General features: G+C 63.4%; 57 protein-coding genes (1 of these 57 only partly in view). 35 read left to right on the forward strand and 22 right to left on the reverse strand.

Going from position 1 to position 56,391, the window contains the following annotated elements; genetic code table 11:
* Window positions 1–183: 183 nt before the first annotated feature.
* Entirely contained in the window at window positions 184–1,215 is a 1,032-nt protein-coding gene (locus EOB80_RS15520; protein WP_127322592.1) for a LacI family DNA-binding transcriptional regulator, read from the reverse strand.
* 169 nt (window positions 1,216–1,384) lie between these two features.
* Here EOB80_RS15520 and EOB80_RS15525 point away from each other — a divergent pair, with 169 nt between their 5' ends.
* The 3 genes from EOB80_RS15525 to EOB80_RS15535 all read left to right on the forward strand — a co-directional run bounded on the left by EOB80_RS15525 (window position 1,385) and on the right by EOB80_RS15535 (window position 4,121).
* Window positions 1,385–2,476, forward strand: a complete 1,092-nt coding sequence (locus EOB80_RS15525; protein ID WP_127328512.1) for a fatty acid desaturase family protein — start codon at window positions 1,385–1,387, stop codon at window positions 2,474–2,476.
* A 95-nt stretch (window positions 2,477–2,571) separates the two neighbouring features.
* Window positions 2,572–2,886: a MocE family 2Fe-2S type ferredoxin gene (locus EOB80_RS15530; RefSeq protein ID WP_027161041.1), complete on the forward strand. Its 315-nt coding sequence runs from the start codon at window positions 2,572–2,574 to the stop codon at window positions 2,884–2,886.
* Window positions 2,883–4,121: an FAD-dependent oxidoreductase gene (locus EOB80_RS15535; protein WP_164762622.1), complete on the forward strand. Its 1,239-nt coding sequence runs from the start codon at window positions 2,883–2,885 to the stop codon at window positions 4,119–4,121. Before EOB80_RS15530 ends, EOB80_RS15535 begins: the two co-directional genes overlap by 4 nt.
* A 238-nt stretch (window positions 4,122–4,359) precedes the next feature.
* Here EOB80_RS15535 and EOB80_RS15545 read toward each other — a convergent pair whose 3' ends face one another.
* The 6 genes from EOB80_RS15545 to hslV all read right to left on the reverse strand — a co-directional run bounded on the left by EOB80_RS15545 (window position 4,360) and on the right by hslV (window position 9,810).
* Window positions 4,360–5,319 (reverse strand): DUF1402 family protein, encoded by a 960-nt coding sequence (locus EOB80_RS15545; protein WP_127328514.1) that lies wholly within the window; start codon window positions 5,317–5,319, stop codon window positions 4,360–4,362.
* A 232-nt stretch (window positions 5,320–5,551) separates the two neighbouring features.
* Window positions 5,552–6,862 (reverse strand): ATP-dependent protease ATPase subunit HslU, encoded by a 1,311-nt coding sequence (gene hslU / locus EOB80_RS15550; protein ID WP_127328515.1) that lies wholly within the window; start codon window positions 6,860–6,862, stop codon window positions 5,552–5,554.
* Between the two features lie 4 nt (window positions 6,863–6,866).
* The gene (locus tag EOB80_RS15555; protein ID WP_127328516.1) at window positions 6,867–7,466 is read right to left on the reverse strand and encodes a DUF2585 domain-containing protein; all 600 of its coding nucleotides are present in this window, start codon (window positions 7,464–7,466) and stop codon (window positions 6,867–6,869) included.
* A gap of 52 nt (window positions 7,467–7,518) precedes the next feature.
* Window positions 7,519–8,526, reverse strand: coding sequence for a hypothetical protein (locus EOB80_RS15560; RefSeq protein WP_164762623.1), 1,008 nt, complete (start codon window positions 8,524–8,526; stop codon window positions 7,519–7,521).
* Between the two features lie 149 nt (window positions 8,527–8,675).
* Complete coding sequence (locus EOB80_RS15565) at window positions 8,676–9,188, reverse strand: GNAT family N-acetyltransferase (protein WP_127328517.1); 513 nt, start codon at window positions 9,186–9,188, stop codon at window positions 8,676–8,678.
* Window positions 9,189–9,258: 70 nt separating this feature from the next.
* Window positions 9,259–9,810 (reverse strand): ATP-dependent protease subunit HslV, encoded by a 552-nt coding sequence (gene hslV / locus EOB80_RS15570; RefSeq protein ID WP_127320227.1) that lies wholly within the window; start codon window positions 9,808–9,810, stop codon window positions 9,259–9,261.
* A gap of 227 nt (window positions 9,811–10,037) precedes the next feature.
* Between hslV and hisB the strand changes: the two genes are divergently transcribed.
* From hisB to coaA, 9 genes are all read left to right on the forward strand, one after another.
* Window positions 10,038–10,637 (forward strand): imidazoleglycerol-phosphate dehydratase HisB, encoded by a 600-nt coding sequence (hisB, locus tag EOB80_RS15575; protein WP_127266875.1) that lies wholly within the window; start codon window positions 10,038–10,040, stop codon window positions 10,635–10,637.
* A 4-nt stretch (window positions 10,638–10,641) separates the two neighbouring features.
* Window positions 10,642–11,118, forward strand: a complete 477-nt coding sequence (locus EOB80_RS15580; RefSeq protein WP_127328518.1) for a DUF2628 domain-containing protein — start codon at window positions 10,642–10,644, stop codon at window positions 11,116–11,118.
* A gap of 1 nt (window position 11,119) precedes the next feature.
* Complete coding sequence (hisH, locus tag EOB80_RS15585) at window positions 11,120–11,770, forward strand: imidazole glycerol phosphate synthase subunit HisH (protein WP_127320231.1); 651 nt, start codon at window positions 11,120–11,122, stop codon at window positions 11,768–11,770.
* An 86-nt stretch (window positions 11,771–11,856) separates the two neighbouring features.
* The gene (locus EOB80_RS15590; protein WP_127328519.1) at window positions 11,857–12,147 is read left to right on the forward strand and encodes a DUF1330 domain-containing protein; all 291 of its coding nucleotides are present in this window, start codon (window positions 11,857–11,859) and stop codon (window positions 12,145–12,147) included.
* Between the two features lie 4 nt (window positions 12,148–12,151).
* Window positions 12,152–12,895, forward strand: coding sequence for a 1-(5-phosphoribosyl)-5-[(5-phosphoribosylamino)methylideneamino]imidazole-4-carboxamide isomerase (gene hisA / locus EOB80_RS15595; RefSeq protein ID WP_127328520.1), 744 nt, complete (start codon window positions 12,152–12,154; stop codon window positions 12,893–12,895).
* Entirely contained in the window at window positions 12,892–13,728 is an 837-nt protein-coding gene (locus EOB80_RS15600) for an arginase family protein (RefSeq protein WP_127328521.1), read from the forward strand. The genes hisA and EOB80_RS15600 overlap by 4 nt, the downstream gene beginning before the upstream one ends.
* The gene (gene hisF / locus EOB80_RS15605; protein ID WP_164762627.1) at window positions 13,725–14,519 is read left to right on the forward strand and encodes an imidazole glycerol phosphate synthase subunit HisF; all 795 of its coding nucleotides are present in this window, start codon (window positions 13,725–13,727) and stop codon (window positions 14,517–14,519) included. The genes EOB80_RS15600 and hisF overlap by 4 nt, the downstream gene beginning before the upstream one ends.
* 70 nt (window positions 14,520–14,589) lie before the next feature.
* Complete coding sequence (locus tag EOB80_RS15610) at window positions 14,590–14,913, forward strand: phosphoribosyl-ATP diphosphatase (protein WP_127328523.1); 324 nt, start codon at window positions 14,590–14,592, stop codon at window positions 14,911–14,913.
* Window positions 14,914–14,937: 24 nt separating this feature from the next.
* Window positions 14,938–15,897 carry a type I pantothenate kinase gene (coaA, locus tag EOB80_RS15615; protein WP_127266882.1) on the forward strand — a complete coding sequence of 320 codons (960 nt, stop codon included), beginning with the start codon at window positions 14,938–14,940 and terminating at the stop codon, window positions 15,895–15,897.
* On the opposite strand, the gene EOB80_RS15620 is transcribed toward coaA, so the two are convergent.
* The 4 genes from EOB80_RS15620 to EOB80_RS15635 form a co-directional block, all read right to left on the reverse strand.
* On the reverse strand, window positions 15,884–16,513 hold the full coding sequence (locus tag EOB80_RS15620) for an alpha-ketoglutarate-dependent dioxygenase AlkB (protein WP_127328524.1): 630 nt from the start codon (window positions 16,511–16,513) through the stop codon (window positions 15,884–15,886). The two genes, coaA and EOB80_RS15620, sit on opposite strands and share 14 nt — an antisense overlap.
* 102 nt (window positions 16,514–16,615) lie before the next feature.
* Window positions 16,616–17,089, reverse strand: a complete 474-nt coding sequence (gene lysM / locus EOB80_RS15625) for a peptidoglycan-binding protein LysM (RefSeq protein WP_027039967.1) — start codon at window positions 17,087–17,089, stop codon at window positions 16,616–16,618.
* A gap of 155 nt (window positions 17,090–17,244) precedes the next feature.
* A complete protein-coding gene (gene arfB / locus EOB80_RS15630) occupies window positions 17,245–17,682 on the reverse strand; it encodes an alternative ribosome rescue aminoacyl-tRNA hydrolase ArfB (RefSeq protein WP_127328525.1) in 438 nt (145 codons plus the stop codon).
* A gap of 84 nt (window positions 17,683–17,766) precedes the next feature.
* Window positions 17,767–19,392 carry a phosphoenolpyruvate carboxykinase gene (locus tag EOB80_RS15635; protein ID WP_127328526.1) on the reverse strand — a complete coding sequence of 542 codons (1,626 nt, stop codon included), beginning with the start codon at window positions 19,390–19,392 and terminating at the stop codon, window positions 17,767–17,769.
* Window positions 19,393–19,735: 343 nt separating this feature from the next.
* On the opposite strand from EOB80_RS15635, the gene EOB80_RS15640 reads away from it, so the two are divergent.
* The 14 genes from EOB80_RS15640 (at window position 19,736) to EOB80_RS15710 (ending at window position 37,903) form a co-directional block, all read left to right on the forward strand.
* Window positions 19,736–20,437 (forward strand): response regulator transcription factor, encoded by a 702-nt coding sequence (locus tag EOB80_RS15640; protein ID WP_013528337.1) that lies wholly within the window; start codon window positions 19,736–19,738, stop codon window positions 20,435–20,437.
* 20 nt (window positions 20,438–20,457) lie between these two features.
* A complete protein-coding gene (locus EOB80_RS15645; protein ID WP_013528336.1) occupies window positions 20,458–22,242 on the forward strand; it encodes a sensor histidine kinase in 1,785 nt (594 codons plus the stop codon).
* A gap of 32 nt (window positions 22,243–22,274) precedes the next feature.
* Window positions 22,275–22,721 carry an HPr kinase/phosphorylase gene (locus EOB80_RS15650; protein ID WP_127328527.1) on the forward strand — a complete coding sequence of 149 codons (447 nt, stop codon included), beginning with the start codon at window positions 22,275–22,277 and terminating at the stop codon, window positions 22,719–22,721.
* 164 nt (window positions 22,722–22,885) lie between these two features.
* Window positions 22,886–23,287, forward strand: a complete 402-nt coding sequence (locus EOB80_RS15660; RefSeq protein WP_010912939.1) for a PTS sugar transporter subunit IIA — start codon at window positions 22,886–22,888, stop codon at window positions 23,285–23,287.
* Window positions 23,284–23,577: an HPr family phosphocarrier protein gene (locus tag EOB80_RS15665; protein WP_127328528.1), complete on the forward strand. Its 294-nt coding sequence runs from the start codon at window positions 23,284–23,286 to the stop codon at window positions 23,575–23,577. Before EOB80_RS15660 ends, EOB80_RS15665 begins: the two co-directional genes overlap by 4 nt.
* Window positions 23,578–23,757: 180 nt before the next feature.
* Entirely contained in the window at window positions 23,758–25,158 is a 1,401-nt protein-coding gene (gene ahcY / locus EOB80_RS15670; protein WP_023810629.1) for an adenosylhomocysteinase, read from the forward strand.
* A gap of 199 nt (window positions 25,159–25,357) precedes the next feature.
* The gene (locus EOB80_RS15675; RefSeq protein WP_127328529.1) at window positions 25,358–27,913 is read left to right on the forward strand and encodes a PAS domain-containing sensor histidine kinase; all 2,556 of its coding nucleotides are present in this window, start codon (window positions 25,358–25,360) and stop codon (window positions 27,911–27,913) included.
* An 8-nt stretch (window positions 27,914–27,921) separates the two neighbouring features.
* On the forward strand, window positions 27,922–29,433 hold the full coding sequence (tsaE, locus tag EOB80_RS15680) for a tRNA (adenosine(37)-N6)-threonylcarbamoyltransferase complex ATPase subunit type 1 TsaE (protein WP_127328530.1): 1,512 nt from the start codon (window positions 27,922–27,924) through the stop codon (window positions 29,431–29,433).
* On the forward strand, window positions 29,430–30,158 hold the full coding sequence (locus tag EOB80_RS15685; RefSeq protein ID WP_127328531.1) for a nucleotidyltransferase family protein: 729 nt from the start codon (window positions 29,430–29,432) through the stop codon (window positions 30,156–30,158). Before tsaE ends, EOB80_RS15685 begins: the two co-directional genes overlap by 4 nt.
* The gene (gene addB, locus EOB80_RS15690) at window positions 30,155–33,289 is read left to right on the forward strand and encodes a double-strand break repair protein AddB (protein ID WP_127328532.1); all 3,135 of its coding nucleotides are present in this window, start codon (window positions 30,155–30,157) and stop codon (window positions 33,287–33,289) included. The genes EOB80_RS15685 and addB overlap by 4 nt, the downstream gene beginning before the upstream one ends.
* Complete coding sequence (addA, locus tag EOB80_RS15695; RefSeq protein ID WP_127328533.1) at window positions 33,286–36,804, forward strand: double-strand break repair helicase AddA; 3,519 nt, start codon at window positions 33,286–33,288, stop codon at window positions 36,802–36,804. Before addB ends, addA begins: the two co-directional genes overlap by 4 nt.
* Before the next feature lie 75 nt (window positions 36,805–36,879).
* A complete protein-coding gene (gene trxA / locus EOB80_RS15700) occupies window positions 36,880–37,203 on the forward strand; it encodes a thioredoxin (RefSeq protein ID WP_013528326.1) in 324 nt (107 codons plus the stop codon).
* Window positions 37,204–37,334: 131 nt separating this feature from the next.
* A complete protein-coding gene (locus EOB80_RS15705; RefSeq protein ID WP_127323193.1) occupies window positions 37,335–37,616 on the forward strand; it encodes a cupin domain-containing protein in 282 nt (93 codons plus the stop codon).
* A gap of 68 nt (window positions 37,617–37,684) precedes the next feature.
* Window positions 37,685–37,903: a plasmid stabilization protein gene (locus EOB80_RS15710; protein WP_127328534.1), complete on the forward strand. Its 219-nt coding sequence runs from the start codon at window positions 37,685–37,687 to the stop codon at window positions 37,901–37,903.
* Between the two features lie 52 nt (window positions 37,904–37,955).
* Here the strand turns inward: EOB80_RS15710 and EOB80_RS15715 are convergent, their stop codons facing one another.
* The 6 genes from EOB80_RS15715 to EOB80_RS15740 all read right to left on the reverse strand — a co-directional run bounded on the left by EOB80_RS15715 (window position 37,956) and on the right by EOB80_RS15740 (window position 43,696).
* Window positions 37,956–38,375 (reverse strand): VOC family protein, encoded by a 420-nt coding sequence (locus tag EOB80_RS15715; protein ID WP_127328535.1) that lies wholly within the window; start codon window positions 38,373–38,375, stop codon window positions 37,956–37,958.
* A gap of 28 nt (window positions 38,376–38,403) precedes the next feature.
* Complete coding sequence (locus EOB80_RS15720) at window positions 38,404–39,729, reverse strand: folylpolyglutamate synthase/dihydrofolate synthase family protein (RefSeq protein WP_127301845.1); 1,326 nt, start codon at window positions 39,727–39,729, stop codon at window positions 38,404–38,406.
* 119 nt (window positions 39,730–39,848) lie between these two features.
* Complete coding sequence (gene accD, locus EOB80_RS15725; RefSeq protein WP_013528321.1) at window positions 39,849–40,775, reverse strand: acetyl-CoA carboxylase, carboxyltransferase subunit beta; 927 nt, start codon at window positions 40,773–40,775, stop codon at window positions 39,849–39,851.
* Window positions 40,776–40,820: 45 nt separating this feature from the next.
* Window positions 40,821–41,660, reverse strand: a complete 840-nt coding sequence (trpA, locus tag EOB80_RS15730; RefSeq protein ID WP_127328536.1) for a tryptophan synthase subunit alpha — start codon at window positions 41,658–41,660, stop codon at window positions 40,821–40,823.
* Window positions 41,661–41,723: 63 nt separating this feature from the next.
* Window positions 41,724–42,944, reverse strand: a complete 1,221-nt coding sequence (gene trpB, locus EOB80_RS15735) for a tryptophan synthase subunit beta (RefSeq protein ID WP_127328537.1) — start codon at window positions 42,942–42,944, stop codon at window positions 41,724–41,726.
* Between the two features lie 92 nt (window positions 42,945–43,036).
* Window positions 43,037–43,696 (reverse strand): phosphoribosylanthranilate isomerase, encoded by a 660-nt coding sequence (locus EOB80_RS15740; protein ID WP_127328538.1) that lies wholly within the window; start codon window positions 43,694–43,696, stop codon window positions 43,037–43,039.
* A 112-nt stretch (window positions 43,697–43,808) separates the two neighbouring features.
* Between EOB80_RS15740 and EOB80_RS15745 the strand changes: the two genes are divergently transcribed.
* A complete protein-coding gene (locus tag EOB80_RS15745; RefSeq protein WP_027039950.1) occupies window positions 43,809–44,027 on the forward strand; it encodes a hypothetical protein in 219 nt (72 codons plus the stop codon).
* Window positions 44,028–44,032: 5 nt separating this feature from the next.
* Here the strand turns inward: EOB80_RS15745 and EOB80_RS15750 are convergent, their stop codons facing one another.
* The 4 genes from EOB80_RS15750 to EOB80_RS15765 all read right to left on the reverse strand — a co-directional run bounded on the left by EOB80_RS15750 (window position 44,033) and on the right by EOB80_RS15765 (window position 47,404).
* The gene (locus EOB80_RS15750) at window positions 44,033–44,791 is read right to left on the reverse strand and encodes a M48 family metallopeptidase (protein ID WP_013528316.1); all 759 of its coding nucleotides are present in this window, start codon (window positions 44,789–44,791) and stop codon (window positions 44,033–44,035) included.
* A gap of 99 nt (window positions 44,792–44,890) precedes the next feature.
* Complete coding sequence (locus EOB80_RS15755; protein WP_127266800.1) at window positions 44,891–45,373, reverse strand: DUF2852 domain-containing protein; 483 nt, start codon at window positions 45,371–45,373, stop codon at window positions 44,891–44,893.
* 118 nt (window positions 45,374–45,491) lie between these two features.
* On the reverse strand, window positions 45,492–46,634 hold the full coding sequence (locus tag EOB80_RS15760) for a benzoate/H(+) symporter BenE family transporter (protein ID WP_127328539.1): 1,143 nt from the start codon (window positions 46,632–46,634) through the stop codon (window positions 45,492–45,494).
* Window positions 46,634–47,404 (reverse strand): alpha/beta hydrolase, encoded by a 771-nt coding sequence (locus EOB80_RS15765; protein WP_127328540.1) that lies wholly within the window; start codon window positions 47,402–47,404, stop codon window positions 46,634–46,636. The genes EOB80_RS15760 and EOB80_RS15765 overlap by 1 nt, the downstream gene beginning before the upstream one ends.
* A 205-nt stretch (window positions 47,405–47,609) precedes the next feature.
* On the opposite strand from EOB80_RS15765, the gene infC reads away from it, so the two are divergent.
* The 8 genes from infC (at window position 47,610) to pheT (ending at window position 54,632) form a co-directional block, all read left to right on the forward strand.
* A complete protein-coding gene (gene infC / locus EOB80_RS15770; protein WP_013528312.1) occupies window positions 47,610–48,146 on the forward strand; it encodes a translation initiation factor IF-3 in 537 nt (178 codons plus the stop codon).
* 128 nt (window positions 48,147–48,274) lie between these two features.
* Complete coding sequence (locus EOB80_RS15775; RefSeq protein WP_127319107.1) at window positions 48,275–48,901, forward strand: isoprenylcysteine carboxylmethyltransferase family protein; 627 nt, start codon at window positions 48,275–48,277, stop codon at window positions 48,899–48,901.
* 142 nt (window positions 48,902–49,043) lie between these two features.
* A complete protein-coding gene (locus EOB80_RS15780) occupies window positions 49,044–49,688 on the forward strand; it encodes an isoprenylcysteine carboxylmethyltransferase family protein (protein ID WP_027039944.1) in 645 nt (214 codons plus the stop codon).
* Window positions 49,689–49,870: 182 nt separating this feature from the next.
* Window positions 49,871–50,074, forward strand: coding sequence for a 50S ribosomal protein L35 (gene rpmI, locus EOB80_RS15785; RefSeq protein WP_006201248.1), 204 nt, complete (start codon window positions 49,871–49,873; stop codon window positions 50,072–50,074).
* A 93-nt stretch (window positions 50,075–50,167) separates the two neighbouring features.
* Window positions 50,168–50,569: a 50S ribosomal protein L20 gene (gene rplT, locus EOB80_RS15790; RefSeq protein ID WP_013528310.1), complete on the forward strand. Its 402-nt coding sequence runs from the start codon at window positions 50,168–50,170 to the stop codon at window positions 50,567–50,569.
* A 141-nt stretch (window positions 50,570–50,710) separates the two neighbouring features.
* Window positions 50,711–51,808, forward strand: a complete 1,098-nt coding sequence (pheS, locus tag EOB80_RS15795) for a phenylalanine--tRNA ligase subunit alpha (RefSeq protein ID WP_127266805.1) — start codon at window positions 50,711–50,713, stop codon at window positions 51,806–51,808.
* Window positions 51,805–52,227, forward strand: a complete 423-nt coding sequence (locus EOB80_RS15800) for a GFA family protein (RefSeq protein ID WP_127328541.1) — start codon at window positions 51,805–51,807, stop codon at window positions 52,225–52,227. The genes pheS and EOB80_RS15800 overlap by 4 nt, the downstream gene beginning before the upstream one ends.
* A complete protein-coding gene (pheT, locus tag EOB80_RS15805; RefSeq protein ID WP_127328542.1) occupies window positions 52,224–54,632 on the forward strand; it encodes a phenylalanine--tRNA ligase subunit beta in 2,409 nt (802 codons plus the stop codon). The genes EOB80_RS15800 and pheT overlap by 4 nt, the downstream gene beginning before the upstream one ends.
* 78 nt (window positions 54,633–54,710) lie before the next feature.
* Here the strand turns inward: pheT and EOB80_RS15810 are convergent, their stop codons facing one another.
* A protein-coding gene (locus EOB80_RS15810) for an autotransporter domain-containing protein (protein ID WP_127328543.1) crosses the window boundary here: on the reverse strand, window positions 54,711–56,391 show its 3' portion. 557 nt of this gene lie beyond the right edge of the window; the window shows 1,681 of its 2,238 coding nt (coding positions 558–2,238); its start codon lies off the right edge, out of view — the gene reads right to left on this strand; its stop codon occupies window positions 54,711–54,713.

Here is a 56,391-nt window from a genome sequence, read left to right on the forward strand (position 1 = left end):
GAACGTCAAGCCCTCTGTTTGAAACAGATATTCCGGAACGAAAGAACCAAAATACACAGATGATGAAATATTTATTCCATTTCACATCGGGGCGTCAAGGGCGATTCCGCGGCCTGCGGGCCGATTTACGCATCGCTCTGATGGATTCTATCATTTGCCTCGGCGGGCTTGCGCGGCGGCGGGCTAGATGTTTTCCGGCAGGTAGATGTCGAAGGGCAGGAAGGTCTGGCCCGGAGCGTTGGCGGCGCCGGTTTCGATGGCATGCGCCATCAGGTCGACGAGCTCACGGCACAAAGCGGCGAGCGGGGTCGAGATCACCATGGTGAGGATGTTGTCGGCGAGTGCCGCGCGCGATTCGGCGTTGATCTCGTTGCAGACGACCACCGGCATGGTCGCGGGCTTCGCTGCCCGCAGCGCCGAGACCGCGCCTTCCATGCCGCCGCCCGCGACGTAGCAGCCGGCAAGATCCGGATAACGCGCCAGAAGATCGATCATCGCGTCATGGGTCACCTGGTTGGCTTCCAGATTGACCAGCGTTTCAAGCACGCTGAACTCCGGCGCATGCTCGCGGAAGAAGGAGCGAAAGCCGATCTCGCGCAGTTCATGGCCGTGGAAGCGGTGGCTACCGACGAAGAGGGCGACCTTGCCGGGCCGCTTGGCTGTCTTGGAGATCATCCATGCGGCGGTGCGCCCGACCTTGCGGTTGTCGAGGCCGATATAGCCCTCCCGGATGCCGGCGGCAAAGTCGGACAGCACCGAAAAAACCGGCTGCCCTCTCGCCTTCAAGGTTTCCACAACCGCTGTCAGGGTCGGATGGTCCGGACCGACAACGGCGATGGCCCTCGATTTCGCCGCCAGCCTGCGCATCTGGGAGGCGATCTCGTCGGGAGCCAGGGAACTGGCGAAATCGATGGTCGCAACGCCGCGGAAGCGCTGCGATTGCGAGATGGCCAGTTCGAGTTCCCGCGCGAAGTCGCCGTAGAAGGCATCATTGCCCCGCAGCAGCAGGAAGCCCAGCCGGTACTCCGGCAATTCCTGGCGCATGCGCTGCTTGATAAGGCCGGCGGCGTGATAGCCGATATCGGTAGCGGTCTCGTAGACGCGGCGCGCTGTCTCCTCGCGCACCGGCAGCCGGTTGTTCAGCACGCGGTCGACGGTGGCGACACTGACGCCCGAGATGCGCGCCAGATCAGATATGGTCGGCCGCTTCACCATGCTTGCCCCGTCGGATTTGCTTGAGCCTTCGTACAGCATCCTGATGGGAAATGATAGAAACTATCTTTATGATGTTGAGTCCATCATCGGTCGGCGTTACTTTGACGCTAGAAGCCAAAGGAATTCATGGCATTCGCCTTGGCGGATGCCTTTGCCGAGGGAGGCAATCATGTCCACTGCGCCGTCCCGGCGTGACTACAGCCTGATCGGCCGCGATGCCAAGCTCGCGGTCGAGACCGGCCTGTCGGCGGCCGAGTGGTATCACACCGACATACCGCGCAAGCAGATGAAGGAGCTGATGCAGCGCTCCGACGGGCCGGCGATCCGCGATACGGCAATCTGGTTCGCCGCGCTGATCGTCAGCGGCGCCGGCGGCGCCTGGTTCTGGGGCACATGGTGGTGCGTGCCGTTCTTCTTCGTCTATGGCGTCCTCTACGGCTCCTCGACGGATTCGCGTTGGCACGAATGCGGCCACGGCACCGCTTTCCGGACGCAATGGATGAACGATGCGGTCTATCAGATCGCCTGCTTCATGATCATGCGCAATCCGGTGACCTGGCGCTGGAGCCACACGCGCCACCACACCGACACCGTCATCGTCGGCCGCGACCCGGAAATCTCGGTCATGCGGCCGCCTGATCTGGTTCGCGCCATGCTGGGCTTCGTCGGTGTGCTCGACGCCTGGCATGCGATGTCAGACATGCTGCGCAACGCCGCCGGCAACATCAGCGCCGCCGAAAAGACCTTCATCCCCGAACAGGAACAGCCCAAGGCGATCCGCGTCGCCCGCATCTGGACGGCGATCTATGCCGCCACCGTCGGGCTGGCGCTCTACACCGGTTCGTTCCTGCCGCTGATGCTGGTCGGCCTGCCCAGGCTCTACGGCGCCTGGCACCATGTCATGGTGGGGCTGCTGCAGCATGGCGGCCTGGCCGACAATGTCACCGACCACAGGCTGAACAGCCGCACCGTCTACATGAACCCGATCAGCCGCTTCATCTACTGGAACATGAACTACCATGTCGAGCATCACATGTTCCCGATGGTGCCCTATCATGCGCTGCCGAGGCTGCACGAACTGATCAAGTACGATCTGCCGGAACCGACACCGTCGATCCTGGCCGGCTATCGCGAGATGATCCCTGTCTTCCTGCGCCAGCTGCGCAACGAGGACTATTTCCTCAAGCGCGAGCTGCCGCCGACCGCACGGCCATATCGCGAAGAATTCCACAACGACACTGTCGCCGCCGCGGCGGAATGATCGTGCTTCCATCCGATCTAGACTGTTTATTTAACGCAATTCCGGACGGGAAAACCGCTGCGCACTTTTCCTGGATTGCTTTTGGGAGGACTTGAATGAGCGACTGGGTCGAGGCCTGCGCCACCGGCGACATAGACGAGGAGGATGTGATGCGCTTCGACCATGGCGGCCGCACCTTCGCCATCTATCGCAGCCCCGACGACGAGTTCTTCGCCACCGACGGCCTGTGCACGCATGAGAAGGTGCACCTGGCCGACGGGCTGGTGATGGATGACATCATCGAATGCCCCAAGCACAATGGCCGCTTCAACTACAAGACGGGTGATGCCCGCGGTGCCCCGGTCTGCGTCAATCTGAAGACCTACCCGGTCAAGGTCGATGCCGGCAAAGTCCTGATCCAGATCGGATGACTGACATGGCGCGGGGAATGGTCATCATCGGCGCCGGCGAATGCGGCGGGCGGGCGGCATTGGCGCTGCGCGACCTCGATTATCGGGGGCCGGTGACGCTGGTCGGCGATGAGCCGCATCTGCCCTATGAGCGCCCGCCTCTGTCCAAGGAGGCGATGGCCAGCGATGCGCCCGAGATCAAGGCGATCGCCAGCGACGCCATTCTGGCCGAGAAATCGATCCGGCATATCCATTCCGTCCAGGCCGTGGCGATCGATCGGGCGGCGCATGCGGTGCGCCTTTCGGACGGATCGGTCCTGCCTTACGACAAGCTCCTGCTGGCAACCGGCTCGATCCCGCGCAAGCTGCCGATGCCCGGCCTTGGCGCGCACTGCGTCTATCTCAGGACCTTCGCCGACGCGCTCGCCATTCGCGCGCATCTTACCCCCGGCAACCGTATCGCCATCATCGGCGGCGGTTTCATCGGCCTCGAACTCGCCGCCGCGGCACGCAAGCTAGGCGCTGCGGTCACCGTTATCGAGGCCCAGCCGCGCATCCTGATGCGCGGCGTGCCGGCGGAGATTGCCGAAATCATCCATGACGCGCATGTCGCCGAGGGCGTTGATATCCTGTGCGGCGATGGCATCGCGTCCATCGCCGACGACGGCAACAAGGTGCGCATAGCGCTTGCCGGCGGCCGGGAAATCGTCGCCGACCTCGCGATCATCGGCATCGGCGCCGTGCCGGTGACCGGGCTGGCGGCCGAAGCCGGCCTGGCGATCGACAACGGCATCGCTGTCGATGCGCAATTGCGCAGCAGCGATCCCGACATCTATGCCGCCGGCGATTGCTGCTCGTTTCCGCTCGCCGTCTATGGCGGCCGTCGGGTGCGGCTGGAAGCTTGGCGCAACGCCCAGGAACAGGGCGCGCTGGCGGCCAGGAACATGCTCGGTGCCGGCGAGGCGCATGCGGCGGTGCCGTGGTTCTGGTCGGATCAATATGGTCTGTCCCTGCAGATCGCCGGGCTGTCCGACGAAGGCAGCAGCACCGTGCGCCGCGACCTCGGCGATGGCGCCTTCATTCTCTTCCATTTGGCGCAAGACGGCAGGCTGGTGGCGGCCAGCGGCATCGGCCCCGGCAACGCGGTCGCCCGCGATATCAGGCTGGCCGAAATGCTGATCGGCAAGCACGCGAAACCGGCGCCGGAAGCGCTGGGATCACAGGCGGTCAAGCTGAAGTCGCTGCTGGCGGCGTGAGCCGTCACGCCAATTGCCGACGTCTGCGCCGCCCCTCATCTGCCTGCCGGCATCTTCTCCCCGTATAGTGACGGGGAGAAGGGCGCTATCATCGCCGGTTTCGCCAATCACCAGCATCGCAAGAAGGGCGCCGAGTTTGCGGCCAGCCCCTTTCTCCCCGTCGCTATACGGGGAGAAATGTCCGGCAGGACAATGAGGGGCGGCGCAGGCGTCGGCAAATTAACGTCAGAGAGGCGCCCTAAAACAGCGCCTTCAGCTCCGCCAATTTGTCGTTCACCAGCCAGCCATAGTAATTCTCTTCCGGCAGCTTTTCGGCTTGGCCCTCGGCGCGGCGCCTGTCGTTCTCCGCCTTCAGCGCGTCGGCGCGCTGCTCCGGATTGCCGACATTGTAGAGCGTGGCCGTGACCCCCGGATTGCCCGCAATGTCGAAGCCGGCAATGCTTTTGTAGGCATCGATCGATTTCCGGATCGTCGCCGCGACGTAGGGCAGCGTCAGGTCGGGATCCATGATGGTCTTGTAGACCGAATTGGGATCGCCGACGTCGAGCTTCGGCAGGCCGGAAACCTTGTGCACGAGATCGCTCATCTGCAAGGCGGTCAGCGGATTGAGCTGGCCGAGGCCGAAGGTCTGGCCGGCATAGTAAGGCTGGAAGAAGGTGGCGCCGAAACGGTCGTCGGGAAAGCTGGTCCCGCCGACGCTCTTGCCGCGAAACGAACGGTTCCACACCTGTTCGCGGCATTCCCACAGGTCGTAGCTGTCGGACATCCCGGCGCATTTCTTGAACTCCGGCCGCTGCACGAAATCGGTGATGTCCTCGCCGTCATAGGCGAAGGAAAGCTTGCTGGAGAGATAGGAGATTGCCTTGACGTAGTAGGTCTGCAGCCGGTCATAGGCATCGACATTGTAGGTGTGCTCGCCGACGATGGCGCCGACGATGTGCAGGGGATCGATGCCGTAGGTGGCTGCTGCCTTCTTGATCTTGCCGCGCAGATCGGCGTCGTTCTGCAGCAGAGCGTAGACCTTGCGATACTTCGCCTGGAAGCTGGTGTTGGTCGCCTGCGTGCGCCGGCTGGAGGCGCCGGGAATGTCGGGCTGCACGGCATTGCGATTTCCCGGCGGCACCAATGTCGCTGCCTCGGCGGCGAACAGCGTCGCCGCCAGCGTCAAGCCGAGAATGACCAGGATCAGTTTTTTCATGCACCCGCCGCCCAAGCAATTCCAGGAAAAGTGTGAAACGGTTTCCCGGAATTGCGTCAAACCAAGAGATCGAGAATTGCCGCGCAAACTAGGTAAAGCTCTTGGTCGAGTCGAGAGCGCCCCTTCACCCGGCACTACGAAAGGTGGCCAGATGGTACCATCTGGCCACACATGATTTTGCTTGCCGGAAAATGTTGCCTGGACCGGCGCCGGAACGTTCCGGCGCCGTGGTTTAAAGGATGAACCGCGACAGGTCGGTATTCCTGGACAGGTCGCCGACATGCTTCTCCACATAGGCGGCATCGATGGTGACTGATGTGCCGTTGCGGTCGGGCGCATCGTAGGAGATTTCGTCCAGCACCCGCTCCATCACCGTCTGCAACCGCCTTGCGCCGATGTTCTCGACGCTGGCGTTGAGGTCGACGGCGATGCCGGCCAGCGAATCGATAGCGTCGTCGGTGAAGGTCAGCTCGACGCCCTCGGTCTTCATCAGAGCGATATACTGCTTGATCAGGCTGGCCTCGGTCTCGGTCAGGATGCGGACGAAATCGTCCTTCTCCAGCGCCCGCAATTCGACGCGGATCGGCAGGCGGCCCTGCAGCTCCGGCAAAAGGTCGGACGGCTTGGAGACGTGGAAGGCGCCGGAAGCGATGAACAGGATATGATCCGTCTTCAATGGCCCGTATTTGGTCGCCACCGTGGTGCCCTCAACCAGCGGCAGCAGGTCGCGCTGCACGCCTTCGCGGGACGGACCGCCCGAAATGTCGGATCTCGCCGCTATCTTGTCGATCTCGTCGAGGAAGACGATGCCGTCATTTTCCGCGGCATCGAGCGCCCGGCGCACGACTTCGTCCTGATCGAGCAGCTTGTCGGACTCGTCATTGACCAACAGGTCGTAGGACTCCTTGACCGTCGTCTTGCGCGTCTTGGTCTTCTTGCCGCCCATCGCCTTCGACAGCATGTCGTTGATGTTGAGCACGCCGATATTGGCGCCCGGCATGCCGGGGATCTCGAAGCCGGGCATGCCGCCGCTGCCGGTGTCGGCAACCTCGACCTCGATCTCCTTGTCGTCGAGTTCGCCGTCGCGCAGCTTCTTGCGGAAACTATCGCGGGTGGCCGGGCTCGCCGTCTTGCCGACCAGCGCTTCCAGCACGCGTTCCTCGGCGTTGACGTGGGCGCGCGCCTTGACGTCTTCGCGCATCTTCTCGCGCACCAGGCCGATGGCGATCTCGACCAGATCGCGGATGATCTGCTCGACATCGCGGCCGACATAGCCGACCTCGGTGAACTTGGTCGCCTCGACCTTGACGAAAGGCGCACCGGCGAGCCGCGCCAGGCGGCGCGAGATTTCGGTCTTGCCGACGCCGGTCGGCCCGATCATCAGGATGTTCTTCGGCATCACCTCTTCGCGCATCTGGCCTTCCAGCTGCTGGCGGCGCCAGCGGTTGCGCAAGGCGATGGCCACGGCGCGCTTGGCGTCCTTCTGGCCGATGATGAAACGGTCGAGTTCCGAAACGATTTCGCGGGGAGAAAATGTGCTCATATCACTAGATTCCACTTTGCCACTGCTTGATGGCCTCGAACGGATGCAGCAGCATGATCACGTTGAGTGTCAGATTGTCCCGGATGAGATAGCCGGTACCGAGTTCGAAGATGATGGCAAGGCTGACGATCACCCATATAGGTAGCCTTCGCGCCATCACAAATCCCAGCATCATGGCCAGTGTGTCGGACACCGAATTGATGATGCTGTCGCCGTAATAGTCGAGCGAGATGGTGCCGGCGCGGTAGCGCTCGATGATGAATGGGCTGTTTTCGAGCAGCTCCCAACCGCCTTCGATGAAGACGGCGAACGCCAGTCTCAAGCCGATCGGCGAACGCGGGAACAGGAATCTTGCCAGCGCATAGAACAGGAAGCCGTGGATGATGTGCGAGAACGTATACCAGTCCGAAATGTGCTGGGAATTCTCCGAACTCTGCACGACGCCATGCCAGAGCTTGACGTAGCCGCAGGTGCAGATCGGCGCTCGCCCCATGCCGTAGAGCGCCCCGGCCTGGAAGATGATCAGCGCGAGGACGAGCAGAAGCCCCATTCGCCAGCTGTCTTCATAGGCCGAATAGCTGTTCTCCGCGGCCGGTGTCGTCATCGGTTCATTCCCCCTCGTTTCGCGTCGCCGTCTCGATCATCACAAAGCCTTGTCACGCCTTCAGCGGCGGTAGCCGGCGGATCACGGCAGCCGGCAAGGTGGGTTTGACCACAATCCGCCGGATACGCTGCCAGCCAGCCCCGAACAGAATGATCAGCGCGCCAACAACGACCAGGATCAAGGCAAAAGGCGGGATGCCCGTCGAATCGGAGGCGGAATTCACCAGATAATAGATGCCCAGCGAGCCGAAGTAAGCCAATGTCGGAACCAGAAGCGAACGGCGGTCGATAGCAAGCGCGACATAGAGGAAGCCAAGGATCAGAATCGCCAGCATGAGGGTTGCATTGGTATCCGGCGCGATATGTCCGAATACGACGTTCTGGCCGGTTGCCATAATGAAGAGCGGATGCACCAGCATGGGCGCCGAGACGACATGCAGCCAGAAAGCGCAATCGGACCAGATCTTGCGTCGATCCCTATCGTAAATGTCAAAAGCTACACCCGTTGCGAACACGATCAGGCCGCAGATCAGCGGCATGTAAAGTGCCGCGCGGAGCAATTCGGGAACATCCTCCATATGCGGTGGCGCAATCGCACCCGCTGTCACGCTGTCATACAGGATTATCGCCGTTTGCAGGAAGGCAAGCAGTGTAAAAGCGATGGCGATAGCCCCGGCAATGATGGGGACGCGAAAGCGCCAGAAATAGATCGCCGCCGCGATTATTCCTCCGCCCAGGAACAGATATCCGGCCCGGGACGCCGTCTGGCGCAACGCCAACAGCTGCCAGATAGTCTCCGGCTTGCGTATGCCGAAGCTGGCTTCCACCTGTAGCGCCAGAGCGGCCAGAATGGCGGCCATGAAAATCAGGGCAAGCACGGACGACGATAATTTCATCCGGTGCTGACGCGTGACGATTTCGGCGAGCCCCCAGGCGAAAACCGCAAGGATGCCGGCGATCCAGAATGTCTGGCCTGGAAGCAAGGTGGTGAGGACAAAGAAGAATCCGGCGCTGAGCAGAACGGTTCCCACGGTGACAAACAGATCGTTGCCGCCGCCCACCAGCCGCAGGTTTTCCTCGTCACCCTCGTCATCGGCGCGCCTGGCCTCGAGGGCGAGAGCGACCGCACGTTCCATGGCCTCCAACTGATCGCGCAGGGTCTGCGAGATCAAACCTTTCGCGACTGCCTTGTCGAGGGTTTCGGCGCTGATCAATTGGGCTCCTGCGTCGCGTCGCGCGCCATCATCAAGGCCGGCCCGTACTCCGATGTTCTGGTGTCAAAGGCAACAAAGCCCGCCTTTTCATAGGCACGGATCGCCCTGACATTGGCGGGATCCGGGTCGATGATGACGCGCGGAACACCTTCCTCGAACAGTTGTTCGACGAACTGGCGCACTATCGCCGAGCCATGGCCGCGCCCGACCAGCTCCGGCACGCCGATCGACACGTCGATGCCGAGCGTGCCGAACGGCTGGTCGGCATAGGGATGGTCGTCTTCCAGATGCGGGTCGTAGCTCTGCAGATAGGCAATCGGCTTGCCGTCGAGCTCGACGATCAGCGGCTCGACCGAAATCGAGTCGATGTGCTCGCGAATGCCGGCGATTTCCGTCTCCGGATCGTCCCACCACTCTGCAACATGCGGCTCGGCGAGCCAGCCGGCGATCATCGGCAGGGCTTTTTCCGTCACCGGCCGAAAATCGTAGCTATCTTCTTGTTCGGCCATGATCTCTGGACGAACGGAACCGTTCGTCCGAGAAAACCGGTTTCCACTTTTCGGGGTCATGGCCGGCTTTTCAGCCGACATCGAGCGTTTCGACGACGAAATTGTTGTTGGTGTAGACGCAGATATCGGATGCGATCTGCATCGCCTTGCGGGCGATCTCCTCGGCATCCTTGTCGCTGTCCATCAGCGCGCGCGCCGCGGCCAGTGCGTAATTGCCGCCCGAACCGATGGCCATGACGCCGAATTCGGGTTCGAGCACGTCGCCGGTGCCGGTCAGCGCCAGCGATACCGACTTGTCGGCCACCAGCATCATCGCTTCCAGCCGGCGCAGATAGCGGTCGGTGCGCCAGTCCTTGGCGAGTTCGACGCAGGCGCGCGTCAGCTGGTCTGGATATTGTTCGAGCTTGGCTTCGAGTCGCTCCAGCAGCGTGAAGGCGTCGGCGGTGGCGCCGGCGAACCCGGCGATCACATTGCCGCCCTTGCCGATGCGGCGCACCTTCTTGGCGTTGCCCTTCATGATGGTCTGGCCAAGGCTGACCTGGCCGTCGCCGGCGATCACCACCTTGTTGCCCTTGCGCACCGTCACGATGGTCGTGGCGTGCATGGTCAGATTATCGGACATTTCCTGGCTCCGAGCAGCGCCATCCCGATAAGGCGATCGGCGCGGTACGAGTGACTTGATCGGCCATATGTATGCATGGGACCGATGATTGCAAACCGCTGGATAGCGGCCGGGTTCGCAACTGGCAATCGCCGGATCATGCTGCTAGAAGGCTTTCGTTTTCAAGCCTGCGAGCGCTTGAACCTCTGAGCTGGTCACGATGTGAACCTCTGGACAAGGATAGAGTGATGCCGCCCCGCGCCGCCGAAGTCAGCCGCAAGACCAAGGAAACCGAGATTGCCGTCTCGGTCCATGTCGACGGCACCGGAAAATCGGACATTTCGACGGGCGTCGGCTTCTTTGACCATATGCTGGACCAACTGGCGCGCCATTCCCTGATCGACATGACGGTCAGGGCCAAGGGCGACCTGCATATCGACGATCATCACACCGTCGAGGACACCGGCATCGCGCTTGGCCAGGCGCTGGCCAAGGCACTGGGCGAGCGGCGCGGCATCATGCGCTATGCCTCGATCGACCTTGCCATGGACGAGACGCTGACGCGCGCTGCGATCGACGTGTCCGGCCGACCGTTCCTGGTCTGGAACGTTTCCTTCTCGTCGCCGAAGATCGGCACCTTCGACACCGAGCTGGTGCGCGAATTCTTCCAGGCTTTGGCGCAGAATGCTGGCATCACGCTGCATGTCACCAATCACTATGGCGCCAACAACCATCACATCGCCGAGACCTGCTTCAAGGCGGTGGCGCGCGCGCTGCGCGCGGCTCTCGAACGCGATCCGCGCCAGCCGGATGCGGTTCCCTCCACCAAGGGATCGTTGAAGGGATAAGGCCATGGCCACCTATGTCGTGATGGAACCGCCAGGCCGCAGCGAGAAGGCCGATGCCACGGCCTTTGTCCGCGATGGCTTCACCTGGCTGGGCCTCCTGGTGCCGCCGCTATGGTTCGCCTGGCATCGGCTGTGGATCGAGGCAGCGCTTGCCTTCGTCGTCATGGGCCTGCTTTCGATGCTGGGCCAGAAGCTCGGCCTTGGTCTGGCCGGCTCGCTGCTGTCGCTGTTGGTTTCGCTCTATGTCGGACTGGAAGGGCAAGGCCTGCGCATCGCGGCACTTCGCCGGCGCGGTTGGCACGAATGGGGCCCGGTCGAAGCCGGTTGGCTCGACGACGCCGACACACGCTATGCGCTGGAAGCGGAAGCGCTTGCCGATGAGGTTGTGCCGGCGCCGCGCATGGTCCCCGATGCTGCCCTGGCGCGGCCAGCGCAGCCGGGTATGGCGCTGGGGCTGACCCACATTCCGGGAAGAAGCTGACATGCGGGTTGCGATCATCGACTACGGCTCGGGCAATTTGCGCTCGGCCACCAAGGCTTTCGAGCGCGCCGCGCGCGAAGCCGGCATATCGGCCGATATCGACCTGACCGCAGATGCCGAGCGGGTGCGCACGGCCGATCGCATCGTCCTGCCCGGCGTCGGCGCCTATGCCGACTGCGCCTCCGGCCTGCAGGCCGTCGAAGGCATGTGGGAAGCCGTCGAGGAGGTTGCGATCGTCAAGGGCCGGCCGTTCCTCGGCATCTGCGTCGGCATGCAGCTGATGTCGCAGCGCGGCCTCGAAAAGACGATTACCAAGGGCTTCGGCTGGATATCGGGCGACGTGAAGGAGATCATGCCTTCCGATCCGGCGCTGAAGATCCCGCAGATCGGCTGGAACACGATCGAGCTCAAGCGCCAGCATCCGCTGTTTGCCGGCATACCGACTGGCGCAAGCGGGCTGCATGCCTATTTCGTGCATTCCTATCATCTCGATGCGGGCAAGGCGGACGAGGTTCTGGCGGTTGCCGACTATGGCGGCCCGGTGACGGCGGCCGTCGCCCGCGACAATCTTGTCGGCACGCAGTTCCACCCGGAAAAGAGCCAGGCGCTCGGCCTCGCGCTGATCACCAATTTCCTGCGCTGGAGGCCCTAGAGCATGATCCCGAAAAGTGGACCCCGGTTTCTCGGACAAACGGTTCCCGTTTGTCCGGAGGTCATGCTCAAGCAGAGGGATAGACCATGAGCAAGAAGGGCTACTGGATGGCGATGGTCGAGGTGACCGATCCGGAAAACTATCCGCTATACATTGCCGCCAACAAAGCGGCTTTCGACAAATATGGCGCAAAGTTCCTGACCCGCGGCGGTCAGTCGTCGAGCCCGGAAGGGTCGTCGGGCAATCGCCATGTCATCATCGAGTTCGAGAGCTATGCGGTCGCACTCGCCTGCTTCCATTCGCCCGAATACCAGGCGGCGCTGAAGTTCCGACGCCTCTATTCGACGTCGCGTTTCGCCATTGTGGAAGGCGCCTGAACGGATGATCCTTTTCCCTGCCATCGATCTCAAGGACGGCCAGTGCGTGCGCCTCAGGCATGGCGACATGGCCACCGCGACCATCTACAACGATGATCCTGCCGCGCAGGCGCGGGCCTTCGAGCAACAGGGTTTCGAATGGCTGCATGTCGTCGACCTCAACGGCGCCTTCCAGGGCCAGAGCGTCAACAGTGCGGCGGTCGGCGCCATCCTCAAGGCAACGAAGAACCCGGTGCAGCTCGGCGGCGGCATCCGCACGCTGGCGCAGATCGAGGATTGGCTCGATCGCGGGCTGGCCCGCGTCATCCTCGGCACGGTGGCGGTGCGCGATCCTGACCTGGTCAAGCAGGCCTGCAAGGCGTTTCCGGGCAAGGTCGCCGTCGGCATCGACGCCAAGGGCGGCAAGGTCGCCGTCGAGGGCTGGGCCGAGGCGTCGAGCCTCGGCGTCATCGAACTGGCGACGAAGTTCGAGGGCGCCGGCGTCGCCGCCATCATCTACACCGACATCGACCGCGACGGCGTTTTGACCGGCATCAACTGGGACGCCACCATCGACCTCGCCGATGCCGTGTCGATCCCGGTCATCGCGTCGGGCGGCCTCGCCTCGATCGCCGACATCGTGCGCATGACCATGCCCGATGCGCAAAAGCTCGAAGGCGCGATCTCCGGCCGCGCGCTCTATGACGGCCGCATCGATCCGGCCGAGGCCCTGGCGATCCTGCAGGGCAGGGCGGAGACGCGGACGTGAAAATCTCCATTATCCTGGCCTCCTATGACAGCGGCCACTACCATGGCGGCATGGGCCAGGGGCCGGACGCGTTGGTCTCGGGCGGGCTCGTCGACGCCCTGACGATGGCCGGCCACGATGTGATGGTCGAGGATATCGGCAAGGTTGGAGATACCCAGGAGCGCGAAATCGCCACCGGCTTTGCCGTCTGCAACGCGGTTGCGAGCGAGGTTCGTCTTGCCCGTGACGCCGGTCGGTTTCCCATCGTCCTTGCCGGAAACTGCCTGACCAGCGCCGGCGCGGTCGCCGGCGAGGACGCCGATGCGATCATCTGGGCCGACCAGCATGGCGATCTCAACACGCCCGAGACATCCACATACGGCTTTCTCGACGGCATGGCGCTGGCGACCGTGCTCGGCCTGTGCTGGCGACCGATGGCGTCCGCCATTCCCGGCTTCAAGCCGGTCGATCCTTCACGCTGCGTGCTCGTCAACGCGCGCGATCTCGATCCGGACGAGAAGCGGCTGCTGGAGACATTGCCGATCGTGCGGACGGAATGCTCCGGGGTGGCCCGGGCGGCCGAAAGACTGAAGATCGCCGGCGCCAGACGCGTGCACATGCATCTCGACATGGACGTGCACGATCCCCGGGAGCTGCAGGCCAACCGCTATATCACTTCGGGCGGGCCGAGCCCGGAACAGCTGCGCGATGCCACTTGCGCCATGGCGCTTGCGGTGCCGGTCGTCGGCATCACCGTCTCCGCCTACGACCCGGCCTTCGACGCCCAGGCCGATGTTCCGCCGCTGGTCGGCCAGTTGCTGAACGATCTCATCGCCACGATAGAGGGCCGCTGATGCTGAAAGCCCGTGTCATCCCCTGTCTCGACGTCAAGAACGGCCGTGTCGTCAAGGGCGTCAATTTCGTCGATCTCGTCGACGCCGGCGATCCGGTCGAGGCGGCCAAGGCCTATGACGCGGCCGGCGCCGACGAACTCTGCTTCCTCGACATCACCGCTTCGTCGGACAATCGCGAGACCATCTTCGACGTCATCGCACGCACCGCCGAACAATGCTTCATGCCGCTGACCGTTGGCGGCGGCGTGCGCCAGGTCGCCGATATCAGGAAGCTGCTCTTGGCCGGCGCCGACAAGGTGTCGATCAACACGGCCGCGGTGAAGAACCCGGATTTCGTCGCCGAGGCCGCCGACAAGTTCGGCAACCAATGCATCGTCGTCGCCATCGACGCCAAGAAAGTGTCGGGAACCAATGAGGCCGATCGCTGGGAGATCTTCACCCATGGCGGGCGCGAAAAGACCGGCATCGACGCGGTCGAATTCGCGCGCCAAATGGTCGATCGCGGCGCCGGCGAGATCCTGCTGACGTCGATGGATCGGGACGGCACCAAGGCCGGCTACGACATCGCGCTGACCCGCGCGATATCAGACGCCGTGCGCGCGCCGGTGATCGCTTCCGGCGGCGTCGGCACGCTCGACCACATGGTCGAAGGCATTCGCGACGGCCATGCCGGCGCGGTGCTGGCGGCGTCCATCTTCCATTTCGGCACCTACACGATAGCGCAGGCCAAGGCGCATATGGCCGCCGCCGGCCTGCCGATGCGGCTGGACTCTGTGAATAATCCGCCCTAAAGCATGATCCCGAAAAGTGGGAACCGGTTTTCGGAAAAGATCCTGCTTAAACAAGCAGATAGATGACGCCATGACCGAGTTTTCGCTTTCCGATCTGGAAAAAATCATTGGGGAACGCGCCCATTCCGGAGATCGGGATTCGTGGACGGCAAAATTGTTCGCGCGCGGCATCGACAAGGCGGCGCAGAAGCTCGGCGAGGAGGCCGTCGAGACGGTGATTGCCGCCGTCAGGGGCGACAAACCGGCCATCGTTTCAGAAAGCGCCGATCTTATATATCATTGGCTCGTCGTTCTCGGCCTCTCCGGGGTACCGCTGAGCGACGTGCTTAGGGAACTCGAAGGCCGCACCCGGCGTTCGGGCATCGCCGAGAAGGCGTCACGGCCCAAGGGCTGACCGCGAGGAAGGGCAGGTATCTCGATGGATCAGCTCGCGCCGACCGAGAAATATTCTCCCTTTCGCTTCTTCTCCGCCGAGCAATGGTCGCAATTCCGCGCCGACACGCCGCTGACGCTGAGCGCGGACGAATTCCGCCGCCTGCGCTCGCTCAACGATCCGGTCGATCTCGAGGAGGTCACGCGCATCTATCTGTCGCTGTCGCGGCTGTTGTCGGCGCATGTCGAAGCGAGCCAGCTGCTGTTCCGGCAACGCCAGGCCTTCTTCAACGCGGTCGACGTGGTCAAAACACCCTTCATCATCGGCATCGCCGGTTCAGTCGCGGTCGGCAAATCGACCACCGCACGCGTGCTGAAGGAACTTTTGGCGCGCTGGCCGTCGAGCCCCAAGGTCGATCTCATCACCACCGACGGCTTCCTGCTGCCCAACGAGGTCCTGCGCCGCGAGAACCTGATGGAGCGCAAGGGTTTCCCCGACAGCTACGATGTGGGCGCGCTGCTGCGCTTCCTGTCGGGCATCAAGTCGGCGCTGCCCGATGTCCGCGCGCCGGTCTATTCGCACCTGACCTATGACGTCATTCCCGGCGAGTTCGTCACCATCGACCGGCCCGACATATTGATCTTCGAAGGCATCAATGTCCTGCAGCCCGGCAAGCTGCCGCAGGACGGCAAGATCGTCCCTTTCCTGTCGGACTTCTTCGACTTCGCCATCTACATCGATGCCGACGAGAAGCTGATCCACAACTGGTACATTTCCCGCTTCATGCGGCTGCGTGAGACCGCCTTCCGCAACCCGGACTCCTTCTTTCACCGCTATTCGCAGCTGTCGGAGAGTTCGGCGCGCGCCATCGCCGAAGGCCTGTGGACCAACATTAATTTGAAGAATCTGCGCGAGAACATCCTGCCGACGCGGGCCCGCGCCGACTTGATCCTGCGCAAAGGCGCCGACCACCTGATCGAGGAAGTGGCGCTCAGGAAGCTGTGACGGCCGGCTCCGTCACCCGCCGCAGCGTCAGATTGATCCGCCCGCCGTTTTTCAGCAGCGCCGAGGTCGAGGGATAGATCCGATCGACGCCGTGAAAGCACAGCCGCCCCTCGCCGCCGAGCACCACGACGTCACCGCTTTGCAGCCTGAACGACTTGGTGGCGCCATCACGCGTAGTCTGGCCGACTCGGAACAGGCAGTCGTCGCCGAGCGAGACGGAGACGACCGGCGCCGAAAGATCGGTCTCGTCGCGGTCCTGATGCAGGCCCATTTTTGCGTCCGGCGTGTAGAAATTGATGAGGCATGCTTCCGGCGGGTGCGGATAGCCCGAGACCTCGCGCCACAGGTCGAGCAGCGCATCCGGAATTGGCGGCCAAGGCGCCCCGGTTACCGGATGCGCCGGCTGGTAACGATAGCCGTGCTCCTTGTCGGTGACCCAGCCGAGCGGCCCGCAATTGGTCATACGCACGCTCATCTCCTTGCCGGTGCGCGGCATGGCCGGCACGAACAGCGGCGCCTGCTGCACGATCCGTCTCACCTCGTCGACCAGCTCTTCCTGCGCGCTGCGCGACAGGTAGGCCGGCATGTGGCGGACGCCTTTGGGCAGGACGAGCACGGATTCGATTACCTCTTGGATGGTTCGGAACCGTAAAATGTCACGATCAAATGAAAACGGCGACCCGAAAGCCGCCGCTCTTGTCGAATTGGCAGCCGCCGATCAGGCGAGGTCGGGAATGCGCAGCACCTGGCCCGGATAGATCTTGTCGGGATGGGTCAGCATCGGCTTGTTGGCCTCGAATATGACCGTGTTCTTGACGCCTTGGCCCTTGCCGTAGCTTTTCTCGGCGATCTTCCAGAGATTGTCGCCCTTCTTCACCGTGTAGAAGGTGGGCTCCTTGGCGGGGGCGGCGGCCGTGCCAGGTGCTGGCGCGACCTGCAATTCGTCCGCCTGCACTTTGGAGACGCCGAGCGTGTTGCCGACGGCGATGACCGCCTTCTCGAAGATCGACTGGTCCTTGACCACACCCTTCAGCACCGCCGTGTCGCCCGTGACGACGACCTCGACGCCATCGGTGCCGAGCTTGTGCGAATCGAGCTCCTTCTTGAGTGTGTCGGCCGTGGGTGCGGCTTCGTCGTCACCGCCGATGCCCAGTTTCTTGCCGACGCTCTTGACGAAATCGAACATGCCCATCCTTGGGTCTCCCTTGCTAATGGCAATGGTTGAACCTTGCATCTGCGGTCCAAAATGGGAAGTCGTTTTGTGCGCGTGCCTAGATCCAAGAGATAGAGCATGATGTCGTCCGAAAACCGCTTCACACTTTTCGGCATCATGCTCTGGTGTGGTGCTTAATCGTTCTCCACCCGGCCGCGCAGCTTCTTGATCGTGCCGCGCCCGGCCTTGCTCTTCAGCCGCCGTTCCACGGCACCCTTCGACGGCCGTGTCTTCTTGCGCGGCGGCGGTGGCGGTTCGGCGGCCTTGGCGACCAATGCCGTCAGCCGTGCCCGCGCATCCGTCCGGTTCTGTTCCTGGGTGCGGAAGCGGCCTGCTTCGATGACGATGACACCGTCCTTGGTGGCACGCTGGCCGGCAAGCTTGATCGTCCGCTCGCGCACGCGCTCCGACAGACCCGTTGCGTTGGCCGCGTCGAAGCGCAGTTGCACCGCCGTCGCCACCTTGTTGACGTTCTGGCCGCCGGGACCGGACGAGCGGATGAAATCCTCGTGCAGGTCGCCCGGATGGATCACCGCATCGCCTGATATGATGATGTTGTCGTCGCTCGCCATGCCGCAGTCATGGCGCGGCGGATCGAAAAAGAAAAGGCCCGATCGAACCGGGCCTTTCAACGAAAGCTGACCCCTGTGGCGCGATTACTCTGCCGCTTCCTGCATGCGCGGCGCCGCGCCCAGCACCACGGCGTCGACATGGCTTTCGAATTTCTCGAAATTGACGGCGAACATGCCGACCAGCCGTGCCGCCTGCCGGTCATAGCCGGCCTTGTCGGCCCAGGTCGCCCGGGGGTCCAGAATCATCGGGTCGAGAATGGCGCTATCGATGCCCGGCACAGCCACCGGCACCTCGAAACCGAAATGAGGGTCGGTGCGGAACTCGGCCGTCTTCAGCGAGCCGTCGAGTGCGGCTGCAAGCAAGGCGCGCGTCGCCTTGATCGGCATGCGCTTGCCGGTGCCGTAGGCGCCGCCGGTCCAGCCGGTGTTGACCAGCCAGCAATCGGCGCCGTGGCGGGCAATCAGCTCGCGCAGCAGATTGCCGTATTCGGAAGGGTGGCGCGGCATGAACGGCGCACCGAAACAGGTCGAAAACGTCGCTTCGGGCTCGGTCACGCCCTTTTCGGTTCCGGCCACCTTGGCGGTGTAGCCGGACAGGAAATGATACATCGCCTGCGCCGGGGTCAGCCGCGCGATCGGCGGCATCACGCCGAACGCATCGGCGGTCAGCATGATGATGTTGTTGGGATGGTTGGCGCGGCCGGTCTTGCTGGCATTGGGGATGAAGTCCAGCGGGTAGGCGCAGCGTGTGTTCTCGGTCAGCCTTCCGTCGTTGAAATCCGGCACGCCATCAGCGTCGAGCACGACATTTTCCAGCACCGTGCCGAAGCGCTGCGTGGTGGCAAAGATTTCCGGCTCGGCTTCCGCCGACAGCTTGATCGTCTTGGCGTAGCAGCCGCCTTCGAAATTGAAGATGCCGTGCGGCCCCCAGCCATGCTCGTCGTCGCCGATCAGCGTGCGCGAGGGATCGGCCGAGAGCGTCGTCTTGCCGGTGCCTGACAGGCCGAAGAAGATGGCGGCGTCGCCGGCCGCACCCTCGTTGGCCGAGCAATGCATCGGCATCACGCCTTTCGCCGGCAACAGATAGTTGAGCATGGTGAACACCGACTTCTTCATCTCGCCGGCATAGGAGGTGCCCCCGATCAGCACGATCTTGCGCGAAAGATCGACAGCGATCACCGTTTCGGTGCGGCTGCCGTGACGGAGGGGATCGGCGCGGAAGGACGGCAGGTCGATGATCGTCATCTCGGGCATGAACTGTTCGAGTTCGGCGGCATCCGGACGGATCAGCAGATTGCGGATGAACAGCGAGTGCCAGGCAAATTCGGTGATCACCCTTGTCGGCAGTTTCAGTCCCGCATCGGCGCCGCCGACCAGATCCTGGACGTATAGATCCTTGTCCGCGGCATGCGCCTGGAAATCGGCGAGCAGCGTGTCGAACTGGGCCGGCGAGATCGCCTTGTTGTTGTCCCACCAGACATGTGGTTCGGTGGCGCCATCGCGGACGACGAACTTGTCCTTGGGCGAGCGGCCGGTGTGCTGTCCGGTCTCGGCGACCAGCGCGCCATGGGCGGTCAAGCGGGCCTCGCCTCGCCGGATCGATTCCTCATAAAGGGCAGCCGCACCGAAATTATAGCGCACCACGCCGGTGGTTTTCAGGCCGATATGATCGATCGCGCAGGCGGAATTGCGTTTGCCGACTTCCGACATCGAGTGTCCCTCTTGGATTTGCCGCATCTTTGCCGGCACGTTTCCAGCACGCCCACTACGCGGGCTGAGATGGTCAGAACCAGAAAAGACGAATGATATCAAATCATTAATCGATTTAAATATTTTGAAAGTTGTTTAAATCGTTTATATGTGCAAAAAGTTTCGCGGTTGCCCAAAGGATTGGCGATGTACGTTCGTCCAACCCATGTCGAGGTAGGATTGTGGCCGCCGGCATGCCGCGCGTGACAGCGGACAAGGCCTATGCCACATTTTGTACCTAATTTGTCCTGCAAAAGCCCCTTCTCTACGACAGAAGGGACAGCTCATGAGGGAGCCGCTTGAAATGGCAACAATCGCGCTTGTCGATGACGACCGCAACATTCTGACATCGGTGTCGATCGCCCTGGAATCCGAGGGGTATCGCGTCGAGACCTACACGGATGGTGCGTCGGCGCTGGAAGGCCTGGCGGCACGCCCGCCGAACCTTGCCATCCTCGACATCAAGATGCCGCGCATGGACGGCATGGAACTGCTGCGCCGCATGCGCCAGAAGTCTGACCTTCCGGTGATCTTCCTGACCTCCAAGGACGACGAGATCGACGAATTGTTCGGCCTCAAGATGGGCGCCGACGACTTCATCCGCAAACCCTTCTCGCAGCGCCTGCTGGTCGAGCGGGTGCGCGCCGTGCTGCGCCGTGCCAGTGCCCGCGAGGCTGCCGCCAAGACGCCAAGCCAGCAGGCCCGCTCGCTCGAGCGCGGCCAGCTCGTCATGGACCAGGAGCGCCACACCTGCACCTGGAAGGGCGAGCCGGTGACGCTCACCGTAACCGAGTTCCTGATCCTGCATTCGCTGGCGCAGCGTCCAGGCGTGGTAAAAAGCCGTGATGCGCTGATGGATTCGGCTTATGATGAACAGGTCTATGTCGACGACCGCACCATCGACAGCCACATCAAGCGGCTGCGCAAGAAGTTCAAGGCCGTCGACGACGACTTCGAGATGATCGAAACCCTTTACGGAGTCGGATACCGGTTCCGCGAAGCATAAGTAGCAGGGCCTGCTATTCGATGGCAGTGGAAGCACAGCGAACAAGACCGGCGGGCGCCTCCAGGCGGCCGTCGCGGATCATGCCGTCCTTCGTCTCGAAGATCACGGTGCCGATGCGCCGCTTCCTTGGCCATCACATCTTTTCCAGTCTGACGCGGCGTATCCTGTTCCTCAACCTTGCCGGCCTCGCTGTCCTGGTGACCGGCATCCTCTATCTCAACACCTTCCGAGACGGGCTGATCGACGCCCGCGTCGAAAGCCTGATGACCCAGGGCGAGATCATCGCCGGCGCGATCGCCGCGTCGGCGACGGTCGAGACGGATTCGATCAGCATCGACCCGGAAAAGCTGCTTGAACTGCAGGCCGGCGAAAGCCTGGGGCCGGGCTCCGACCAACTCGACAATCTCGACTTCCCGATCAACCCGGAGCGCGTCGCCCCGGTGCTGCGAAGGCTGATCTCGCCGACCAGGACCCGCGCCCGCATCTATGACCGCGACGCCAATCTGCTGCTCGATTCGCGCCACCTCTATTCGCGTGGCCAGATTCTGCGCTACGACCTGCCGCCGGTCGAGGAGGAAGAGCCCGATCTGGTCGAGCGCATCCAGAAATTCGTCTTCGACTTCTTCCGCAATACCGAGCTGCCGGTCTATCACGAGCAGCCGGGCGGCAATGGCGCCGCTTTCCCGGAAGTGGTCAAGGCACTCACCGGCAGCCCGTCGACCATCGTGCGCGTCAGCGAGCAGGGCGAACAGATCGTTTCGGTGGCGGTGCCGATCCAGCGCTTTCGTGCCGTCCTGGGCGTGCTGATGCTGTCGACCGAAGGCGGCGACATCGACAAGATCGTCGCCGCCGAGCGCAAGGCGATCCTGCGCGTCTTCGGCATCGCGGCCCTTGTCACCGCCATCCTGTCGATGCTGCTCGCCTCCACCATCGCCAATCCGCTGCGCCGGCTGTCGGCGGCGGCGGTGCGGGTGCGGCGCGGCGTCAAGAGCCGTGAGGAGATCCCCGACTTTTCCGACCGTCAGGACGAGATCGGCAATCTGTCGATCGCCATACGCGACATGACCAACGCGCTCTACGCCCGCATCGAGGCGATCGAAAGCTTCGCGGCCGATGTCTCGCACGAGCTGAAGAACCCGCTGACGTCGCTGCGCAGCGCGGTGGAAACCTTGCCGCTGGCCAAGAACGACGATTCGCGCGGCCGGCTGATGGATATCATCCAGCACGATGTCAGGCGGCTGGACCGGCTCATCACCGATATTTCCGACGCATCGCGCCTGGACGCGGAGCTCGCGCGTGAAGATGCGGGGACGGTTGACCTGAAGAAATTCATCACCGATCTGGTCGCCGTTTCGCGCGAAGCGACGCGTAACAAGAAGGCGGTCGAGATCGAGTTCAAGGCCGCCAAACTGCCGCAGGGCGTCAAAGGCTACGTCGTCGTCGGGCATGATCTGCGCATCGGCCAGGTCATCACCAATTTGATCGAGAACGCCCGTTCCTTCGTTCCCGAGGATCATGGCCACATCAGCCTGTCGCTGGCGCGTGCCGGCAAGTTCAACATCGTCACCGTCGACGACAATGGCCCCGGCATCCGGGCCGACAACATCGACCGCATCTTCGAGCGCTTCTACACCGACCGGCCGGCCGGCGAGGCATTCGGCCAGAATTCGGGGCTTGGCCTGTCGATATCCAGGCAGATCGTCGAGGCCCATGGCGGCACGCTCACCGCCGAGAACATCCCCGGCACCAAACCCGGCGAGATCAAGGGCGCTCGTTTCGTGGTGACATTGCCGGCCGAAGGCTGAGAGCATGAATCCCAACCACGCCTGGTCCAGCCATGCAGCCTGAAAACATTCACGCGACAATGGTTTTGATCGGCGAGCGCGGCATTCTCGTCACCGGAGCCTCCGGTTCGGGCAAGACGACGCTGGCGCTGGCGCTCATCGACCATTGTCGCCATCGCGGATCGTTCGCGCGGCTCGTCGGTGACGATCAGCTCTTCGTCGAGGCGCATGCCGGGCGACTGCTGTGCCGCGCTCCCGCCGCCATAGAAGGCCTTGTCGAGGTGCCGGGGCTCGGCCCCCGACCTCTGCCATTCGAGCCGGCAGGCCTCGTCGACCTCCATGTTCGCCTGGTGCCGGCCGGCGAAGCGGTGCGCTTCCAGGAGGATGCCGCAAGCAGCATCGCCGGCTGTCTGGTGCCGCGGGTCGACGTGGTCGAACGCAATGTCCCATCGGTCTTGCCGGTCGTGATGGCGCGGCTGTCGATCGCGCCTTTTCTATGATCCGTTCCGGGTTTTTTGCTGCAATGCGTCAAAATGGCATGTGCCTGCGCAATTTTGGGCTTGTCAACGGGCCGTGCGTCGACAAGATAGCGCTCCCGCCGCCTGGATTGGCTGGCGAGCATAAAATGCGCCTGTGAAGCGGCGATGACGGGATCCACCAAAGAATGATCGGACTCGTGCTTGTAACGCACGGTCAACTGGCCACCGAGTTCCGACATGCCGTCGAACATGTCGTCGGGCCACAAGACAATTTCGAAACCGTGGCGATCGGTGCCGACGACGATATGGAGCAGCGTCGCCGCGACATCGTCGACGCTGTTGCCCGTGTCGATACCGGGGCGGGCGTCATCGTGCTGACCGACATGTTCGGCGGCACGCCCTCCAACCTTGCCATCTCGGTGATGGAGTCCGGCCGCACCGAGGTGATCGCCGGCATGAACCTGCCGATGCTGATCAAGCTCTCCTCGATCCGCAAGGGCGACAATATGGCCGCCGCGCTCGATGAGGCGCAGGCCGCCGGCCGCAAATACATCAATGTCGCCAGCCAGCTCCTGAGCAGCAAATGACCGCGCTGTCCCCGGAAGACCAAATTGTCCGGGATTTTCCCATCATCAACCAGCGTGGCCTTCATGCGCGCGCTTCGGCGAAGTTCGTCCAGCTGGCCAGCGGCTTCGATGCCTCGGTGCATGTCGAGAAGGATGGCGTGAAGGTCGGCGGCACCTCGATCATGGGCCTGATGATGCTGGCGGCAAGCCCCGGCTATTCGATCCGCGTCACCGCCAGCGGGCCGGAGGCCCGGCAGGTCATCAACGCCCTGGAGCAGCTGGTGGCGTCCCGCTTCGGCGAGGAATGCTGATCAGTTAGAGCGCCGATGCGTGTCTGAGAGACATGCAGGGATAAAGATTTCTTTATATCCCATTGTCGTCCTTGCTCCGATCTGCTAGTCAGGCCGGCAATTCGCGCCCTTGACGCGCCGACCGGCGCGGGCGCATCCGCAACAAATTCGCAAGCACATCATTCGCATCGGAGTACTGCCATGACGGGTAGCAAGGACTATGTGGTCGCCGACATCTCGCTTGCCGGCTGGGGCCGCAAGGAACTCGAGATCGCCGAAACCGAAATGCCGGGCCTGATGGCCTGCCGTGAGGAATTCGGTCCCAAGCAGCCGCTCAAGGGCGCGCGCATCACCGGCTCGCTGCACATGACGATCCAGACGGCGGTACTGATCGAGACGCTGAAGGAACTGGGCGCCGATATCCGCTGGGCCTCCTGCAACATCTTCTCGACCCAGGACCACGCGGCCGCGGCCATCGCCGAAGCCGGCATCCCGGTGTTTGCCGTCAAGGGCGAGTCGCTGGAGGAGTATTGGGACTACACCGACAAGATCTTCCAGTGGGCCGATGGCGGCCTCTCCAACATGATCCTCGATGATGGCGGCGACGCCACCATGTACATCCTGATCGGCGCCCGCGCCGAGGCCGGCGAGGATGTGCTGTCCAACCCGCAGAGCGAGGAAGAGGAATACTTCTACGCCCAGGTCAAGAAGCGCCTGAAGGCTTCGCCCGGCTTCTTCACCAAGCAGAAGGCGGCGATCCGCGGCGTCACCGAAGAGACGACCACCGGCGTCAACCGGCTCTATCAGCTGCAGAAGAAGGGCCTGCTGCCCTTCCCCGCCATCAACGTCAACGACTCGGTCACCAAGTCGAAGTTCGATAACAAATATGGCTGCAAGGAATCGCTGGTCGACGGCATCCGCCGCGGCACCGACACGATGATGGCCGGCAAGGTCGCTGTCGTGTGCGGTTATGGCGACGTCGGCAAGGGCTCGTCGGCCTCGCTCAAGGGCGCCGGCGCCCGCGTCAAGGTCACCGAGGTCGATCCGATTTGCGCCCTGCAGGCGGCGATGGACGGGTTTGAAGTCGTCACGCTGGAAGATGCGGCCCCCACCGCCGACATCGTCATCACCACCACCGGCAACAAGGATGTCGTCACCCTCGACCATATGCGCTCGATGAAGGACATGGTCATCGTCGGCAACATCGGCCACTTCGACAATGAGATCCAGGTCGCCGCGCTGCGCAACTTGAAATGGACCAACGTCAAGCCGCAGGTCGACATGATCACCTTCGCGGACGGCAAGCGGATGATCCTTTTGTCGGAAGGGCGGCTGCTCAATCTCGGCAACGCCACCGGCCACCCGAGCTTCGTCATGTCGGCATCCTTCACCAACCAGGTGCTGGCGCAGATCGAGCTCTACACCAAGCCCGGCCAGTACGAGAACCAGGTCTATGTCCTGCCCAAGCATCTCGACGAAAAGGTCGCGCGCCTGCATCTCGACAAGCTCGGCGCCCGTCTGACCGAACTGTCGGGTGAACAGGCCGCCTATATCGGCGTCACGCCGCAGGGTCCGTTCAAGCCGGAACACTACCGCTATTAACCAAAGCTAAAATTGCTACCAGATATTGAGGCCGGGCGATTGACTTTTCGCCCGGCCTTATTTTTGCGCGCCATCAGCCTTCACGGCGATTCGGCGAGGGGTTATTGTCAGGTGATTCGGCGATGCTTCCAGCCCGAGAGGGTCAAGAGAGGCACGCATCAGGGCGGTCTTGCATTCAGGCGGCGGAGAGGACCAAGACATGCCGGGGCAACACCCGCACAGAGCGGGACGGGCCGTTTCCGGCGGCCATGATGATTCGGGGATTGCTGGCTCCGCCCTGGAAGGCGGGAGCCTGTCCTGGCGCGCCCGTGCGTCGACATTCCTTGCCACCTCCGCGCTCGCGGGCCCCTTGGCTGGCGCCGTCGCGCATGCCGAAACCGCTGCTGCCAGCGTCGCGGGACTGTCGGTGAGCGCCATCGAGGTCATGCAGCTTGCCGTGTTCGTCGGCGTGACGGGTGCCGCACTGATATCGGCCATCGTTCTCATCCGCGAAAGAGCCCGCACCTCGGCGGAGAATGTCGAACTCAGGAGCCGCCTCGCCGACATCAACGCGGCGCTCCGCCGCTCCGAGGCGCTGCTCAATCTGCGCGACCAGCGCGTCGTCGTCTGGGCCGCTGAAAACAAGAAGCCCGAGCTTATCGGCACATTGCCCGTCGAAAGCGGCGCTCCCGAAGATAGGGCCGCTTTTCTCGCTTTCGGCCGCTGGCTGATGCCGCGTTCGGCGGCGGCACTCGAACATGCCGTCGCGGGATTGCGCGAGAAGGCCAAACCCTTCGACCTCGTCATCGAATCGCAGGCGGGCGCGCCGCTCGAAGTGCATGGCCGCAAGAGTGCCGCGCATGTGCTCGTGCGTTTCGTCTCGCTCTCGGAGACGCAGCGCAGCCAGGCCAGGCTGAAGATCGAGAACCAGCGGCTGGCCGCCGACCACGACACGATGATCGGCCTGCTCGACGCGTTGAACATGCCGGCATGGCTCCGCGGCGAGGATGGCGGGCTGAAGTGGGTCAACCGCGCCTATGCCGATGCCGTCGAAGCCGAAAATGCCGAAGCCGCGGTCCGGGAGAAAAAAGAGTTCCTCGGCGGCCAGGCGCGCGATGCGATTGCCGCCCAGCACAAGACGCATCCGGTTTTCGAGCAGTCGCTGTCCACCGTGATCGAAGGTGACCGCCGTGTGTTCGCGGTCACCGATTTCGCCGGCAGCGATGGCTCGGCCGGCCTTGCCTGCGACACCAGTGCCATCGAGGCCGTTCGCGGCGAATACGAACGGACGGTGCGAAGCCACGCCGACACGCTCGACCAGCTCAACACGGCGGTCGCTATTTTCGACACCGACGAGAAGCTGCGGTTCTTCAATCAAGCCTTCCAGAAGCTTTGGGGGCTGGACGCCGGCTTCCTGCACAGCGCACCCGACAATGCCTTGCTGCTCGACCGGCTGCGCAGCGAGGGCAAGATCGCCGAACAGCCTGAATGGCGTCGCTGGAAGGAAGGCCTGCTCGGCGCCTATCGCGCCGTCGAATCCCAGGAACATTGGTGGCATCTGCCGGACGGCAAGACCATTCGCGTCGTCGCCAATCCGCAGCCCAAGGGCGGCGTGACCTGGGTGTTCGAGAACCTGACCGAGAAGATGGACCTGGAAAGCCGCTACCAGACAGCCGTGCGGGTTCAGGGCGAGACGCTCGACAATCTTGCCGAAGGCGTGGCGGTGTTCGGACCCGACGGCAGGCTCCGGCTGTCGAATCCTGCCTTTGCCACTCTCTGGGGATTGAGCGGTGAAGCGGCCAAGCCCAGCGTCCATGTGTCGGCGATCCGCGACCTCTGCGACCGGCAGGCCGCGGACAGCCCATGGCCCAGCTTCGTTGCCGCCATCACCGGCTTTGACGACGAGCGCCGCGACCGCCACGGACAGACCGAGCTCAACAACGGCAACGTGCTGAGTTACGCCATGATCCCGCTGCCCAACGGGCAGGTGATGATGACCTTCGTCGACGTTACCGACAGTGTCCATGTCGAGCGGGCGCTGAAGGACAAGAACGAGGCGCTGCAAAAATCCGACCAGCTCAAGAACGAATTCGTCCAGCACGTCTCCTATGAACTGCGCTCGCCGCTGACCAACATTATCGGCTTCACCGAACTCCTGTCGCAGCCCACGACCGGTCCGCTGACGCAGAAGCAGCGCGAATATGTCGAGCATGTCAGCTCGTCCTCCTCGGTCCTGCTCACCATCGTCAACGATATCCTCGACCTGGCGACGGTGGACGCCGGCATCATGCAGCTCGACATTTCCGAGGTGCAGGTTGATCGCACCATCGCCGCTGCGGCCGAACTGGTGGCCGACCGGCTGGAAGAGCATTCGATCAGTCTCCAGGTGGACGCCATCGCGGCGCCGAAGACGTTTCACGGCGATGAGGTCCGCGTCCGCCAGATCCTCTACAATCTGCTCAGCAACGCCGCCAATTACGCCCCGGAAGCCAGCATCATCCGGCTCACTTGCCGCCATCTGGCGGATGGGGTGGAATTCTCGGTTCATGACGATGGTCCCGGCATGCCGCCGGATGTGCTCGATTCGGTGTTCCGCCGTTTCGAGCCGCGCGCCAATGGCGGCCGCCGGCGCGGCGCCGGTCTCGGCCTGTCGATCGTCAAGAGCTTCGTCGAGCTGCATGGCGGCAGCGTTCGCATCGAAACCGGCAAGGACAAGGGCACGACCGTCATCTGCACCTTTCCAGACATGCCGGGCATCCGAGCCGCGGCCGAGTAGCGCGTTCGATGACCGGACTGGTGCTGGAGCGATTACTCGCCGACGAGACACAAACAGCGCGGCTGGGCGAAGATCTGGCGCTGTCGCTGCGCCCGGGTGACGTGCTTGCCCTCAAGGGCGATCTCGGCGCCGGCAAGTCGACGCTGGCGCGGGCCTTGATCAGGACCCTGGCCGACGATGCGAGCCTCGACGTTCCGAGCCCGACCTTCACGCTGGTGCAGAGCTACGACACCCGCATTCCGGTCCATCATTTCGATCTCTACCGCCTGTCCTCGGCGGACGAGATCAATGAGCTTGGGTTCGACGAAGCCCTGGCGCAGGGTGCTGCTTTGGTCGAATGGCCGGAACGGGCGGAAGCCCATCTGCCGAAAACCACGGTCCTGATCGAGCTCGTCCAGCATGGCGACGGCCGGCTGGCGCGATTGTCAGGCCAGGGTGATGCCTTCGATCGGGCGGCACGATCGCTGGCCATGCGCGACTTTCTTGTGAACGCCGGCTGGGGGGAAGCGCAGCGCCGCCATTTCATCGGCGATGCTTCGGCCCGCTCCTACGAGATCGTTTCGTTGCCGGACCAAAAGCCGCGGGTCTTGATGAACTCGCCACGGCTGGTTCTCGGTCCCCCTGTGCGCGACGGCAAGCCCTATGCCGAGATCGCGCACACCGCCCAGTCGGTCTCCGCCTTCGTCGCCATCGACCATGCCTTGCAGGCCGGTGGCGTCAGCGTTCCGCAAATCCATGCTGAGGACCAGGACCAGGGTTTCCTGCTGCTCGAACATCTTGGCTCCGAAGGTTTCCTCGGCGGCGATGGCCAGCCGCTGGCCGAGCGTTGCGCAGCGGCGGCCGAGCTGCTGGCCATGATGCACGGCAGGACCTGGCCGCAGCGCCTGGAAACAGGACACGGCGGCTTCCACGATGTGCCGCCTTTCGACCGCGACGCCATGATGATCGAAGCCGATTTGCTGGTCGACTGGTACGTGCCGGCGATATCGGGCGGCCCGCCAAGTGACAGCTTGCGCGCCGGTTACCACAGGGAATGGAACGCGCTCCTCGACCGGCTGCACGGCCGCGAGGTCACGCTGATGCTGCGCGACTTCCATTCGCCCAACATCATCTGGCGCGGCGACCGTTCAGGGCATGATCGATTGGGCATTGTCGATTTCCAGGATGCGCTGATCGGCCCTTCCGCCTATGACGTCGCCTCACTCGCCATGGACGCGCGGGTCACCATCTCGCCCGAGATCGAGAAACAGACGCTGGATGCCTATGTCGCGGCGCGCCACGCAGCCGGGGCTTTCGACGAGGCAAGCTTCCTGGAGTCCTACGCCATCATGGCGGCGCAGCGAAACTCCAAGATCCTCGGCATCTTCGTCCGCCTCGAAAAACGCGACGGCAAGCCCTACTATCTGAAGCACCTGCCGCGCATTCGCGACTATCTGCGCCGGGCGTTGTCTCATCCGGCGCTGGCAAGCCTGCGCGAGTTCTACGACACCCACGGTTTGCTGGAGGAGCGAGCGCTGTGACAGCAAGACCGGACACCGCCATCGTACTCGCAGCCGGGCTTGGCAAACGCATGCGGCCGATCACCGACACCATTCCCAAGCCACTGGTCAAGATTGCCGGCAAGACGTTGCTCGACTGGAGCCTCGACAGCCTGGCCGCCGCCGGCGTCGGCAAGGCGGTCGTCAACGTCCACTACTTTCCCGAACAGATCGTCGCCCATGTCACTGCGCGCCGCGCGCCAAAAATCGTCGTTTCCGATGAGAGCGAACAACTGCTCGATTCCGCCGGCGGCATCGTCAAGGCGTTGCCCGAACTGGGCGATCAGCCCTTCTACATCCTCAACGCCGACACGTTCTGGATCGATGACGGTCCTCTCAATCTCCAGCGCCTCGCCCTTGCATGGGACGCGGCGAAAATGGATATTCTGCTGATGCTGGCGGATCTCCAACAGGCGACCGGACACTGCGGCAGCACCGATTTCCTGGTGGCGCCGGATGGCGGCTTGCGGCGTTCGAAAGGCGACCCGGCGGGGCTGATCTATGCCGGGGCGGCGATCGTCCATCCGCGCCTGTTCGAGGGTGCACCGGCCGGGCCGCACTCGCTCAACGCCTATTTCGATTCCGCCATCGCGGCCGGCCGCCTGTTCGGCATGCCCATGCATGGCCACTGGATCACTGTCGGCACGCCCGATGCGATTGCGCTCGCGGAAGCGGCGGTCGCCGGTGCGCTCATCGAGTCGCAATGAGCGGCTCCAGCCGCGTTTTCTCGATCCCGCCCGGAGCGCCGTTTCTGCCGACGCTTGCCGAGGCGCTGCTTGCCGGCCGCCTCGTTCCGGGCTTTCGGTTCGACGGCGACCCGCTCGCTTTGGCCGATGTCACCATCTATGTGCCGACGCGCCGTGCCGCGCGTGCTCTGCGGGGTGTCTTCGTCGATAGTCTGGCGGCACGAGGCGGCGGCGGTTCGGCGATCCTGCCGGTCATCCGGCCACTGGGCGAGTTCGACGAGGACGAGGCTGCGTTCGAGACCGAGGCATCGGCGGCGATCGATCTCGCGCCGCCGATCGCCGCGATCGAACGCCTGTTGCTGCTGACGCCGCTGGTGCGCGCCTGGAAACGCCGGCTGCCGGCGCATGTCGCCGCCCTTTTCGCCGAGGAGATCGTCATCCCGGCTTCCACCGCCGACGCGATTTGGCTGGCGCGCGATCTCGCCCGGCTGATGGACGAGATCGAGACGGAAGGAACGGACTGGGCCAAGCTCACCGATCTGGTGACCGGCAACCTTGCCGGATGGTGGCAGGTGACCCTCGAATTCCTCGGCATCGTCACCGAAGCCTGGCCGAAATTCCTCGCGGAAAGCGACCGCTCCAATCCGGCCGCGCATCGCAGCGCGCTGATCCGCGCCGAGGCGGCGCGGCTGCTGCGCAATCCGCCCGCTGGCCCGGTCATCGCCGCAGGGTCGACCGGCTCGATCCCCGCCACGGCTGAACTGCTTGCCGCCATCGCGCGCCTGCCCGGCGGCGCCATTGTGCTGCCGGGTCTCGACCGAACGCTGGACGAAGCGTCATTCCAGGCGATTGCCGCGCCCGGCGCGCGTCCAGCTGTGCTCGGCCACCCGCAATATGGCCTGGCCAGGCTGATAGGCAAGATCGGCGTATTGCGCGGCGACGTCGAGGAGATTGGCGTGGCCGAACCGCGACTTGCGCTTCGCGCCGCTCTTGTCGGCGAAGCGCTGCGGCCGGCCGAGACCACCGAACTCTGGGCCGAGACACGTGCGGGCTTCCCGGCGTCCGACATTGCCGGCGCCTTCGCCGAGGTGACCTTGCTCGAAGCTGCCAGCGAACGTGATGAAGCTGTCGCCATCGCCGTCGCGCTCAAGCGCGCGGTCGAACAGCCCGGCCAAAGGGCGGCTCTCGTCACCGGCGATCGCGCATTGGCGCGGCGCGTCTCGATCGAGCTCCAGCGCTTCGGCGTCGCCGCCGACGATTCCGGTGGCACGCCGCTCGCCAACACCCCGGCGGCCAGCCTGCTCAGGCTGGCGCTCGAGGCATTGTTCAGGCCAGGCGATCCGGTCGGCCTGTTGTCGCTGCTCAAGCATCCGCTGCTTGGCCTCGGCCTCGAACGGGCCGATGTGCGCCACGCGGCGGAACTGGTCGAGCTGGTGGCCCTGCGCGGCGGCACCGGCCGCCCAGACATCGTTTCGCTACCGGAACTGTTCGAGGCCCGCCTCATCGGCCTGGGCGGCGGCAGTCGACAGCCCTTCTGGTTTTCCCGGCTGACCGTGCGCTCCATCGAAACTGCCCGGAATTTGCTTGAACGTCTCAAGCAGGCGCTGGCGCCGCTCGCAGCCTTCCGCGGCCGGGACGATGCCGACCTTGCCGCGCTTGTCAGGGCCAGCGTCGCCACACTCGAAAATCTCGGCCGCACCGCCGACGGTGGTCTTGGCGAGCTCTATGCCGGTGACGCCGGTGAAAAGCTTGCCGAACTGCTGCGCGGGCTGGTCTCGGCTTCGGCTTCACTGTCCTTCGCGGCGACCGAGTGGCCCGATATCATGGCGGCGCTGATCGCGCCTGAAACGGTCAAGCCGGCACAAGGCACCGATCGGAACATCGCCATCTGGGGTGCGCTGGAAGCGCGATTGCAGACCGTCGACACGCTGGTCATCGGCGGGCTCAACGAGGGCGTATGGCCGCGCAAGCCGGAGAGCGACCGCTTCATGTCGCGGCTGATGAAGACCGGCATCGACCTCGAACCGCCCGAACGGCGCATCGGCCTTGCCGCGCATGATTTCCAGATGGCAATGGGTGCCAAAAAGGTGGTGTTGGCCCGCTCGGCACGCGCCGGCGACGCACCCGCCGTGCCGTCGCGCTGGCTGCAGCGCCTGCTCACCTTCATCGGCAAGGACCAGGCGGCGGAGCTGCGCCGGCGTGGCGACGAATTGCTCGCCTGGGCGCGCGCTCTCGATACCGGCCCAAGGCAGGATTTCGCGCCACGGCCGCAGCCGAAGCCGCCGCTGTCGGTGCGCCCGACGCATTTCTCGGTCACCGAGATCGAGACCCTGCGCCGGGATCCCTACGCTGTCTATGCCAGACGGATCCTTGGACTGATGCCGCTCGATCAGGTCATCCGCGACCCCGGTGCGGCCGAGCGCGGCACGTTGTTTCACGCCATCCTGCACCTGTTCTCAGGCAGCGTCGCCGATCCGCGCGCGCCCGACGCGCTTGCCGGCCTCATCGCCGCCGGCCGGGCCTGTTTTGCCGAAGCCGTACTCCCGGCCGATGTCGAGGCGGTGTGGTGGCCGCGCTTCGAAAAACTCGCCGCCAACATCATCGAGTGGGAGCGCACGCGCGCCGACGCGGTGATAAGGCGTCATGCCGAGGAGCGCGCCGGCAAGACCGTTGTCGGCCAGTCCGGCGTGACTCTGTCCGGCTACGCCGACCGGGTCGACCTTTTGGCCGGCGGCATGGCCGACATACTGGATTACAAGACCGGTTCCTCGCCGTCCAAGGCGCAGGCGCACACACTGCTTGCGCCGCAACTGGCGCTGGAGGGTGCGCTGCTCAGGCGCGGCGCCTTCAAGGATCTGGGCGTACGCGAGCCCTCTCAACTGGCCTTCATCAGGCTGAAGCCGAATGGCGAGGTGTTCGAGGAATCCATCCTCGAACACAATCGCCAGCCGCGGACCGCGACCGATCTTGCCGAAGAGGCCTGGGCGCGGCTGGAAAAGCTGTTGATCCACTATGCCGATCCTGCGACGGGTTATCTGTCGCGCGCGCTGCCGTTCCGCGAAGGCGAGACCGATGGCGACTACGACCATCTTGCCCGCGTGCTCGAATGGTCGGCAGGCGGCGATGCCGGTGACGAGGGAGGGGAGGCATGAAAAAGACCTACCCGATCCCCAGCGACACCGCGACCAGCCAGGCCCGCGCCGCCGATCCCGGCAATTCCGCCTGGGTGTCGGCGAATGCCGGATCCGGCAAGACCCATGTGCTGGCCCAGCGCGTTATCCGGCTGCTGCTGCGCGGCACCGATCCGTCGAAGATCCTGTGCCTGACCTATACGCGCGCCGCCGCCGCTAACATGTCCAACCGGGTGTTCTCGACACTGTCGGAATGGACCACGCTCGGTGACGCCGACCTTGCGGCAAAGGTCGAGGCTCTGGAAGGCCGCCGGCCCGATCTCGAGACCATGCGCCGGGCGCGGCGCCTGTTCGCCGAGGCGCTGGAAACACCCGGCGGGCTGAAGATCCAGACCATCCATGCCTTCTGCGAATCGGTGCTGCACCAGTTTCCGCTGGAGGCCAACATCCCGGCCCATTTCGAGATGCTCGACGGCCAGATGGAGGCCTCGCTGTTTGCCGCGGCGCGCCGCGAGATGATTTCCGGCACATCCGCCGGCGACAGGGATCTGGCCGAGGCTTTTGCCGCCATTCTCGATCGGGGCGGCGAAGCCGGGCTCGACGCCTTGCTGGGTGAGATCGTGCGCAAGCGCGACGGCCTGCGCAATTTCATCGACGCCGTCGGGCGTGATGGCACGCGCTTCCAGGCCCTTTTCTACGAATTCCATTTCCATCCAGGCCAGACGGCCGACGGCATAGCCGCTTCGGTATGGCCGTTGCCGGGTTTCCTGCCCGACTATTTTGCCGGCTTCGCCCACGCAGCCGAGGCCACCGACGCCAGATCGGTGCTGAACAACATCCTGCCCTATGCGCGGCAGGCTTTCGCCGAGGGCGATCCCATTCGGCGCCTGCAACTGCTGGCGCGAGCCTTCCTCAAGACCGATGGCGACGCCTACGACCCGGCAAAGGCCTTCAAGAAGGCTCTGGTCGACCGGCTGCCGGATCTGGCGGAGCGCTATCTCTCGGCCGCCAATGCCATCGTCGAAACCACCGACCGGCTGGCCCTGTTCCGGATGCTGGAGGGTACAAGAGCGGCGCTGACCATCGCCGACTGGCTGATCGCCCGCTACGAAATGCTGAAGCGCAGCCGCGGCTTTCTCGATTTCAACGACCTGATCACCCGCACCGTCAATCTGCTGGCGCGGCCAGACGCCGGCCCCTGGGTGCAATACAAGCTCGACCAGGGCATCGATCATATCCTGCTCGACGAAGCGCAGGACACCAGCCCCGATCAATGGGAAGTGGTGAAGCGGCTGGCGGAAGAATTCTTTGCCGGCTTTGGCGCGCGCGACAGGGTCCATCGCACGGTCTTCGCCGTCGGCGACGAGAAGCAGTCGATCTATTCGTTCCAGGGTGCCGCCCCGGACTCCTTCGCCGACAGCCGGCTGTTGTTCGCCGGACGAGTGCGCGACGCCGAGGCGTCCTTTGCCGACCTCAAGCTGACCTGGTCGTTCCGCTCGACCGACGATGTTCTGACCGCGGTCGACCGCGTCTTCGCCGACGCAAGCGTGCGGCGCGGCATCAGCCATGATCCCGATCCGCTGCGCCACCAGGCGATCCGCACCGACGCACCGGGCTATGTCGAGGTGTGGCCGTCAGTCGGCGCCGATGTGGTCGACGAGCCCGACGACTGGACGCAAGCCATCGATCATGCGCATGCGCCGGCGGTGCGCGTGGCCGAGAACGTCGCCGCCACCATCGCCGGCTGGATCGGCAGTGGCGAAATCGTCGAAGGCCGCGGCACGCGGCTGCGGCCGGGCGACGTGCTGGTGCTGGTGCGCAAGCGCGATCGCTTCGTCCATGCGCTCACCCGCGCACTCAAACGCCGAGACATTCCGGTTGCCGGCGCCGACCGGCTGAGCCTGCCTGGACACATCGCGGTCAAGGACCTGATCGCGCTCGGTCATCTCCTCATCCAGCCGCAGGACGATTTGTCGCTTGCCGCCGTGCTGCGCAGCCCGATCTTCGATCTGCCGGAAGAGACGCTTTTCACGCTCGCCGCGCAGAGGCCGTCCGGCTTGTCGCTGATCGCGTCGTTGCGACAGCACGCCGGCGAAAGCGAGAGGCTGGTGAAGATCGTCGCCCAGGTCGACATCTGGACTGATGAGGCCGCCTTCAAACCGGTGTTCGAGTTTTACGCTGGCCTGCTGGCGCGTGATGGTGTGCGCCGGAAGATGATCGCGCGGCTCGGGCCCGAAGCCGGCGACATCCTCGACGAGTTCCTCAGCTTCTGCCTCGCCGAGGAACGGACCGGCCTGCCGGGGCTTGAAGCCTTCCTGTCGACGCTGGAAAACGCCGGTCCCGAGATCAAGCGCGAGATGGACCAGACCCGCGACGAGGTCCGGGTCATGACCGTGCATGCCGCCAAGGGGCTGGAAGCGCCGGTCGTGTTCCTGGTCGATGGCGGTTCCGCCCCGTTCAGCGACCAGCATCTGCCGCGCCTGATGCCCTTCGATGGCTCCGGCGCGAATTGGGACGGCAAGGGCTATCTCTGGCGCTCTGCCAGCGACGTCGCCAACGGCTTTTCCAAAGCAGCGGCGGCGCGGGCACGGGAACTCGCCGACGACGAATACCGCCGGCTGCTCTATGTCGGCATGACCCGCGCCGAGGACCGGCTGATCGTCTGCGGCTATCACGGCAAGCGGGCGCCGAACGCCGGCACCTGGCATTCGATCGTCAGCCGCGCGTTGATCGGTGCGCCGGAAAGCGAGAAGCGTGCGCATCCCGCCGGCGGCGAGCCGGTGCATCGTTTCCATGTCACCAAGCTGCCGCCGGTCGCACTGGCTTCCGGCGAGCAGGCGCGGCCGACGGATGCTTTCGGACCTCTGCCGGCGACCTTGTTCCGGCCCTTGCCCCCCTTCGAGGATCTGCCGCGTCCGCTGTCGCCATCCGGTGCTGCGGCGCTGATAGACGAAGGCAAGGAAGCTGTGGTCGACAAGGCGTCGCCGGTGCTCGACGCCGATGCCGAGCCGGGCTTTGCGGTGCTGCGCGGGCTTGCCCTGCACAAACTGCTGCAGATGCTGCCCGGCATTGCTGAGCCCGAACGCACGGGCGCGGCGCGGCGCTATCTCGCAAGAACGGGCGCGGACTGGCCGCCGTCAGAGCGCGAAAAAGCCCTGGCGTCGGTCACATCGATCCTTGCCGACGTCGGCTTCGGTCAGCTGTTTGCACCATCGTCACGTGCCGAGGTCGCGATCGTGGGCAGCCTGGAGATCAAGGGCAAAAAGCGCTCGATTTCCGGTAAGATCGACCGTTTGGCGGTGACGCCGGACACGGTATCGATTGTCGACTACAAGACCAACCGGCCGGCGCCCGCCACTCTGGCCGAGGTGCCGCCGGCTTACCTGCTCCAGCTCGCGCTCTATCGCGCCCTGTTGCAGCCGCTCTATCCCGGCCGCACGGTCAAGGCGGCCCTGCTGTTCACCGAGGCGCCGCGGCTGATCGAACTGCCTGCCAGCGCCATGGACGACGCCCTTGCTCGACTCACGGGAGCGTGACACAACACCTGCTTGAAGAAGGGCGCGATCGCCACCACATTTGGTGGGACAAAAACTTTCAAAAGGATTTTCCATATGGCAACCGTGAAGGTCGACAAGAGCAACTTCCAGGCCGACGTGCTTGACGCCAACGTACCGGTCGTCGTCGATTTCTGGGCGGAATGGTGCGGTCCCTGCAAGATGATCGCGCCAGCGCTCGAAGACATTGCCACCGAACTTGGCGCCAAGGTCAAGATCGCCAAGCTCAACATCGACGAGAATCCGGAGCTTGCCGCCCAGTTCGGCGTGCGCTCGATCCCGACGCTGATGATCTTCAAGGGCGGCGAAATGGCCGACATGAAGGTCGGTGCGGCGCCCAAGACCGCGCTGTCGCACTGGATCAACGGCAATCTCGCCTGATCCATCTGAAATTCATATGACCATCAAGCCCGGCCTGGCGCCGGGCTTTTTGCTGGCGTCATCGGTGCGTGGCTCTGGCTCTCGCGTCCGGCCACTCCATGTCATCTGCTTGAGCCAGACAGGAGAAACCCATGACCGGATCCGCCAAGGCCACCGTCTTCATCGACAATGAGCGCGTTATCGTCACCGAGTACCGCTTTGCGCCGGGCGAAAACACCGGCTGGCATCGCCACGGCCACGACTATGTCGTCGTGCCGCTGATGGACGGCAAGGTGAAGCTGTTGACCAAGGACGGCGAGACCTTCGCCGAGATGAAGAAGGGCGCGCCCTATTTCCGCAAAGAGGGCGTCGAACATGACGTCATCAACGCCAATGAAGGCGAATATGCCTTTATCGAGATCGAATTGAAGTGACGGCATGCCATCATGTGCCATCTTGATGGGCGCTGAGAGACTACATCTTCTAGAAAGGGGAGTTTGAAATGGCCGAACCCCAGCTTTCCGTCCGCAGCGCAAAAGCACGAGATATTGCTCATCGACTCGCTCGTCGCGAAAACCGTTCAATAGCTGATATCGTCGAACGCGCACTTGAATCCTATGAGATTCGGGAGGCCGGGCGAGAACCGGCCTCCCTCTTCTATTCCCGCCTGACGGCAAGCATCGGCGTCGACGTCGATCTGGAAGCAATCATACCATTGTGATTTCAGAGACCCTTAGAAAGGCGCTTGATGCGGTGTCATGGCTTGGCTGGTCTCACCAATCAGCGATGCGGTCGTCGCCGGTGAATTGTGCGCTTTTCTGGGTGTACTCGAACAACTCGATTTTCACGTCGTTTGGATCGCGGATCCAGGCCTGAAATGTGTCATCGCAGGCCAGTTTCTTTGAGGTGACGTCGACACCTTTCGACCTGATGTGGGCGATCGCGGCATCAATGTTCTCCACTTCTAGGCAGAAGTGGTTGATCTGGTTCAGGTCGCCATAGCGGGCCTCGTTTTTCCCGAACACCTCGACATGGCTGCCGCCGCCGCAATCGAGGTAGAACCCGAAAATCTTGCCGTCACGCAGGAAATTGAAGCGGGTGTCCATGCCCAGCACGTCGCGATAGAAGCTTCGTGTCGCTTCAAGGTCGTTGGCGAAGATGCAGACGTGAGCGAGCTGCTTGACCTTGATCATGACAGGTTCCTCGCAGAAAAATCCGCCTTCAGGTCGGCGGGGTGCCGTTCTCGGCCAGCACCGCGCCGGTCAGATACAACGAACCGCTGATCAGGATGCGTGGCGCCGGGCCGTCCCAGGTGTCGCGCAGCAGCATCAGCGCGCTGGCGACGGAACTCACCGGCTCGGCGGTCAGCCCGGCTTCCGTCGCGCGGACCGCCAGTTCGTCGTTTGGCACGCCGGCCTCGCTAAGGCTCACCGGCACCGTGTAGACATGCCGGGCGAGGCCCTTGAAGGCACGGAAATAGCCGCTCTGGTCCTTGGTGTTGATCATGCCCGAGATGAGGAACAGCGGACGCGGGTTCTTCTCTTCCTGCTCGGCCAACGCTTCGGCAACCACCACGCCGGCCCCCGGATTGTGGCCACCGTCGAGCCAGATATCGGCGCCCTTGGGTGCCAGTTCGGCCAGCCGGCCCTGCATCAGCTTCTGCATACGCCCTGGCCAGGCGACATTGATCATCGCCTTTTCGGCGGCGCGATGGCTGATCTCGAAACCGGCCGCCTTGACCGCGGCGATCGCCGCCGCCGCATTGGCGAACTGATGGCGTCCGGGCAGCCTGGGCGGTGGCAGGTCCATCAAGCCGTCTTCGTCCTGGTAGACCATGCGGCCGTTTTCCTCGAAGGCAAGGAAGTCCTGGCCGTAGACGAAGGTGGGGCATTCAAGCCGCTCGGCGGTTTCGATCAGCACCTGCAGCGCCGTTTCGCTCTCCTGCGCGCCGATGACCACCGGACAGCCGGGCTTGATAATACCGGCCTTTTCGGCCGCGATCAGTTCGACACGGTCCCCGAGATAGGCCTCGTGGTCGAGCGACACCGGCATGATCACTGACACGGCCGGCTCCTTGACGACATTGGTCGCGTCGAAGCGGCCGCCGAGCCCGACCTCGATGATGGCGGCGTCGGCCTGGTGTTCGGAAAACAAGAGGAAGGTGACGGCGGTGAGAATCTCGAAGACGGTGATCTTCTCGCCTTCATTGGCTCTGGCCGCACGGGCAATAGCATCGGCGAAAACCCTGTCCTCGACCAGCCTGCCGCCGCCATCGGCGGCCAGCCGGTAACGCTCATACCAGTTGACCAGATGCGGCGAGGTGTGAACATGGACGCGGTAGTCCGCTGCCTCGAGCAGGGCGCGCGAAAAGGCGGCGCACGAGCCTTTGCCGTTGGTGCCGGCGATGTGGATGACCGGTGGCAGCCGATCCTGCGGATCGTCAAGCCGCTCCAGCAGCCGCGAAATGCGGTCGAGCGAAAGGTCGAAGCCTTTCGGATGAAGCGCCATCAGGGCTTCGATTTCGCGGTCGGCGGCAAGCGTCGTCATGGCAGAATCCTAGCGCATGAGCCGTGAAAACCAGAATCGGTTTCGGATGGCCATGGCAATCAAAAGCTACAGCGCGCCGAAGCACCCGTGCAATCGCGGTCGCGGCGCTTCGTGTCGCTTCAGGCTTGCGGCCGAGCTTCCGCGGCGACCACCGCCGGGGGCAGGATTTCCGGCTCCAGCGTTTTTTGCTCTTCCGGCAGCTTGAGCAGCATCTTGAGCAGGCGCGCGATCGTTTCACGCATTTCCAGCCTGGATACGACCATGTCGACCATGCCGTGCTCCATCAGATATTCGGAGCGCTGGAAGCCGTCGGGCAGTTTCTCGCGGATCGTCTGTTCGATGACGCGCGGTCCGGCAAAGCCGATCAGCGCGCCGGGCTCGGCGATGTGCACGTCGCCCAGCATGGCATAGGAGGCGGTCACGCCGCCCGTGGTCGGGTTGGTCAAAACGACGATGTAGGGCAGGCCGGCTTCCTTCAGCCGGTCGACACCAACCGTTGTCCGCGGCAATTGCATCAGGGACAAAATACCTTCCTGCATGCGCGCGCCGCCGGAAGCGGCGAACAGGATCAGCGGCCGCTTGCGCTGCAGGGCCACTTCGAAGCCATGCACGATGGCGTCGCCGGCGGCCATTCCGAGCGAGCCGCCCATGAAGGCGAAGTCCTGCACCGTGACCACCACCGGCAGACCCTCGACGGTGCCCAGCGCATTGATGATCGCGTCCTCAAGGCCGGTCTTGGCCTTGGCGTCCTTCAACCGGTCGACATAGCGCTTCTCGTCGCGGAATTTCAGCGGATCCTGCATCACCTTGGGGTTGTCCAGGGTCTCGTATTTGCCGCCATCGAAGAAGAATTTCAGCCGCTCCTTGGCCGAAATCTTCATATGATGGCCGGACGAGGGAATGACGAACTGGTTGGATTCCAGGTCCTTGTGGAACACCATCTCGCCGGTCTCCGGATCCTTGATCCAGAGGTTCTCGGGCATGTCGGTGCGCCGGCCGAGCATCGAATTGATCTTCGGGCGAACGTAATTGGTGATCCAGTTCATCGCTTCGGCTCCTGTCCTGACGAGGATTGGGAAGAGGTAGGAGAACTATTCGGTAGCAGCAAGGCGGGCCGAGCGCACGCCTTGCGCAAGGCCGCTGACCAGCGTGGCGACGGCTTCGGCCGGGTCGGCGGTCTTCTCGCCCTTCGGTCCCAGCACATTGGCCACCGCATTGACGATCGCGGTGCCGACGACGACGCCGTCGGCATTGGCGCCGATCACCCGGGCCTGCTCGGCGGTCTTGACGCCGAAGCCGACGCAGACCGGCAGGTCGGTGTGGCCCTTGATGCGCTTGACCGCCGCCGCCACCTTGCCGGTGTCGGCCAGCGCCGAGCCGGTGATGCCGGTCATCGACACATAGTAGACGAAGCCCGACGTGTTCTGCAGCACTTTCGGCAGGCGCTTGTCGTCGGTCGTCGGTGTCGCCAGTCGGATGAAATTGATGCCGGCCTTGAGCGCCGGAATGCACAGTTCCTCGTCCATCTCGGGCGGCAGGTCGACGACGATCAGCCCGTCAATGCCGCTGGCGATCGCGTCCTTGAGGAAGCGGTCGACGCCATAGATGTAGATCGGATTGTAGTAGCCCATCAGCACGATCGGCGTTTCATTGTCACTGGTCCGGAAGTCGGCCGCCATCTTCAGCGTCTTGACCAGCGTCTGGCCGCCCTTCAGCGCCCGCAGGCCCGCCGCCTGGATCGCCGGGCCGTCGGCCATCGGATCGGAGAACGGCATGCCGAGCTCGATGATGTCGGAGCCTGCGCCGGGCAGTGCCTTCATGATCGACAGGGAGGTGTCGTAGTCAGGGTCGCCGCCCATGAAATAGGTGACGAGCGCCGGGCGGCCTTCGGCTTTCAGTTTTGCCATGCGGCGGTCGATGCGGGTCACCATGTCTGGCCCTTTGGACGAATTTTGCTCATAATCAACTCCCAAATCGAAACTGTCCAAAGGGGCCTAGATCTCCATACCCAGCATCGAGGCCACCGTATGCACGTCCTTGTCGCCACGGCCGGACAGGTTGACGATGACGATCTGGTCCTTGTCCATGGCAGGCACGATCTTCACCGCATGCGCAATGGCATGCGCGGATTCCAGCGCCGGGATGATGCCTTCGACGCGCGTCGTCAGCTTGAAGGCCTCCAGTGCCTCGTCGTCGAGGATCGGCACGTATTCGACGCGGCCTGAATCGCGCAGCCAGGAATGCTCGGGGCCGACGCCGGGATAATCGAGACCGGCCGAGATAGAATGGCCGTCCATGATCTGTCCGTCGGCGTTCTGCAGGAGATAGGTGCGGTTGCCATGCAGCACGCCCGGCGCGCCGGCATTCATCGAGGCGCAATGCTCGATGCCGTCAAGGCCGCGTCCGCCGGCCTCGATGCCGATGATGCGAACCTCTTTGTCGTCGAGGAAGGGATGGAACAGGCCGATGGCGTTCGAACCACCGCCGACGGCGGCGATGATGGTGTCCGGCAGTCGGCCTTCCTGCTCGAGGATCTGCGCCCGCGCTTCGGTGCCGATTACCGACTGGAAGTCGCGCACCAGCTCCGGATAGGGATGCGGGCCGGCGGCGGTGCCGATCAGGTAGTAGGTGTCCTCGACATTGGTCACCCAGTCGCGCAACGCCTCGTTCATGGCGTCCTTCAGCGTGCCGTGACCAGCGGTCACCGGCCGCACTTCGGCGCCCAGCAGCTTCATGCGGAAGACGTTGGGGCTTTGCCGGGCGACGTCGGTGGCGCCCATATAGACGACGCAGGGAAAGCCGAAGCGGGCCGCGACCGTGGCCGATGCCACGCCATGCTGGCCGGCGCCGGTCTCGGCGATGATGCGCTTCTTGCCCATGCGCTTGGCCAGCAGGATCTGGCCGAGGCAGTTGTTGATCTTGTGCGAACCGGTGTGGTTCAAATCCTCGCGCTTGAAATAGACCTTTGCGCCGCCGAGATGCTTCGTGAGGCCTCCGGCGAAATAGAGCTTCGAGGGTCGCCCGGCATAATGGGTCGACAGGTCCGTCAATTCAGCCCTGAAATCCGGATCGTTCTTGACCTCGTTCCAATGCCGTTCCAGATCGAGGATCAACGGCATCAGCGTTTCGGCAACGAAACGACCGCCGAAAATGCCGAACATGCCTTGTTCGTCGGGTCCGGTGCGGAAGGAATTGGGTGTCGCCGGCTTGTTCATCGCCGATCTCCTGGCATCTTGACTTAGGAAGCATGTCCTTGTCGGAAAACCGGTTCCCACTTTTCCGGGACATGCTCTGGTTTAAGGCACTACTAGGCTGCGCGGGTGTTCCGCGCGGTCCTGACGGCCCGGAAAAACTGTTCGATCAGCGCCGGATCCTTGACGCCCGGTGCGCTTTCCACGCCTGAGGAAATGTCTATTCCGGGCGGGTCGGCAAGCCGAAGGGCATCGCCGATATTGGCGGCGTTGAGCCCACCGGAAAGCATGTAATCGACGCCGCCGTCAAGGCCGACAAGAATGCGCCAGTCGAAGGCAACACCATTGCCGCCCGGCAGTTCTGAGCCTTTCGGCGGCTTGGCGTCGAACAGGAACCGGTCTGATATGCCAATGAATGGCTTTATCCGTTCGAGATCGGCAGCCTCGCTGAGCGGCAGCGCCTTCATCACCGGCAAACCATAACGGGCTTTGACCTCGGCCACGCGCTCGGGCGTTTCCGCGCCATGCAGTTGCAGCATGTCGGGCTGCATTTGGGCAACGATTTCATCCAGGAAAGTGTCGCTGGCATCGACGGTGACGGCAACCGCCGTCGCTTTGCCGCGCGCCGCCTCGCGCAGACGGCCAGCCTCGGCGGGTTCGACATAGCGTGGGCTTTTGGCGAAGAAGATAAACCCGACATGGCTGGCGCCGCCGGCCAGCGCCGCGGCCATTGCCGCGTCGGTCTTCAAGCCGCAGATCTTGATGTCGAGTGCCATGGCGCGGGAATTGGCATGAAAAGCGATAAGAGTCGAGAAAAAGCATGCTGTTTGCCGACACGGCCAAAGGCGCTACCTATGAATGGACAGGACGCAAGGCGGGAGCATGATCATGACAGACAGAACCGTAGCCGAACTCAGGCAGAAGATCGCGCAGGCGCGCGAGGTCATCGCGCACCTGATCGACAAGGCCGCCTTCAACGGCGCCGAGGCGCACCGGGCGCTCGACTATTTCGGCGGCGATGAATTCGACGGCAATTTCCTGCCGTGGCCGCATCATGGCGATGAGGGGCTACGGCCTGAGGACTTGAACGCCGCCAACGACGACTGAGCGATCTACTCGAACATGATCGCCTGCAGCGCACCGCCATTGCGCTTCAGCCAGTCCTTGCAGCGATCGGTGTCGGGGCAGAGCTTTTCGCACAATTTCCAGAATTTCGGACCGTGGTTCATCTCCTTGAGATGCGCCACTTCATGCGCGACGAGGTAGTTGATGACCGGCGACGGCGCCATCATGATGCGCCAGGAAAAGGACAGATTGCCTTCGGAGGTGCATGACCCCCAGCGGCTTGATGTGTCCTTGAAGCGGATAGCCTTGGCGCGCTTGCCGAGCGCCTCGGTGTGTTTGGCCACCAGCTTCTCGATTTCCTTCTTGGCCTCGCGCTTGAGGAAATCGGCGAGGCGACGCGGCAGATGTATGCGGTCGCCATGCACGATCAAGAGCGGGCCACGTTCGTCGCGCGACACGGTGACGGTGCCGCGCTTTGATGGTTCATGGACGATGCGGTGCGGCACGCCGCGCACCGGGATCCTGATGCCGGGCCGCACCTGCGGCCGCGTCGGCACCTTGGCCAGTCGCTGCTCCAGCCAGTCCTGGTGCCGCTCAAGGAACCTGTCCACTTCGCCGCGGCGCAGGCCTGGAGGCACGGTGATGCGTAGACCCTGGCCGCCTGAATCGATGCGCAGCGTCATTCGGCGCGCCCTGGCGCTCTCGACGATCTTGAGCGGCAGCGTGCGGCCGGCGACGCAATATTCGCGCTCCACGACAGGCGTGGGCTTGGGCTTTGTCAGATTGCGAAAGAAGCCGAGAGTCATGGCGGGACGATACGCGATTCGAGAAAAACGACTAGAACAAAAAAGAAACGGCGCCGCTCGCGCGACGCCGTTTTTCACGATGTGGCCAGTCGCTTGGCCTCAGTCGTCAAGCAGGTTCGAGCCCTTGCCACGCTTGGTGGTCGTCGTTCCGGTGCTTGGATCGGTCTTCGTCGGAGCCGTCGACTTGTTGCGGTTGGCCATGAACCGGTCGAACTCGTCCTGGTCCTTGGCGCGGCGCAATTCGCGGGCATACTCGTCGAACTGGGTCAGCATCTCGTCGAGCTTGCGGCGCTCTTCGTTCAGCCGCTCAAGTTCCTTTTCGCGCCAGTCGTCGAAAGCGACGTTGCCGGTGCGGGCGGAGCCATTGCCCCAGCGCGCGGCCTTGTCGGAACCGCGGCGGCAGCCGGCGAAGATGCCGTCGGTCGCGCGGTTGACGTCACGCTTGAAGCCATCGAGGCGGTCGCCCCAGATGATGTAGGCGAGCATGGCGAAGCCGAGTGGCCAGAACACCATGAAACCTACAACCATCAACGCGATGGTTGCCGGCGTCCAGGCCGGACGGATCAATGCGGATGCGTTCATTTTCTCCCATTCCTTCGGTTGGAGACAGCCAAATCCGGGCTGCGTGGAATCGAAATGGGAAGAGAAAAACGGCGATTCAAGACAATGTCCGCCAAATCCGGACAAGCATCTGAAATGATTATCGCTTTTTGATCATATCGAGGAAAAGCACGACCAGCCCGGCAATCAGGCCCCAGAATGCGGCGCCAACGCCGAACAGCGTCAGACCCGACGCGGTGACGACAAAGGTGACGGTGGCGGCCATGCGATCCGCCTCTTCCTTCAGCGCGATAGACAGCGCGTTGGCGAGCGACGCCATCAGCGCCAGGCCTGCCACCAGCACGATCAGGCTCTGCGGCAGCACCGCAAAGATCGCCACCAGCGAAGCGCCGAAAATCGCAAAGATAAGATAGGCGAGCGCATAGAACGGCCCGGTCTTCCAGCGCTCGGCGGGATCGGGGTGGACGTCCGGTCCGGTGCAGATCGCCGCCGAGATCGCCGCCAGATTGGTCGTCGAGCCGCCGAACGGCGCCGACAGCAGCGAAAACAGGCCCGTGACGCCGATCAGCGGGCCGGGCTCCGGGTGATAGCCGGCGGCGCGCAGCACGGCGAGGCCGGACAGGTTTTGCGACGCCATGGTGACGAGGTAGAGCGGCAGTGCCAGGCCGATCACCGCCTTGGTGGTGAAGTCAGGCGCAATCAGCGTAAGCGTCGACAGTTCCGGTGTCGGCAGGCCACCGACACGGCCGGTGAGGAAAGCGGCGAGACCACCACCGATCAGCACCGCCAGCACCGACAGCGCCGGGTTGAACAGCCTGATAACGAAGAAGGCGGCGATCAGCGGCAGGATCAGCCATGGGTCGATCGGAATGGTCTTCACCGCATTGAGCGCGAAGGTGACGACGATACCAGCCAACATGCCCGAGGCGACCGAGGGCGGTATCCTCGAGATCAGCTTGGTCAGGGGCCGAAACAGCCCTGTGGCGACCAGAAGGACGCCGGTGACGATGAAGGCGGCGACGGCCTCGCTCATCGAAAAGCCGCTCGATGCCGCGATCAGCGCCAGGCCCGGCGTCGACCATGCGGTGATGACAGGCATCTTCGTGCGCCATGACAGCCACAGGCTCTCGATCGCCATGGCCAGGCAGATCGTCGTCACCCAGCTTGCCGTCTCTATCTGCGTCGCACCGACTGCGGTGGCGGCTGCGATGACGATGGCCAGCGTGCCGCCGAAGCCGACGATCGCCGCGACGAAGGCGGATATCGGGATGGAAAGGCGCATCAGTTTCCTCTCTGCGCCATCGCATCGACGGCCCGCACCAGCATGTCGAGATCCTGCGGTCGCGACAGGCGATGGTCGCCGTCGGGGATCAGTGACAGTGTCACGTCGTCCGCGGGCAGCAGGCTGACCAGCTTCAGTGCGTGGCTTGCAGGCACGTCCGCATCGGCCAGGCCCTGCAGGATGTGCACAGGGCAATGGGTGTCGATCGGGCCTGTCATAACCCGGTTGTCGCGCCCGTCCTCGATCAGCGCGCGGGTGTAGATGTAGGGTTCTGTGGAATAGTCCGACGGCTCTTCGAAGAAACCTTTTTTGGCGAGATCGCGCTTCTGCGCCTTGGTCAGCACCGGTTCGACCAGTTCGGCGGTGAAATCCGGGGCCGGCGCCAGCAGCACCAGGCCAGCGACGTTGCTGTCATCAGCCTTGCGCAATTCCTGCACCATGCGTAGCGCGATCCAGGCGCCCATCGAGGAGCCGACCAGGATCTGCCTGCCCCGGGTGAAATGCCGGAACACGGCAAGGCTTTGTGCAAGCCATGTCGAAATCGTGCCATCGGCAAAGGCGCCGCCGGATTCGCCATGGCCGGAATAATCATGGCGTAGGAAGGCGCGGCCTTCTTTTGCCGCCCAGTCCGACAGCGTCTGCGCCTTCGTGCCCAGCATGTCGGACTTGTAACCGCCGAGCCAGACGATGCCCGGCCTATCACCTGACGTATGGCGCACCGCGATGCGCGATCCGTCGACATCCAGAAAGGTTGGGGGCGTGGCGTTCATGGCTTTTTCCTCAAGCCGGTCTTGTGACACGGCCGGTGGCGTGGCGAAAAGTGCTCACTATGTTCTTTGTTTGGTGCAGAGCAGCGATCAGGGTGATTTTCTGTCAATGCTGTGCTATTGACTCCGCCCGCGCGCTCACCACATTGGCGCGTCCATGCATCAACACTGACAGACCCTGAACGAAACGGCCAAGGAGACCACGACCATTCGCAGACCTTTCAAAGCAGCGGCGCCGACCAAGGATGGCCCGCGCTCCAACCGTGACATCCGGGTTCCCCGGGTCCAGCTTATCGACGCCGAAGGCCAGAACCGCGGCGATGTTTCCATCAACGACGCATTGCTGCTCGCCGAAGAGGCTGGGCTCGATCTCGTCGAGATATCGCCCAATGCGGTGCCCCCCGTCGTCAAGATACTCGATCTCGGCAAACTGAAATACGCCAACCAGAAGAAGGCGGCCGAGGCGCGCAAGAACCAGAAGGTCATCGAGATCAAGGAGATCAAGATGCGCCCGAACATCGACAGCCATGACTACGAGACCAAGATGAAGGCGGTTCGCCGCTTCTTCGAGGAAGGCGACAAGGTCAAGCTGACGCTGCGCTTCCGTGGCCGCGAGATGGCGCATATGGAACTCGGCATGCAGCTTCTGAACAAGGTCCGCGAGGAAGTGGCGACGATCGCCAAGGTCGAGGCGGAACCGAAGCTCGAAGGCCGCCAGATGATGATGGTGCTGTCGCCGCGCTAGAGCGATCCCCGTCAAAAGCAAAGGCCGCTTCGGCGGCCTTTTGTTTGTTTTGTCTTCGCCATGATTTCTCCGCAAGTTGCATCGACAAGGATTCTGGTTGCCGGTCCTCGCGGCGAAAGGATTCTCCTATGACCGCTGCGGCACGTTCTACAAGTGAAATGGGTCGCTATCAGCGGCGCCGGCGGGTCCTGCTGGCGCTGCTAATCGGTGCTTTTTGCGCTTTGCTGATCTTCGGCGGCTCCCCGCACGATGAACTAACCCACGAACGCATAGAGGCGCACGGGATCGCCCTGATACTGATCGGGATCGGCGGCCGGCTCTGGTCGATCCTCTATATCGGCGGCCGCAAGTCGGCCGAAGTGGTTACAACCGGCCCGTATTCGGTGATGCGCAACCCGCTGTATTTTTTCTCCACCATAGCTGCCGTCGGCATCGGCACCCAGACCGGCAGCGCGATCGTAGCGGTAGCGTCGGCGGTTTTGTGCGCGGCCGCGTTCCACATCGTCACGCTGCGCGAGGAACGGCATTTGACGACCGTGCTCGGGGCGCCGTACAAGGACTACGTCGCACGGGTGCCGCGGTTTTTTCCCAATCCCCGGCTTTATCGCGATCAGGCCGAGGTCACCTTCACACCGCGCATCTTCAATCACACGCTGCGCGACGGCTTGATGTTTCTGGTTTCCATACCGTTTTTCGAACTCATCGAGTCCGGACAGGAAAGCGGTGTGATTCCCGTCCTCTTCTGGCTGTATTGAGCGGCGATAGGCAGTCAAAAGAGGCGACATGCATTAAATCCGCCTGAATTATCCTGCAAGTCATCCCAACGATCGGCGGGGGCCTGTTTCCTTGGCCAGAAGCTGCGATCGCCGGCAAGTTTTTCGACGATCGGATTCCGCCATGGTCAATGAAATCAAGTCTGCGCCCGTCGAGGCACACGGGCTGGGCAACTACCAGCATATGCGCCGGATAGTGCTTGCCGTTCTCGTGGTCGTGCTGTTCGCAGCATTGCTATTTGGTCAATCGACGTTTCCGCCCGACACACCGGTGCACGAATCGATCGAAATGTTCGGCGTGCTGCTGATTTTCCTCGGCATCGTGGGCCGTCTTTGGGCGACCCTCTACATAGGCGGGCGCAAATCATCCGAGGTGGTGACCGGCGGGCCTTACTCGATCACCCGCAACCCACTGTATGTGTTCTCGACCGTGGCCGCGGCCGGCGTCGGCGCCCAGATCGGCTCGTTCTCCGGCATCATTCTCTTCGGGCTTTTGTGCGCGGGGGCCTTCCACATCGTCATCCTGCGCGAGGAGAAGTTCCTCAAGGAAGCGCTCGGCGCGCCGTACCAGGCGTATCTGGCGAGGGTGCCGCGCTTCTTCCCGAAACTGTCGCTCTACCAGGAGGGCGATACGGGCAGCTTCAAGCCTCGGCTGCTGCTGACCACGCTGCTCGACGGCCTGGTGTTTCTCATCGCCCTGCCGGCCTTCGAACTGATAGATGGAGCCCAGCTGTCAGGCATGTTGCCGGTCTGGTTCACGCTGCCCTGACCAAGGACACAGCGCCGCATCTCCACAGGTGTTGCGCGCGGGCCGTCTTTAACGTATAGGACCGCCGTTCAAGAAAACCGCCCGGCAGGGCATGCCGTGGCGGTTTCATTTGCTTTTCGGGCTTTGGTCGGCCCGAAGCGAACAAGAAGCGCGATAGTGCGCCAACAATACGGAGTAGCAAAATGCCCAAGATGAAGACCAAATCGGCCGCCAAGAAGCGGTTCAAGATCACAGGTACGGGTAAAGTCCTGTCGGCTGCTGCCGGCAAGCGTCACGGCATGATCAAGCGTTCCAACAAGTTCATTCGAAATGCCCGCGGCACGATGGTTCTGGCTGAACCGGATGGCAAGAAGGTCATCAAGAATTTTCTGCCGAACGGCCTCTAAGGCATTCGGTCCGGACACGCATTTGTTTTACGCAATTCCGAACGGAAAACCGCAAGGCACTTTTCCTGGAATTGCTTTTAAGGAGATCATGACATGGCACGCGTAAAAAGAGGCGTCACCTCGCACGCCAAGCACAAGAAGGTCCTGAAAGCCGCCAAGGGCTTCTACGGCCGCCGCAAGAACACCATCCGCATCGCCAAGCAGGCGGTGGAAAAGTCGCTGCAGTACGCTTACCGCGACCGCAAGAACCGCAAGCGCTCGTTCCGCGCGCTGTGGATCCAGCGCATCAACGCCGCGACGCACGAGCATGGCCTGACCTATGGCCGTTTCATCGACGGCCTCAACAAGTCGGGCATCGAGATCGATCGCAAGATCCTGTCGGACATGGCCATCCATGAGCCGCAGGCTTTCGCAGCCCTGGTCGCCAAGGCCAAGGTGGCGCTCGAATATCTGAAGAACACCACGCCGAACGCTTTTGAAAGCGCTGTCGCCTAAGACCAGCGCTTCCCAAGCATTCGCAATTCTGATTTGGGGAACCCGCGCTGGCACGGCTGGCGCGGGTTTTTCTTTTGCCTGAACTTCAACTTAAAAGTGACTTTCACTTAGAGCTGATTTCCAACGTAGCGAGTTTTGACCGTGAACGACGCAACCACTGGCCTGGATACGCTTGAAAACTCACTTCTGGCCGAAATCGCCTCGGCCGCCGATGAGCCGGCCATCGAGGCCGTGCGCATCGCTGCTTTCGGCAAGAAGGGCGCCGTGTCCGAGATGCTGAAGACACTTGGCGCGATGACCGCCGAGGAGCGTCAGGTCAAAGGCCCCGCCATCAACGGCCTCAAGAACCGCGTCACCGACGCGCTGACTGCCCGCAAGGCCGAGTTGAAAGATGTGGCGATCACCGTGCGCCTCGCCGCCGAAAAGGTCGATGTGACGCTGCCGGTGCGGCAGTCGCCGGCTGAGCGCGGCCGTATACACCCGATCAGCCAGGTCATCGACGAGATTGCGGCGATCTTCGGCGACCTCGGATTTTCCATCGCCGAAGGTCCCGATATCGAGACCGATTACTACAATTTCACCGCGCTGAATTTCCCAGAAGGCCATCCGGCGCGCGAGATGCACGACACCTTCTTCTTCCAGCCGGACGAGAAGGGCGAGCGCAAGCTTCTGCGCACCCACACTTCGCCGGTGCAGATCCGCACCATGGAGACGAAGAAGCCGCCGATCCGCATCGTCATTCCGGGCAAGACCTATCGCCAGGATTCGGACGCCACCCATTCGCCGATGTTCCATCAGGTCGAGGGGCTGGTGATCGACAAGACGGCGAACGTCGCCAACATGAAGTGGGTGCTGGAGGAGTTCTGCAAGGCCTTCTTCGAGGTGCCGCAGGTCAAGATGCGCTTCCGGCCGTCCTTCTTCCCGTTCACCGAGCCAAGCCTCGAGGTCGACATCCAGTGCGACCGCTCCAGGCCCGGCGAAGTGCGCTTCGGCGAAGGCTCCGACTGGATGGAGATCCTCGGCTGCGGCATGGTTCATCCCAACGTGCTGCGCCATGGCGGGCTCGATCCGGACGAATATCAGGGCTTTGCCTGGGGGATGGGCATAGACCGCATCGCCATGCTGAAATACGGCATGCCGGACCTGCGCGCCTTCTTCGATGCCGACGTGCGCTGGCTGTCACATTACGGGTTCAGGCCGCTCGACATGCCGACGCTGTTCGGAGGCCTGAGCGCATGACAGCGCCCTATGCCGGCGGCTGCCGCTGCGGCGCCGTGCGGTTCGAGGCATCAGTCGAACCGCATCACGTCAGCTATTGCCATTGCGGCGATTGCCGGCGGGCCAGCGGCGCGCCGGTGTCGGCCTTTGTCGGCTTCCTGGTCGATCAGGTCGCGTTCACCGGCAAGGCGCTGAAGATGTATGAGAACGGCCCGGTGACGCGCTCGTTCTGCGGCACTTGCGGCTCACCCATCGCCTATGTCGACGAGCGGCTGGAGGACGACATCTACTTCATGCTCGGCACCATGGACATGCCGGCCGATTTTGAGCCGACGCAGCATGCCTATGTCAGCGAACAGCTTGCCTTCCTGCATATATCCGACGACCTGCCGAGACATCTGAAAACAAGCGTCAAAAGACCAGACGGAACAGTCCCATGAAATTCACCCTCTCCTGGCTCAAGGACCACCTAGAGACCGACGCCACGCTCGACGAGATCGTCGAGCGACTGACCTCGATCGGCCTCGAAGTCGAGCATGTCGACGACAAGTCGAGCCTGAAACCCTTCGTCATAGCCAGGGTGTTGACGGCGGTGCAGCACCCCGATGCCGACCGGCTGCGCGTGCTGACCGTCGATACGGGCAACGGCAAGCCACCCGTGCAGGTCGTCTGCGGCGCGCCAAACGCCCGCGCCGGCCTGATCGGCGCCTTTGCCGCGCCCGGCACCTATGTGCCCGGCATCGACGTGACGCTGGCCGTCGGCAAGATCAGGGGGGTCGAAAGCCATGGAATGATGTGTTCCGAGCGCGAGCTGGAACTGTCCGACGAGCACAACGGCATCATCGACCTGCCTGAGGATGCGCCTGTCGGCACCAGCTTCGCTGCCTATGCGCACATCGACGATCCGGTCATCGAGATCAATTTGACGCCGAACCGGCCGGATGCGACCAGCGTCTACGGCATCGCCAGGGATCTGGCGGCGAGCGGGCTTGGCCGCCTCGTCGGCGGCGCCATCATGCCGCATGTCGGCAACGGCATGTGTCCGGTCAAGGTAACGATCGAAGCGCCGGAGCTCTGTCCCGGCTTCGCGCTCAGGCTGGTCAAGGGCGTCAAGAATGGGCCGTCGCCAAAATGGCTGCAGCAGCGGCTGATCGCCATCGGCCTGAGGCCGATCAGCGCGCTGGTCGACATCACCAATTACGTCACCTTCGACCGCGGCCGCCCGCTGCATGTGTTCGACGCCAGCAAGGTTGCCGGCAATCTCGTCGTGCGCCGCGCGCGCGATGGTGAAAAGGTGCAGGCGCTCGATGGCCGCGAATACACGCTGACGCCGGAAATGTGCGTCATCGCGGATGACAACGGCGTCGAGTCCATCGCCGGCATCATGGGCGGCGAGCATTCGGGCTGCGACGAGAACACATCAGATGTGCTGATCGAATCCGCCCTTTGGGATCCGATCACCACGGCGCGCACCGGCCGCACGCTCGGCATCATCACTGACGCCCGCTATCGCTTCGAGCGCGGCGTGGACCCCGAATTCATGGTTCCCGGCGTCGAACTGGCGACCAAACTGGTGCTCGATTTCTGCGGCGGCACGCCGACCGAAATGGAAGTCGTCGGCTATGCCGGCTATCAGCCGAAGATCGTTTCCTTCCCTCTTTCGGAAGTGAAGCGGCTGACCGGCATCGAGGTTCCCAGCGCGGAAAGCCTCGACATCCTGTCGCGCCTCGGCTTCAAGCCGGAGGGCTCGGGCGATGTCGTCGATGTCGCCGTGCCGTCCTGGCGCCCCGACGTCGATGGCAAGGCAGACCTGGTCGAGGAGGTCATGCGCATCCACGGCGTCGACAACATCGCACCGCAGCCGCTCGGCGCGCATGACGCGGTCAACGCCAGGATCCTCACCACGCTGCAGGTCCGAACCCGCACCGCCAAGCGAGCGCTCGCCGTGCGCGGCATGATGGAGGCCGTCACCTGGTCGTTCATCCCGGCCAAACATGCCGAACTGTTCGGCGGTGGCCAGACCGCGCTGAAGCTCGCCAACCCGATCGCCGCCGACATGTCCGACATGCGGCCGTCGCTGCTGCCGGGCCTGATTGCTGCTGCCCAGCGCAATGCCGACAAGGGCATCGGCGACGTGGCGCTGTTCGAAGTCTCGGGCACCTATGAGGGCGACGGCGCCGACCAGCAGCGGCGCGTGGCCGCCGGCGTGCGCCGCGGCACCGCCAAGCTCGACGGCTCAGGCCGCAACTGGGCCGGCAATTCGGGTGCGGTCGGCGTGTTCGACGCCAAGGCCGACGCGATCGCCGCACTGGAAGCCTGCGGTGCGCCTGTCGACCGGCTGCAGATCGAGGCCGGCGGCTCGGCCTGGTATCATCCCGGCCGTTCCGGCACGATCAAGCTCGGTCCGAAAACCGTGCTCGGCACCTTCGGCGAATTCCACCCGAAGACGCTGGAAGGCCTTGATGTTTCCGGGCCACTGTGCGGCTTCGAAGTCTTCGTCGATGCCGTGCCCGAACCGAAGGCCAAGCCGACGAAAACCAAGCCGAAACTGGAACTGTCCCCCTTCCAGGCGGTCAAGCGCGACTTTGCTTTCGTCGTCGACAAAACGGTCGAGGCCGGCACGCTGGTGCGCGCGGCGCTCGCCGCCGACAAGAAGCTCATCACCGCCGTCTCGGTCTTCGACATCTTCGAAGGCGCTTCGCTGGGCGAGGGCAAGAAATCGGTCGCCATCGAAGTGTCGATCCAGCCGGTTGAAAAGACACTGACCGATGAGGATTTCGAGGCACTGGCCAAGCGTATCGTCGAGAATGTCGGCAAGCAGACCGGTGGCGTTCTGAGGACGTAGCGCCCAAGGCGACTGAACTGTTAGCGATGGGGCTGCTCATCCGTCCACGGGACGGATGAGCAGCCGTTGCCGCAATGGTCAGAACCCGCCGCCGACCCTCAGGCCAAAGGCATGGCTGTAGCTGTCTTGAAAGCCGATTGTGCCGCGATAATCGAGCCCGATGGATAACCCTTGGTGCAGCAGCAGATCGGCGCCCAGGCCGATCATCACCTGGTCACTCGCCAAAGGCTGCGTCTGGAAGCCATAGACAAGGCCATCCGGACTATCCGCGTAGCGGATATCGACGCCGCTCGAGCCGGAGAATTCGTGAGTGTATTCAAACCGGAAGCGTGGTGTGAAGACGCCGAGGGCCACCGGCATGTCATAGCCGCCGGCAAGGCCAAGCGTGCCGCCGAAGCTGTCGACGCTCTGCTTGCCGAAGCTCAGCGAATAGATGCCTGCTCCGGTTTCGGTAAACGCGTCGAGGCTCGAAGAGGATGCCGTCAACCTGGCGAACGGAGTGAGTCGCAGCCCGCCGACGCGATGATCGAAACCGGCAGTCAGCGAGCCGAAAATCTGGTCGCCGTCACGCTGACCGTCGGCAAAGCCGCCAACACTTGTGACGAAGCGCTTCGAATCGAAGCTGAACGAACCGTAGCCGGCCAGGGCATCGAGAAACAGGTTTTCGGCCGGGCGATAGCTTGCATAGAGCGTCGCGCTGTAGGCCTCGCCGGAACTCTCGGTGCCATTGCCGCCAATGTCGCTGTCGTCGCTGGAGTAGCCGACGGCCAGACCTGCGACGAAACGGTCGTTGAAACGGTAGTCGATGCCGGTGGTCATGTTGATCGAAACGGAGTCCCGCTCCGCGCTATCGTCAGGCGAACTATGGCCGAGATCGATGTGGCCGCCGGCCCACAAGCCGAAGCCCAGCTTTGCCGCGTCGCCCCCACAATCGGATCCGTCTGGAAAGTCGACGCTGGCGGCATTGCCATCGGCGCCTTGGCCAGACAGTTCGAGCCCATTCGCAAAGGCCTTGCGGCACGCCTCGCTTCGCAAAGCGCCCATGCGATGGTTGATATTGTCTGTCTGCCCGGCGGCGAATTGCTGCACCGCTTGCGCCTGGGCATTGAGCAGCCCGGCGACCTCCGGATCGTCGGATGGGTCCGGCCGCGTGGTGACGGTGATGGTCACCGTGGCCGGATCGGAAACGCCGCCGGGGCCGGTCAGTGTGTACGTTACGATGACGGTGCCTGAAAACACCGGCGAGGACGCGAAGGTCAGTAGGTAGTTGGGCGCGCCGGACAGCGTCGCCGTGCCGCCCTCGGCGGGGGCGCTGGACATGATCGCCGCGGCGCTGAATGGTTCGCCGGTAGCACCCGGTGTCAACGGCAGCGAAGCTGACATGCCGGCAACGATCGTCATGGTCAGTGACGGCGCCGTCGGTCGGGGCGCCGCAGCGATGTCCAGCGTATACTCGCGTCTTGCCCTGTTCTCGGAGGTGTCGAACACATCGACGGCAAAGGCAAATGATCCGCTCTCGGTCGGCGTGCCGCCGAGTGTGCCATCGGTTGCGAGCGAAACGCCTTCGGGCAGATTTCCGATGATCCGCTGAAACGTGTAAGGCGCGCCCACACCGCCGGTTGCGGTCAGCATCTGGCTATAGGGCTGCCCAACCCGGCCATTGGGCAAAGCTGCCGGTGAAATTACGATGGGCAGGCCAGTGGTGATCGCAAGCGTGTAGTCGCGTTCGCCGTTGTTGCCGACATGGTCCGTCGCCCGA

It is taken from the genome of Mesorhizobium sp. M7A.F.Ca.MR.245.00.0.0, assembly GCF_003997415.1.
Taxonomy (GTDB): domain Bacteria; phylum Pseudomonadota; class Alphaproteobacteria; order Rhizobiales; family Rhizobiaceae; genus Mesorhizobium.

Coding starts and splice junctions, on each gene's coding strand:
- EOB80_RS15525 (WP_127328512.1), top strand. CDS start 1,385: ATGTCCACTGCGCCGTCCCGGCGTGACTACAGCCTGATCGGCCGCGAT.
- EOB80_RS15530 (WP_027161041.1), top strand. CDS start 2,572: ATGAGCGACTGGGTCGAGGCCTGCGCCACCGGCGACATAGACGAGGAG.
- addA (WP_127328533.1), top strand. CDS start 33,286: ATGAAAAAGACCTACCCGATCCCCAGCGACACCGCGACCAGCCAGGCC.
- EOB80_RS15715 (WP_127328535.1), bottom strand. CDS start 38,375: ATGATCAAGGTCAAGCAGCTCGCTCACGTCTGCATCTTCGCCAACGAC.
- rpmI (WP_006201248.1), top strand. CDS start 49,871: ATGCCCAAGATGAAGACCAAATCGGCCGCCAAGAAGCGGTTCAAGATC.
- trxA (WP_013528326.1), top strand. CDS start 36,880: ATGGCAACCGTGAAGGTCGACAAGAGCAACTTCCAGGCCGACGTGCTT.
- EOB80_RS15580 (WP_127328518.1), top strand. CDS start 10,642: ATGGCCACCTATGTCGTGATGGAACCGCCAGGCCGCAGCGAGAAGGCC.
- trpA (WP_127328536.1), bottom strand. CDS start 41,660: ATGGTGACCCGCATCGACCGCCGCATGGCAAAACTGAAAGCCGAAGGC.
- hslV (WP_127320227.1), bottom strand. CDS start 9,810: ATGTCCGATAATCTGACCATGCACGCCACGACCATCGTGACGGTGCGC.
- EOB80_RS15765 (WP_127328540.1), bottom strand. CDS start 47,404: ATGAACGCCACGCCCCCAACCTTTCTGGATGTCGACGGATCGCGCATC.
- coaA (WP_127266882.1), top strand. CDS start 14,938: ATGGATCAGCTCGCGCCGACCGAGAAATATTCTCCCTTTCGCTTCTTC.
- EOB80_RS15710 (WP_127328534.1), top strand. CDS start 37,685: ATGGCCGAACCCCAGCTTTCCGTCCGCAGCGCAAAAGCACGAGATATT.
- lysM (WP_027039967.1), bottom strand. CDS start 17,089: ATGGGCATGTTCGATTTCGTCAAGAGCGTCGGCAAGAAACTGGGCATC.
- EOB80_RS15755 (WP_127266800.1), bottom strand. CDS start 45,373: ATGAACGCATCCGCATTGATCCGTCCGGCCTGGACGCCGGCAACCATC.
- EOB80_RS15645 (WP_013528336.1), top strand. CDS start 20,458: ATGGCAGTGGAAGCACAGCGAACAAGACCGGCGGGCGCCTCCAGGCGG.
- EOB80_RS15665 (WP_127328528.1), top strand. CDS start 23,284: ATGACCGCGCTGTCCCCGGAAGACCAAATTGTCCGGGATTTTCCCATC.
- EOB80_RS15740 (WP_127328538.1), bottom strand. CDS start 43,696: ATGGCACTCGACATCAAGATCTGCGGCTTGAAGACCGACGCGGCAATG.
- EOB80_RS15520 (WP_127322592.1), bottom strand. CDS start 1,215: ATGGTGAAGCGGCCGACCATATCTGATCTGGCGCGCATCTCGGGCGTC.
- addB (WP_127328532.1), top strand. CDS start 30,155: ATGAGCGGCTCCAGCCGCGTTTTCTCGATCCCGCCCGGAGCGCCGTTT.
- EOB80_RS15660 (WP_010912939.1), top strand. CDS start 22,886: ATGATCGGACTCGTGCTTGTAACGCACGGTCAACTGGCCACCGAGTTC.
- hisA (WP_127328520.1), top strand. CDS start 12,152: ATGATCCTTTTCCCTGCCATCGATCTCAAGGACGGCCAGTGCGTGCGC.
- EOB80_RS15720 (WP_127301845.1), bottom strand. CDS start 39,729: ATGACGACGCTTGCCGCCGACCGCGAAATCGAAGCCCTGATGGCGCTT.
- EOB80_RS15565 (WP_127328517.1), bottom strand. CDS start 9,188: ATGGCCGAACAAGAAGATAGCTACGATTTTCGGCCGGTGACGGAAAAA.
- arfB (WP_127328525.1), bottom strand. CDS start 17,682: ATGGCGAGCGACGACAACATCATCATATCAGGCGATGCGGTGATCCAT.
- EOB80_RS15640 (WP_013528337.1), top strand. CDS start 19,736: ATGGCAACAATCGCGCTTGTCGATGACGACCGCAACATTCTGACATCG.
- tsaE (WP_127328530.1), top strand. CDS start 27,922: ATGACCGGACTGGTGCTGGAGCGATTACTCGCCGACGAGACACAAACA.
- EOB80_RS15650 (WP_127328527.1), top strand. CDS start 22,275: ATGCAGCCTGAAAACATTCACGCGACAATGGTTTTGATCGGCGAGCGC.
- pheT (WP_127328542.1), top strand. CDS start 52,224: ATGAAATTCACCCTCTCCTGGCTCAAGGACCACCTAGAGACCGACGCC.
- accD (WP_013528321.1), bottom strand. CDS start 40,775: ATGAACTGGATCACCAATTACGTTCGCCCGAAGATCAATTCGATGCTC.
- hisB (WP_127266875.1), top strand. CDS start 10,038: ATGCCGCCCCGCGCCGCCGAAGTCAGCCGCAAGACCAAGGAAACCGAG.
- EOB80_RS15590 (WP_127328519.1), top strand. CDS start 11,857: ATGAGCAAGAAGGGCTACTGGATGGCGATGGTCGAGGTGACCGATCCG.
- EOB80_RS15610 (WP_127328523.1), top strand. CDS start 14,590: ATGACCGAGTTTTCGCTTTCCGATCTGGAAAAAATCATTGGGGAACGC.
- EOB80_RS15800 (WP_127328541.1), top strand. CDS start 51,805: ATGACAGCGCCCTATGCCGGCGGCTGCCGCTGCGGCGCCGTGCGGTTC.
- EOB80_RS15705 (WP_127323193.1), top strand. CDS start 37,335: ATGACCGGATCCGCCAAGGCCACCGTCTTCATCGACAATGAGCGCGTT.
- EOB80_RS15745 (WP_027039950.1), top strand. CDS start 43,809: ATGACAGACAGAACCGTAGCCGAACTCAGGCAGAAGATCGCGCAGGCG.
- ahcY (WP_023810629.1), top strand. CDS start 23,758: ATGACGGGTAGCAAGGACTATGTGGTCGCCGACATCTCGCTTGCCGGC.
- EOB80_RS15675 (WP_127328529.1), top strand. CDS start 25,358: ATGCCGGGGCAACACCCGCACAGAGCGGGACGGGCCGTTTCCGGCGGC.
- hslU (WP_127328515.1), bottom strand. CDS start 6,862: ATGAGCACATTTTCTCCCCGCGAAATCGTTTCGGAACTCGACCGTTTC.
- trpB (WP_127328537.1), bottom strand. CDS start 42,944: ATGAACAAGCCGGCGACACCCAATTCCTTCCGCACCGGACCCGACGAA.
- EOB80_RS15775 (WP_127319107.1), top strand. CDS start 48,275: ATGACCGCTGCGGCACGTTCTACAAGTGAAATGGGTCGCTATCAGCGG.
- EOB80_RS15780 (WP_027039944.1), top strand. CDS start 49,044: ATGGTCAATGAAATCAAGTCTGCGCCCGTCGAGGCACACGGGCTGGGC.
- EOB80_RS15750 (WP_013528316.1), bottom strand. CDS start 44,791: ATGACTCTCGGCTTCTTTCGCAATCTGACAAAGCCCAAGCCCACGCCT.
- EOB80_RS15635 (WP_127328526.1), bottom strand. CDS start 19,392: ATGTCGGAAGTCGGCAAACGCAATTCCGCCTGCGCGATCGATCATATC.
- EOB80_RS15555 (WP_127328516.1), bottom strand. CDS start 7,466: ATGACGACACCGGCCGCGGAGAACAGCTATTCGGCCTATGAAGACAGC.
- EOB80_RS15760 (WP_127328539.1), bottom strand. CDS start 46,634: ATGCGCCTTTCCATCCCGATATCCGCCTTCGTCGCGGCGATCGTCGGC.
- EOB80_RS15545 (WP_127328514.1), bottom strand. CDS start 5,319: ATGAAAAAACTGATCCTGGTCATTCTCGGCTTGACGCTGGCGGCGACG.
- hisH (WP_127320231.1), top strand. CDS start 11,120: ATGCGGGTTGCGATCATCGACTACGGCTCGGGCAATTTGCGCTCGGCC.
- EOB80_RS15535 (WP_164762622.1), top strand. CDS start 2,883: ATGACTGACATGGCGCGGGGAATGGTCATCATCGGCGCCGGCGAATGC.
- rplT (WP_013528310.1), top strand. CDS start 50,168: ATGGCACGCGTAAAAAGAGGCGTCACCTCGCACGCCAAGCACAAGAAG.